This is a genomic window from Leifsonia sp. PARNA 1/14, from assembly GCF_055720965.1.
In genome coordinates this window covers 56,895-113,334 of sequence record NZ_JBVQSP010000004.1, presented here as the reverse complement: position 1 = coordinate 113,334, position 56,440 = coordinate 56,895, and the positions used below count along the sequence as shown (strand labels likewise).

Annotated in this window: 53 protein-coding genes and 1 pseudogene (2 of these 54 only partly in view); 22 read left to right on the top strand and 32 right to left on the bottom strand. The window is 69.8% G+C overall.

The window, feature by feature from the left end; translation table 11 throughout:
- The 3 genes in view from rfbB to AC0HS0_RS12165 are tightly spaced (each overlapping or abutting the next) and all read left to right on the top strand, a layout consistent with a single transcriptional unit that may run on beyond the window.
- Positions 1-980: the 3' portion of a dTDP-glucose 4,6-dehydratase gene (gene rfbB / locus AC0HS0_RS12175; RefSeq protein ID WP_472964285.1), read on the top strand. Its footprint begins 10 nt before the window's first position; 980 of the gene's 990 nt are visible here — the last part of the coding sequence; the start codon falls outside the window, past its left edge; the stop codon is at positions 978-980.
- Positions 980-1,861, top strand: coding sequence for a dTDP-4-dehydrorhamnose reductase (rfbD, locus tag AC0HS0_RS12170; protein WP_472964284.1), 882 nt, complete (start codon positions 980-982; stop codon positions 1,859-1,861). The genes rfbB and rfbD overlap by 1 nt, the downstream gene beginning before the upstream one ends.
- Positions 1,833-2,987 (top strand): glycosyltransferase family 4 protein, encoded by a 1,155-nt coding sequence (locus tag AC0HS0_RS12165; protein ID WP_472964283.1) that lies wholly within the window; start codon positions 1,833-1,835, stop codon positions 2,985-2,987. Before rfbD ends, AC0HS0_RS12165 begins: the two co-directional genes overlap by 29 nt.
- A 45-nt stretch (positions 2,988-3,032) precedes the next feature.
- Here the strand turns inward: AC0HS0_RS12165 and AC0HS0_RS12160 are convergent, their stop codons facing one another.
- The 5 genes from AC0HS0_RS12160 to AC0HS0_RS12140 all read right to left on the bottom strand — a co-directional run bounded on the left by AC0HS0_RS12160 (position 3,033) and on the right by AC0HS0_RS12140 (position 9,694).
- Positions 3,033-4,253, bottom strand: coding sequence for an acyltransferase family protein (locus AC0HS0_RS12160; RefSeq protein WP_472964282.1), 1,221 nt, complete (start codon positions 4,251-4,253; stop codon positions 3,033-3,035).
- 107 nt (positions 4,254-4,360) lie between these two features.
- The gene (locus AC0HS0_RS12155; protein WP_472964281.1) at positions 4,361-6,406 is read right to left on the bottom strand and encodes an acyltransferase family protein; all 2,046 of its coding nucleotides are present in this window, start codon (positions 6,404-6,406) and stop codon (positions 4,361-4,363) included.
- A 110-nt stretch (positions 6,407-6,516) separates the two neighbouring features.
- Entirely contained in the window at positions 6,517-7,872 is a 1,356-nt protein-coding gene (locus AC0HS0_RS12150; protein WP_472964280.1) for an LCP family protein, read from the bottom strand.
- Positions 7,869-8,372 (bottom strand): 5-(carboxyamino)imidazole ribonucleotide mutase, encoded by a 504-nt coding sequence (purE, locus tag AC0HS0_RS12145; protein WP_472964279.1) that lies wholly within the window; start codon positions 8,370-8,372, stop codon positions 7,869-7,871. Before purE ends, AC0HS0_RS12150 begins: the two co-directional genes overlap by 4 nt.
- Before the next feature lie 77 nt (positions 8,373-8,449).
- Positions 8,450-9,694, bottom strand: coding sequence for a 5-(carboxyamino)imidazole ribonucleotide synthase (locus AC0HS0_RS12140; protein ID WP_472964278.1), 1,245 nt, complete (start codon positions 9,692-9,694; stop codon positions 8,450-8,452).
- A gap of 14 nt (positions 9,695-9,708) precedes the next feature.
- Here AC0HS0_RS12140 and AC0HS0_RS12135 point away from each other — a divergent pair, with 14 nt between their 5' ends.
- Positions 9,709-10,287 (top strand): GtrA family protein, encoded by a 579-nt coding sequence (locus AC0HS0_RS12135; protein WP_472964277.1) that lies wholly within the window; start codon positions 9,709-9,711, stop codon positions 10,285-10,287.
- Here AC0HS0_RS12135 and AC0HS0_RS12130 read toward each other — a convergent pair.
- Both AC0HS0_RS12130 and AC0HS0_RS12125 read right to left on the bottom strand, forming a co-directional pair.
- Complete coding sequence (locus AC0HS0_RS12130; RefSeq protein WP_472964276.1) at positions 10,249-10,797, bottom strand: PH domain-containing protein; 549 nt, start codon at positions 10,795-10,797, stop codon at positions 10,249-10,251. The genes AC0HS0_RS12135 and AC0HS0_RS12130 overlap by 39 nt on opposite strands.
- 8 nt (positions 10,798-10,805) lie before the next feature.
- Entirely contained in the window at positions 10,806-11,567 is a 762-nt protein-coding gene (locus AC0HS0_RS12125) for a biotin--[acetyl-CoA-carboxylase] ligase (RefSeq protein WP_472964275.1), read from the bottom strand.
- A gap of 76 nt (positions 11,568-11,643) precedes the next feature.
- Between AC0HS0_RS12125 and AC0HS0_RS12120 the strand changes: the two genes are divergently transcribed.
- Positions 11,644-13,257 (top strand): acyl-CoA carboxylase subunit beta, encoded by a 1,614-nt coding sequence (locus tag AC0HS0_RS12120; RefSeq protein WP_472964274.1) that lies wholly within the window; start codon positions 11,644-11,646, stop codon positions 13,255-13,257.
- Entirely contained in the window at positions 13,254-13,508 is a 255-nt protein-coding gene (locus AC0HS0_RS12115; protein WP_472964273.1) for an acyl-CoA carboxylase epsilon subunit, read from the top strand. The genes AC0HS0_RS12120 and AC0HS0_RS12115 overlap by 4 nt, the downstream gene beginning before the upstream one ends.
- A gap of 449 nt (positions 13,509-13,957) precedes the next feature.
- Here AC0HS0_RS12115 and AC0HS0_RS12110 read toward each other — a convergent pair whose 3' ends face one another.
- From AC0HS0_RS12110 to AC0HS0_RS12095, 4 genes are read right to left on the bottom strand one after another with little or no spacing between them, the layout of a single operon-like run.
- Positions 13,958-14,992 (bottom strand): hypothetical protein, encoded by a 1,035-nt coding sequence (locus tag AC0HS0_RS12110; protein ID WP_472964272.1) that lies wholly within the window; start codon positions 14,990-14,992, stop codon positions 13,958-13,960.
- Positions 14,989-16,269, bottom strand: coding sequence for a sensor histidine kinase (locus AC0HS0_RS12105; protein ID WP_472964271.1), 1,281 nt, complete (start codon positions 16,267-16,269; stop codon positions 14,989-14,991). The genes AC0HS0_RS12110 and AC0HS0_RS12105 overlap by 4 nt, the downstream gene beginning before the upstream one ends.
- Positions 16,256-16,915 (bottom strand): response regulator transcription factor, encoded by a 660-nt coding sequence (locus tag AC0HS0_RS12100; RefSeq protein WP_472964270.1) that lies wholly within the window; start codon positions 16,913-16,915, stop codon positions 16,256-16,258. Before AC0HS0_RS12100 ends, AC0HS0_RS12105 begins: the two co-directional genes overlap by 14 nt.
- Positions 16,916-16,955: 40 nt before the next feature.
- On the bottom strand, positions 16,956-18,266 hold the full coding sequence (locus AC0HS0_RS12095; protein ID WP_472964269.1) for a class I SAM-dependent RNA methyltransferase: 1,311 nt from the start codon (positions 18,264-18,266) through the stop codon (positions 16,956-16,958).
- A 24-nt stretch (positions 18,267-18,290) separates the two neighbouring features.
- On the opposite strand from AC0HS0_RS12095, the gene AC0HS0_RS12090 reads away from it, so the two are divergent.
- Both AC0HS0_RS12090 and AC0HS0_RS12085 read left to right on the top strand, forming a co-directional pair.
- Positions 18,291-18,926 (top strand): Maf family protein, encoded by a 636-nt coding sequence (locus AC0HS0_RS12090; RefSeq protein WP_472964590.1) that lies wholly within the window; start codon positions 18,291-18,293, stop codon positions 18,924-18,926.
- A 122-nt stretch (positions 18,927-19,048) separates the two neighbouring features.
- A complete protein-coding gene (locus tag AC0HS0_RS12085; RefSeq protein ID WP_472964268.1) occupies positions 19,049-20,812 on the top strand; it encodes an acetyl/propionyl/methylcrotonyl-CoA carboxylase subunit alpha in 1,764 nt (587 codons plus the stop codon).
- Positions 20,813-20,832: 20 nt separating this feature from the next.
- On the opposite strand, the gene AC0HS0_RS12080 is transcribed toward AC0HS0_RS12085, so the two are convergent.
- The 5 genes and pseudogenes from AC0HS0_RS12080 to AC0HS0_RS12060 form a co-directional block, all read right to left on the bottom strand.
- Complete coding sequence (locus AC0HS0_RS12080; protein WP_472964267.1) at positions 20,833-22,173, bottom strand: hypothetical protein; 1,341 nt, start codon at positions 22,171-22,173, stop codon at positions 20,833-20,835.
- A gap of 149 nt (positions 22,174-22,322) precedes the next feature.
- Positions 22,323-22,874, bottom strand: coding sequence for an endonuclease domain-containing protein (locus tag AC0HS0_RS12075; protein ID WP_472964600.1), 552 nt, complete (start codon positions 22,872-22,874; stop codon positions 22,323-22,325).
- 162 nt (positions 22,875-23,036) lie between these two features.
- Positions 23,037-23,171, bottom strand: a pseudogene (locus AC0HS0_RS12070) (type IV toxin-antitoxin system AbiEi family antitoxin domain-containing protein); the annotation flags it as partial.
- Between the two features lie 182 nt (positions 23,172-23,353).
- Complete coding sequence (locus AC0HS0_RS12065) at positions 23,354-25,225, bottom strand: cation:proton antiporter domain-containing protein (protein ID WP_472964266.1); 1,872 nt, start codon at positions 25,223-25,225, stop codon at positions 23,354-23,356.
- Positions 25,226-25,240: 15 nt separating this feature from the next.
- On the bottom strand, positions 25,241-26,677 hold the full coding sequence (locus AC0HS0_RS12060; protein ID WP_472964265.1) for an NAD(P)H-quinone dehydrogenase: 1,437 nt from the start codon (positions 26,675-26,677) through the stop codon (positions 25,241-25,243).
- An 85-nt stretch (positions 26,678-26,762) separates the two neighbouring features.
- On the opposite strand from AC0HS0_RS12060, the gene AC0HS0_RS12055 reads away from it, so the two are divergent.
- The 3 genes from AC0HS0_RS12055 to bla are packed head-to-tail and all read left to right on the top strand — an operon-like array spanning position 26,763 to position 30,275.
- Entirely contained in the window at positions 26,763-27,596 is an 834-nt protein-coding gene (locus AC0HS0_RS12055; RefSeq protein WP_472964264.1) for a purine-nucleoside phosphorylase, read from the top strand.
- Complete coding sequence (locus tag AC0HS0_RS12050; RefSeq protein ID WP_472964263.1) at positions 27,593-29,308, top strand: phospho-sugar mutase; 1,716 nt, start codon at positions 27,593-27,595, stop codon at positions 29,306-29,308. Before AC0HS0_RS12055 ends, AC0HS0_RS12050 begins: the two co-directional genes overlap by 4 nt.
- 49 nt (positions 29,309-29,357) lie before the next feature.
- The gene (bla, locus tag AC0HS0_RS12045; RefSeq protein ID WP_472964262.1) at positions 29,358-30,275 is read left to right on the top strand and encodes a class A beta-lactamase; all 918 of its coding nucleotides are present in this window, start codon (positions 29,358-29,360) and stop codon (positions 30,273-30,275) included.
- A 24-nt stretch (positions 30,276-30,299) separates the two neighbouring features.
- Here the strand turns inward: bla and AC0HS0_RS12040 are convergent, their stop codons facing one another.
- Positions 30,300-31,493 carry an MFS transporter gene (locus AC0HS0_RS12040; RefSeq protein WP_472964261.1) on the bottom strand — a complete coding sequence of 398 codons (1,194 nt, stop codon included), beginning with the start codon at positions 31,491-31,493 and terminating at the stop codon, positions 30,300-30,302.
- Positions 31,494-31,544: 51 nt separating this feature from the next.
- On the opposite strand from AC0HS0_RS12040, the gene AC0HS0_RS12035 reads away from it, so the two are divergent.
- A complete protein-coding gene (locus tag AC0HS0_RS12035) occupies positions 31,545-31,853 on the top strand; it encodes an ArsR/SmtB family transcription factor (protein WP_472964260.1) in 309 nt (102 codons plus the stop codon).
- A 35-nt stretch (positions 31,854-31,888) separates the two neighbouring features.
- Here the strand turns inward: AC0HS0_RS12035 and AC0HS0_RS12030 are convergent, their stop codons facing one another.
- The 11 genes from AC0HS0_RS12030 to AC0HS0_RS11980 form a co-directional block, all read right to left on the bottom strand.
- Positions 31,889-32,161 carry a PTS sugar transporter subunit IIB gene (locus AC0HS0_RS12030; protein WP_472964259.1) on the bottom strand — a complete coding sequence of 91 codons (273 nt, stop codon included), beginning with the start codon at positions 32,159-32,161 and terminating at the stop codon, positions 31,889-31,891.
- Entirely contained in the window at positions 32,158-32,616 is a 459-nt protein-coding gene (locus AC0HS0_RS12025) for a PTS sugar transporter subunit IIA (RefSeq protein WP_472964258.1), read from the bottom strand. The genes AC0HS0_RS12030 and AC0HS0_RS12025 overlap by 4 nt, the downstream gene beginning before the upstream one ends.
- Before the next feature lie 24 nt (positions 32,617-32,640).
- Entirely contained in the window at positions 32,641-33,759 is a 1,119-nt protein-coding gene (locus AC0HS0_RS12020) for an adenosine deaminase (protein ID WP_472964589.1), read from the bottom strand.
- Between the two features lie 82 nt (positions 33,760-33,841).
- Positions 33,842-35,146, bottom strand: coding sequence for a thymidine phosphorylase (locus AC0HS0_RS12015; protein ID WP_472964257.1), 1,305 nt, complete (start codon positions 35,144-35,146; stop codon positions 33,842-33,844).
- Between the two features lie 25 nt (positions 35,147-35,171).
- The gene (locus AC0HS0_RS12010) at positions 35,172-35,621 is read right to left on the bottom strand and encodes a cytidine deaminase (RefSeq protein ID WP_472964256.1); all 450 of its coding nucleotides are present in this window, start codon (positions 35,619-35,621) and stop codon (positions 35,172-35,174) included.
- Complete coding sequence (locus tag AC0HS0_RS12005) at positions 35,618-36,907, bottom strand: ABC transporter permease (RefSeq protein WP_472964255.1); 1,290 nt, start codon at positions 36,905-36,907, stop codon at positions 35,618-35,620. The genes AC0HS0_RS12010 and AC0HS0_RS12005 overlap by 4 nt, the downstream gene beginning before the upstream one ends.
- Positions 36,904-38,199, bottom strand: coding sequence for an ABC transporter permease (locus AC0HS0_RS12000; protein ID WP_472964254.1), 1,296 nt, complete (start codon positions 38,197-38,199; stop codon positions 36,904-36,906). The genes AC0HS0_RS12005 and AC0HS0_RS12000 overlap by 4 nt, the downstream gene beginning before the upstream one ends.
- Positions 38,196-39,716 (bottom strand): ABC transporter ATP-binding protein, encoded by a 1,521-nt coding sequence (locus AC0HS0_RS11995; protein WP_472964253.1) that lies wholly within the window; start codon positions 39,714-39,716, stop codon positions 38,196-38,198. The genes AC0HS0_RS12000 and AC0HS0_RS11995 overlap by 4 nt, the downstream gene beginning before the upstream one ends.
- A gap of 229 nt (positions 39,717-39,945) precedes the next feature.
- Positions 39,946-41,028: a BMP family lipoprotein gene (locus AC0HS0_RS11990; protein WP_472964252.1), complete on the bottom strand. Its 1,083-nt coding sequence runs from the start codon at positions 41,026-41,028 to the stop codon at positions 39,946-39,948.
- A 208-nt stretch (positions 41,029-41,236) separates the two neighbouring features.
- Complete coding sequence (locus AC0HS0_RS11985) at positions 41,237-42,370, bottom strand: magnesium and cobalt transport protein CorA (RefSeq protein ID WP_472964251.1); 1,134 nt, start codon at positions 42,368-42,370, stop codon at positions 41,237-41,239.
- Positions 42,371-42,451: 81 nt separating this feature from the next.
- On the bottom strand, positions 42,452-43,621 hold the full coding sequence (locus AC0HS0_RS11980; RefSeq protein ID WP_472964250.1) for a glycosyltransferase family 4 protein: 1,170 nt from the start codon (positions 43,619-43,621) through the stop codon (positions 42,452-42,454).
- Positions 43,622-43,695: 74 nt separating this feature from the next.
- On the opposite strand from AC0HS0_RS11980, the gene AC0HS0_RS11975 reads away from it, so the two are divergent.
- Positions 43,696-44,817 (top strand): mannose-1-phosphate guanylyltransferase, encoded by a 1,122-nt coding sequence (locus AC0HS0_RS11975; RefSeq protein WP_472964249.1) that lies wholly within the window; start codon positions 43,696-43,698, stop codon positions 44,815-44,817.
- A gap of 9 nt (positions 44,818-44,826) precedes the next feature.
- Here AC0HS0_RS11975 and AC0HS0_RS11970 read toward each other — a convergent pair whose 3' ends face one another.
- Positions 44,827-45,051 (bottom strand): hypothetical protein, encoded by a 225-nt coding sequence (locus tag AC0HS0_RS11970; protein WP_472964248.1) that lies wholly within the window; start codon positions 45,049-45,051, stop codon positions 44,827-44,829.
- Positions 45,052-45,246: 195 nt separating this feature from the next.
- On the opposite strand from AC0HS0_RS11970, the gene sdhC reads away from it, so the two are divergent.
- The 9 genes from sdhC to AC0HS0_RS11925 all read left to right on the top strand — a co-directional run bounded on the left by sdhC (position 45,247) and on the right by AC0HS0_RS11925 (position 53,294).
- The gene (sdhC, locus tag AC0HS0_RS11965) at positions 45,247-45,639 is read left to right on the top strand and encodes a succinate dehydrogenase, cytochrome b556 subunit (RefSeq protein ID WP_472964588.1); all 393 of its coding nucleotides are present in this window, start codon (positions 45,247-45,249) and stop codon (positions 45,637-45,639) included.
- A gap of 1 nt (position 45,640) precedes the next feature.
- Entirely contained in the window at positions 45,641-46,084 is a 444-nt protein-coding gene (locus AC0HS0_RS11960) for a succinate dehydrogenase hydrophobic membrane anchor subunit (RefSeq protein WP_472964247.1), read from the top strand.
- 23 nt (positions 46,085-46,107) lie between these two features.
- Complete coding sequence (gene sdhA, locus AC0HS0_RS11955; protein WP_472964246.1) at positions 46,108-47,910, top strand: succinate dehydrogenase flavoprotein subunit; 1,803 nt, start codon at positions 46,108-46,110, stop codon at positions 47,908-47,910.
- Positions 47,910-48,671, top strand: a complete 762-nt coding sequence (locus AC0HS0_RS11950; protein WP_472964245.1) for a succinate dehydrogenase iron-sulfur subunit — start codon at positions 47,910-47,912, stop codon at positions 48,669-48,671. The genes sdhA and AC0HS0_RS11950 overlap by 1 nt, the downstream gene beginning before the upstream one ends.
- A gap of 121 nt (positions 48,672-48,792) precedes the next feature.
- Positions 48,793-50,037 (top strand): YihY/virulence factor BrkB family protein, encoded by a 1,245-nt coding sequence (locus tag AC0HS0_RS11945; protein WP_472964244.1) that lies wholly within the window; start codon positions 48,793-48,795, stop codon positions 50,035-50,037.
- A gap of 9 nt (positions 50,038-50,046) precedes the next feature.
- Positions 50,047-50,883: an exodeoxyribonuclease III gene (locus AC0HS0_RS11940; protein ID WP_472964243.1), complete on the top strand. Its 837-nt coding sequence runs from the start codon at positions 50,047-50,049 to the stop codon at positions 50,881-50,883.
- A 34-nt stretch (positions 50,884-50,917) separates the two neighbouring features.
- Positions 50,918-51,928 carry a tryptophan--tRNA ligase gene (trpS, locus tag AC0HS0_RS11935; RefSeq protein WP_472964242.1) on the top strand — a complete coding sequence of 337 codons (1,011 nt, stop codon included), beginning with the start codon at positions 50,918-50,920 and terminating at the stop codon, positions 51,926-51,928.
- A complete protein-coding gene (locus AC0HS0_RS11930; RefSeq protein WP_472964241.1) occupies positions 51,928-52,530 on the top strand; it encodes a GNAT family N-acetyltransferase in 603 nt (200 codons plus the stop codon). The genes trpS and AC0HS0_RS11930 overlap by 1 nt, the downstream gene beginning before the upstream one ends.
- On the top strand, positions 52,527-53,294 hold the full coding sequence (locus tag AC0HS0_RS11925; RefSeq protein ID WP_472964240.1) for an HAD family hydrolase: 768 nt from the start codon (positions 52,527-52,529) through the stop codon (positions 53,292-53,294). Before AC0HS0_RS11930 ends, AC0HS0_RS11925 begins: the two co-directional genes overlap by 4 nt.
- Positions 53,295-53,303: 9 nt before the next feature.
- On the opposite strand, the gene AC0HS0_RS11920 is transcribed toward AC0HS0_RS11925, so the two are convergent.
- From AC0HS0_RS11920 to AC0HS0_RS11910, 3 genes are all read right to left on the bottom strand, one after another.
- Positions 53,304-54,581: an LCP family protein gene (locus tag AC0HS0_RS11920; protein WP_472964239.1), complete on the bottom strand. Its 1,278-nt coding sequence runs from the start codon at positions 54,579-54,581 to the stop codon at positions 53,304-53,306.
- 138 nt (positions 54,582-54,719) lie between these two features.
- Positions 54,720-56,234 (bottom strand): glycerol kinase GlpK, encoded by a 1,515-nt coding sequence (gene glpK / locus AC0HS0_RS11915; protein WP_472964238.1) that lies wholly within the window; start codon positions 56,232-56,234, stop codon positions 54,720-54,722.
- A 75-nt stretch (positions 56,235-56,309) separates the two neighbouring features.
- A protein-coding gene (locus tag AC0HS0_RS11910) for an MIP/aquaporin family protein (protein ID WP_472964237.1) crosses the window boundary here: on the bottom strand, positions 56,310-56,440 show its end. Its footprint extends 601 nt past the window's final position; only the last 131 of its 732 coding nucleotides appear in the window; the start codon falls outside the window, past its right edge; it ends in the stop codon at positions 56,310-56,312.

The window sequence follows — 56,440 nt, the reverse complement described above, 5'->3', positions numbered from 1 at the left end:
TCGTCACCGGTGGCGCCGGGTTCATCGGCTCCAATTTCGTCCGCCGGACCCTGCAGGACGCGTACCCCGGACTCGAGGGCGCGGAGGTCGTCGTCCTCGACGCGCTGACGTACTCGGGCAACCTGGCGAACCTCGCGCCGGTCGCCGACTCGCCGCGTTACACGTTCATCAAAGGCGACATCCGCGACGGCGGCCTGCTCGACGAGCTCTTCCCCACCATCGACGCCGTCGTGCACTTCGCCGCCGAGTCGCACGTCGACCGCTCGGTGCGCGACGCCTCGATCTTCGTGGAGACCAATGTGCTGGGCACGCAGCAGCTCCTCGACGCCGCCCTCCGCAACAAGGTCGAGCGGTTCGTGCACGTCTCCACCGACGAGGTCTACGGCTCGATCGCCGAGGGCTCGTGGGCCGAGGACCGCCCCCTGGAGCCCAACTCGCCGTACTCGGCCTCCAAGGCCGGCAGCGACCTCCTGGCGCGCAGCTACTTCCGCACGCACGGTCTGAATCTCTCCATCACGCGCTGCTCGAACAACTACGGCCCCTACCACTTCCCCGAGAAGGTCATCCCGCTTTTCGTCACCAACCTCATCGACGACAAGCACGTCCCGCTCTACGGCGAGGGGAACAACATCCGCGACTGGCTGCACGTCGACGACCACACCCGCGGCATAGCGATGGTGCTCGTGAACGGCCGTGCCGGCGAGGTCTACAACATCGGCGGAGGCACCGAGCTCACGAACAAGGAGCTCACCGGGCTGCTGCTGGAGGCCACCGGCAAGGACTGGTCGTACGTCGACCGCGTCGCCGACCGCCTCGGCCACGACCTGCGGTACTCGGTCGACATCTCCAAGATCCAGAAGGAGCTCGGGTACGAGCCGCTGGTGCCGTTCCAGCAAGGACTCGCCGACGTCGTGCAGTGGTACCGCGACAACCGCGACTGGTGGGAGCCGCTGAAGGCCCGCGCCGCGCTGGACAACTGATGCGCGTCCTCATCGCGGGGGCGAACGGCCAGCTCGGGCAGGATCTGCAGAAGGCGTTCGCCGGTCACACGGTGACCGCGCTCGGCCGCGCGGAGCTCGACGTGACCGACCGCGACGCGGTGATCGCCGCCGTCGCCGGGCACGACGCCGTCGTCAACGCGTCCGCGTACACCAAAGTCGACGACGCCGAGGCGCACGAGGACGAGGCCTACGCGATCAACGCCCTGGGCACCGAGAACCTCGCCGTCGCCGCTGCGGCGGCCGGGGCGAAGTACGTGACCGTCTCCACCGACTACGTGTTCGACGGCCACGCGACCGAGCCCTACGCCGAGGACACCCCGCGCGACCCGATCAACGCCTACGGCCGCACGAAGGCGGCGGGCGAGGAGCTCGCACTGGCCGCACATCCCGACGGCACCTACGTCGTCCGCACGGCATGGCTCTACGGCGCAGGCGGAGCGAACTTCGCGCGCACGATGGTGAAGCTCGCGCAGACGCACGAGACGGTGAGCGTCGTGGCCGACCAACTGGGCCAGCCGACCTGGACCGGCGACCTCGCCGGCCGAATCGTCGCCCTGCTCGAATCCGACGCTCCCTCCGGCGTCTACCACGGCACGAATTCCGGCCAGGCCAGCTGGTTCGAGTTCGCGAAGGCGGTCTTCAGCGCGGCCGGATTGAACCCTGATAGGGTCACACCGACCGACAGCGCGACGTTCGTGCGACCCGCACCGCGACCGTCCTACTCCGTCCTCGGGCACGAGGCCTGGACCAAGGCCGGGCTCGCGCCACTGCGGTCCTGGCAGGAAGCCCTGGCAGACGCGGCACGGCACGGAGTCCTGGAGCTGGAGACAGATGACGACACTCAGCGTGGTGGTCGATGACCTCACCGCTGCGGAGACCGGTGGTACCCGGAGGTACACGGAGGAGCTGACCCGTCAGCTCATCGCCACCGCCCCAGCCGGCTGCGACGTGCGCGCGTTCGTGTCGAACGTGTCCGACGAGCAGCTGGACGAGATCCGGTCGTCGCTTCCCGGGCTCGCCGACCTCGTGCGCCTCCCCCTCGCCCGCCGCGAGCTCTCCCTCGCGTGGCAATCGGGCATCGCCGTCGGCGGCGTGCGCGGGATGATCCACGCGCCGAGCCTCCTGGCGCCGCTGCGCAAGCACCGATCCGCCGGCGCCGACGACCAGATCGCCGTGACGATCCACGACGCTCTCGCCTGGACGCATCCCGATTCGCTCGGGGCGGCCTCCGTGCTCTGGACCAAGTCGATGGCCAAGCGCGCCCGCAAGTTCGCCGACGCCATCGTGGTCCCGACGCACGCCGTGGCCGACCGCCTCGCCGAAGTCCTCGACTTCGGCGACCGCATCCGGGTGATCGGCGGAGCTCCCGCGACCACCCTGCGCCTCCCGGCCGACGCCGACGAGCGCGCCGCCCGGCTGCAGCTGCCTGACGTCTACGCGTTCACCCTGGGCTCGATCATGCCCCGCAAGGGCATCGCCCCGCTCATCCGCGCCGTGGCACGGCCGGAGGCGCAGAAGATCCCTCTGCTGATCGCCGGCCCCGACCGCTACGGCGACGGGACCGCGACCGGTGTCGCCGCGGCCGCGGGCCTCCCGGAAGACCGGGTGCGCGCGCTGGGCCGCCTCGACGACGCCGACCTGGCCGTTGTGCTCGACCGGGCGACGCTGTTCGTCTACCCCAGCCTCGCAGAGGGCTTCGGGCTTCCCATCGTGGAGGCGTTCAAGTTCGGCCTCCCGGTCATCCACTCCGACGATCCCGCCCTCGTGGAGGTCGCCGCCGGTGCGAGCCTCGTCGTGGAGCGCCCGGCCTCCGCCGACGACGACGCGGACGCGGGCTACAGCGAGCGCCTGGCCGGTGCCATCGGCCGGGTGCTCGACGACGCGGAGCTGCGCGCCCGCCTGGGTGTCCTCGCCTCCGACCGCGCCCGCGCCTTCAGCTGGCGCGACTCGGCCGAGCGCGTCTGGCAGCTGCACGCCGACCTCTGACCCGCGCCGACCTCTGACCGGCCCACGCGGCGTTCGCCGCGGTGGTCAGCGGTTCGCGGAAGCGTTCTCGCGGGTCGCGGCCGCTGCGCCCGTTCGCTCGGAGGTGTCCTCCTCCGGGCCGAACCAGGCCTGGTAGCGCGCCGACGCCCAGGCGCCGACCGCCTTCGACCAGCCGTGGCTGCGCTTCTCGATGAGCCATCTGAAGGCGACGGCGACCAGCACGGCGACCGGGATCGCGAACAGCAGAGGGACGTACCAGGCCTGATCGGCGAACAGGTAGGTGCTGAAGATGATGATCGGCACGTGCACCAGATACAGGCTGAACGAGATCGCGCCGAGGAACTGGAGCGGCCGCGACTCGAAGACCGCGCGCAGCGGCGTCCAGCCGAGCGCGGCGACCACGAGTCCGGCGGCGGAGAGCGGCACGAGGCCCTTGAGCACCGGGTCGAGTTCGGGGATCTGCCCGACGCTCGGCCCCACGAGCCACGGCGCGATCAGCAGCAGGGCGCTCCCGACCGTCAGCAGTGCCCAGAGCGGGTGCCGGAACCAACGGCGGTTGATCCGGGCGGCCGCGTTGCGGACGACGTCGAGGCGCACCGCGATGACCGCGCCGACGAAGAACGCCGGCAGGTATTCCAGCTCGGCAGACCCGGCACGCGCGCCCAGCCAGGTGAGGGCGCAGGCCAGCGCCAGGCCGCCGATCCACCACTTGCGCACGGCGAGGGCGGCGATCGCGAACACCGGCAGCAGGAGCGAGAACGCGAGCTCCCAGCGCAGCGACCACAGCGGGTTGTTGATCTGCCCGTCGCCGCCGAGGAGGTCGACGGCCTTGACGATGTACTCCCACGAGAAGTTCGGGGTCGAGGAGCTGCTGAGCCACGTTCCGCTCGGCTGAGTGCTCACCTGCGGGATCGCGGCCACCCAGGCCGCCGCGAGGAGCACGGATGCGGCGACGGGAACCATCAGCCGCACGACGCGCCGTGGGAAGTAGGCGACCCAATCGAAGCCACGCCGGCGGACGGCGGGAAGCGTCACGACGAGCCCCGACAGCACGAAGAACACGATCACCGACTCGACACCGGCGGTCGCGAGCTTGAGCGGGGTGTAGCTGATCCACCACATCGGCGAGCCGACCGGGGCGTGACCGCCGCCGGGGGCTCCCGGGAAGTCGGGATTCGTGTACAGCGCGTGGTGCAGGAGCACGACGACCGCGGCGAGGCCGCGCAGGCCGTCCAACGCCGTCAGTCGAGCACTGTTCTTCGTCACCGTCTTCTCGTCCACTCTTCCACCAGTACCCGTCATAGGCGGGCGACGCTACGGGTCGCCCCTGGGCGGTTCCTGTGACCTGTTCAGGGGTCACCTGGGAGGAGGGGTCAGATCAGGAGGTCGCGGACGAGCGCCGATTCGATCATGGGCTCGAGCGATTTCGCGTAGGTCTGGGTGAGGTGGTGGCGGTCCTTGTAGACGACCACGCCGCCGATCACGACCGGGCACGACGTCGGCGTGCACAAGTACGGGTTGAGGTCGAGGACGGTCACGCCCGTGACGCCGTTCGCGGCCGCGAGCAGCGGTTGCGAGCGCCCGTCAAGCGCACTGGCGCGCGGCGTCGCGCACGCCTGCGACTGCTTCTCCGGGTGCGCCGCCACGCAGTCGGGCACATCCTGAGCCTGGTACGGCGTATCCGCCATGACGAGGACCTTGGCGCCGGCCGCGACGAATGCGTTCAAGGAGTCCCGGTGTGCAGCCACCTGCTTGTCGTCCGGATCCATCGACAGACTCACCGCGGTGTAGCCGGCGGGCACCAGAGCGGCATCCACCACCAGGGCGGGCTTGAGCGCGACGATGCTCGGGATCGAACCGGTGACCCAGTCCATGCAGTCCCGGTTCTCCAGCCCCTTCGTGAACACCGCGGTCTCCGCCATGGGGCACGACGGCTTCACGTAGGTGACGAGTTTCATGTGCTTCGCCTTGGCGATGGCGTCGAACGGGGCGACCCACTGCCGGGCGTGCGAGTCACCGACGACCACGATCGAGCGGTCGCCCCCGGGGTCGCCGTACAGGCACGAGATGCCGTCGGAGATGTGCTCCAGCTGTTTGCCGCCCTCGCAGGTGCCGCTCTCGACGGGGTGCGCGTCGCTCTTGGCGAACGTCGGATCCGCCGGCGGCATATCGTCGGGCGAGCATTTCGCGTTCGGAGCCATCGACATCGCGCCGAAGCAGTCATGGTGCTGGACGGAGGCGGCGAGCACCGCGGAGGCCGCCGCACGGGCCTGCGCCCTGGCCGTCGCGGTGAACCCGGTCGCCACCACGAGCACCGCGACCACTCCGACCCATGCGGTGCCGAGGGTGATGGCGTGCTGGTACCGATGCTTGATGCCGAGGAAGGGGTCTTCCACGAAGTACTTGGACGCCGCCGCGAGCGCCACGGAGACGCCGACGAGCACGAGCTTCTGCACCCCGGTCGGAGCGTGCCCGACGATGAACGGGAAGAGGATGATGATCGGCCAGTGCCACAGGTAGAGGGAGTACGAGACGCCTCCGAGCCACTGGACCGGCTTGATGCGGTAGACGGCGCCGAGGGCGGTGGAGGGCATCCCGGCCCACAGCACGAGCAGCGTGCCGACGACCGGGACGGCCGCCCAGACCCCGGGGAAGGCCAGTTGTCCGTTCATCAGGACGCCGCAGCCGGCGATCACGACCATTCCGGCGAGCGAGACGCCGGTGCGCACGCCGACAGGCGCGCGCCAGCCCAGGTAGGCCAGGAGGCTTCCGGCCAGGAACTCCCACGCCCGGGTGCCGGTCGAGAAGTACGCCACCGAGTGGTCGGTCGTGGTCAGGACCACGGAGTAGACGAGCGACGCGACGAAGCCGATGGTGAGGCACCAACCGACCGCGGTGCGCCAGCGCTTGCGCAGGACGACGATGGTCAGGATCAGCAGCAGGGGCATCACCACGTAGAACTGCTCTTCGACGGAGAGCGTCCAGAAGTGCTGCACCGGCGACGCCTGGTTGTTCGCGGCGAGGTAGTCGACCGAGTTGGCGGCCAGCAACCAGTTCTGCACGTACAGGGTGGCCGCGACGGCTTCGCTGTAGAACTGGGACCACAGCTGCTGGGGCACCCACGCGGCGATCGCCAGCGACACCGTGACCGTCACCAGTAGAGACGCAGGCAGCAGTCGCTTGGCACGTCGCAGCAGGAAGTGCCCGTACCGGATGCGGCCGGTGCGGCCGGCCTCCCGCAGCAGATTGCCCGTGATGAGGAAGCCGCTGATGACGAAGAACACGTCGACGCCGACGAAGCCTCCGGGCAGGCGCAGAGGGAAGAAGTGGTACGTGACGACCAGTCCGACCGCGATGGCGCGCAAGGCTTGGATCTCGGGGCGCAGCCTGCGGGTACGGCTCGGGGAGGAGGCGCTCATCGTCTCCCTTCCTGCTACCGAACCGTGGACCGTCGTTCAGTCTAAACCGACCGAAACTGGGAAGATTCACACAGCGTGTGCCTCGTTCTGGGGGTCAGTTGTTCGGGAGGTCAGCTCCCGGGTTTCGGGGAGGCGGGAGCAACCGCCTGCTTCACCAGCTGGTGGATCGCCGTGTAATCCGGGTCGGTCGGGTCGATCGCGGGCGGCACCAACTCCAGCTTCGCGACCGGTTGTGTGCGCGTCTTCATGCCGAGGTCGACGAAGTAGCCGAGCATCGACTGCGGGATGTCGGTCTTCATGACCTGGGCGCCGGCCTTCGCGATGTCCTGGAACTTGGTCACCACGTTGAGCGGGTTGAACTGCCTGAGGATGGCGTCCTGCAGCTGGCGCTGGCGCGCCATGCGGTCGTAGTCGCTGGTGCCGTGCCGGGCGCGGGCGTACCACTGGGCGTGGTACCCGTCCATGTGATGCTTGCCCGGCCGGATCCACTCCACGACGCCGTTGAGGTTCTCGTCACCGCCGATCGGCACCTTCTCGCTGACGGTGATGTCCACGCCGCCGAGCGCGTCGATGAGGTCGGCGAAGCCCTGCATGTCGATGAGGACGTAGTACTGGATCGTCAGCCCGGTCGCACCCTCCAGGGCGTCCCGCATCGCCTCGATGCCCGGTTCGCTGCCCTGTTTCTTCGCGTTCGGGTACAGGTCGGTCTTGTACAGCTCGACCTCCGTGTAGATGGAGTTGAGCTGGCAGACGTCGACGTCGCACTTGTCGTGATACCCGTAGCCGTCGGGATAGAGGGTCCGCAGCGGCGACTTCGCCGAGAACGGCACGGGGTTCAGGTCGCGCGGGAGGCCGATCGTGACCGCCTTTCCCGTCGCCGCGTCGATGCTCACGACCGACATGCTGTCCGGGCGCAGGCCCTCACGGTCGGGTCCGGCGTCGCCGCCGAGCAGCATGATGTTGTACCGGCCGTCGACTGGAGGCGCGGACGGCCCTGCGGCGAAGATGTCGCCCAGCGCCCCGCGCGCGGAACCGGCGACCGACGACCCGTACGCCGCAGTGCCCGCCAGTCCGACGAGCACGACCACGGAGAACGCCGCGATCCAGCCGCGCGCGTCCGACCGCGCTTTCACCAGGCGAACCAGCCGCAGCGTGTCCAGCGTCAGCACGACCCACAGCACGGCGTAGGCGATGAGCAGGAGCTGGAGGACGGTCAAGCTGCCGGTCTGCGTCGCGAAGGTGTACAACGACGACGGCGCGACCAGCATCAGCACCAGGGCGACCAGAGCGAGTGCCCAGAGCAGCAGTGTTGCGAGGATGCCGACGCGGGCGAGCACCCGGTTGCCCGCGACCAGCTGCGGCGTGCCGGGGAAGACGACGTTGAGGCCGACGAGCCACCAGCCCCGCGCGGTCATCTCACCCGGCGACGACAGGTCGGGGTGACGAAGGACGGTCGCCGAACTCATAGTTTCGACTTCAGCGCCCGGTTCTTCTCCTCGACGCTCGCCTCCAGGTCGGCGGCGAACCGGGCCAGTGCGGTCGAGAGGGCAGGGTCGGCGGTCGCGAGGATCTTGACGGCCAGCAACCCGGCGTTGCGGGCGCCCCCGATCGAGACGGTAGCAACCGGCACGCCGGCGGGCATCTGCACGATGGACAGCAAGGAGTCGAGGCCGTCCAAGCGCGCCAGCGGCACGGGTACGCCGACCACCGGGAGGGTCGTGACGGCGGCGAGCATACCGGGCAGGTGGGCGGCGCCGCCCGCGCCGGCGATGATGACGCGGACGCCGCGGCCGGCGGCCTCCTTGCCGAAATCGATCATCTTCTCGGGCGTCCGGTGGGCGGAGACGACCTCCACCTCGTGGGCGACACCGAACTCGTCGAGCAGCCGGGACGCCTCCTGCATCACCGACCAGTCCGAGTCCGAGCCCATCACGACGGACACAAGGGGCTGCGAGGGGGCGGGCATGGCAACCACGATAGGGGCGGCACTCGGGCCCGGCGGGTTAGGCGCGCGGGAGGTCGCCAGTCACCCCTCGAAGCCGCTCACCCCTCGAAGAACGCCGCCGCCGCCCGCGCGCTGTAGACGACGTCGTCGAGGTCGTCGCCCGTGACGGTCACGTGGCCGACCTTGCGGCCGGGGCGCGGCGCCTTGCCGTAGCCGTGGAACTTCGCCTCGGGGTGCGCCGCCAGGGCCGCCGGATAACGGTCCTGCAGAGTCCCATCGGCGGGGCCGCCGAGGATGTTGACCATCACCGACCACTCCTCGCGCAGCGCGGTGGAGCCGAGTGGCAGGTCGAGGACCGAACGGAGGTGCTGCTCGAACTGGCCGGTCACCGCGCCCTCGATCGACCAGTGGCCGCTGTTGTGCGGCCGCATGGCCAGCTCGTTGACCAGCACGCGGCCGTCGGTGGTCTCGAAGAGCTCGACGGCCAGCACCCCGGTGACCCCGAGACCCTCTGCGACGCGCGTCGCGATCTCGGCCGAGACCAGGGCGACCCTGCCCGTGGAGCCGGGAGCCGGGGCGATCACCTCGGCGCAGACGCCGTTCTTCTGCACGGTCTCCACGACCGGCCACGACGCGATCTCGCCGGAAGGCCGGCGGGCGACCAGCTGGGCGAGCTCGCGCCGGAAGTCGACGAGCTCCTCCACCAGCAGTGCGCCGCCGCGGCCGTCCTCGGCGAGCGCCAGAAACCAGTCGTCGGCGCCGGAGGCCTCCGTCACCACGCGGACGCCTTTGCCGTCGTATCCGCCGCGAGCGGTCTTGACGACCGCGCGGCCACCGTGATCCGCCAAGAAGGCGCCCAGCTCGTCCGCGGACTCCACTGCGGCCCAGTCGGGCACGGGGAGGCCGAGCTCGCTGAGCTTCGAGCGCATCTGCAGCTTGTCCTGCGCGTAGAGCAGGGCATCCGGCCCGGGGTGCACGGGGATCCCGCGCGACACCAGCTCGCGCAGGATCGCCGGAGGGACGTGCTCGTGATCGAACGTCACCACGTCGACGGTCTCAGCGAAGGCGAGCACGGTGTCGAGGTCGCGGTAGTCGCCGACGCCGGTGGCCGCGAGGTCGGCGCTCATCCCCTCGGCCTCCTCGAGGACGCGGATGTCGATGCCGAGAGCGACCGCCGGTGGGATCATCATCCGCGCCAGCTGGCCGCCGCCGATGACTCCGATCGTGTTCCTGGCCATCTCCGATGTCTCTCCTCGATACTCTTCACACGCTGCGCGGGCAACTCCCAGATATGGCCGCACCGGCTCGCGTAATGTGGCGAACGCACTCCTATCTTCCCGCATCCCTTGGCTGGAGCATGACGACCGAGACGAACGCCACGGCGAGCAAGGCCCGCCTCCTCCCGCAGCTGATCAAGTTCGGCGCGGTGGGTGCTGTGGGCTTCGGCGTCAATCTCGTGGTCTTCAACGTGATGCTGCTGATCGTGCTGCGCAATGTGCACCACGCCACGATCTACTCGACGATCATCGCCACGGTCATAGCGATCCTGACCAACTGGATCGGCAACCGGTACTGGGCGTTCTCGGGCCAGCGTCAGCAGAACGCCGCCCGCGAAGGCGTCGAGTTCTTCGTCGTCAGCCTCGCCACCGGCACCGGGATCCCGCTGCTGTGCATCTGGGTGTCGCACTATCTGCTGGGCCTCGCGAACCCCGTCGCCGACAACATCTCGGCGAACGTCGTCGGGCTGGCGCTCGGGATGCTGTTCCGGTTCGCGCTGTACCGCTGGTGGGTCTTCTCCCCGGCCCGTGCGGAGCGCAAGAAGTCGGCTGCTGTGGAGGCCGGGTCTGCGCCGCGGACGGAGCCGGCGACGGCGACGGGGCCGACGACAGGCTCGACGCTAGCGCGAACCCCAGACGGTGGTCTCGTCGGAGACTGACTCCGACTGCTGGCGGCGCACCGCGACGATCGTCTGCGCGTGCTCCATCAGCTCGCTCAGCGCGCTCTGCACCTGATCGGCCTTCGGCACGTCCCTGAGCACCACCGGGTGGTCGAGGCCGGAGTTGATCCGCACGTCGCCCGAGCGGAACATGCTCTGCAGCCAGGTGCGCTTCACCGCCACGTCGTAGCCGCGGCTGTGCAGCAGCTCCTGGCGCACGCGCACGAAGAACCCGTGGCGCAGGATGAGCCTCCGGGTCGTGATCGTGTACCGGCGGCTCAACCAGACCGCGAGCGGGAGCAGGAACAGCAGGAGCGTCGCGACGGCGGCGGCCGACCAGAGCAGGACGACCTCCCACACCTCGGACACGCGCCCCGCGAAGTAGCCGACGCCGCCGGCGACCGCGATGAGCGCGAGGCTCGGCCAGAAGAGCGCGCGGGCGTTGGACCGGAGACGGGCGATGACCCGCTCCGGAGGCGGCGCGGGCGGACCCTCCGGCGTACTGCTCATGTCTCCCATTAATACCGCAGGTGCGTCACGTCGCCCGCCGCCACCGCGGTGGTCCCCGCATCCGACTCCACGATCAGCCGACCGGTCTCGTCGATGGCCGTCGCGGTGCCGAGCAGGACGTCGCCGCCCGGCAGCTCGACGCGCACCGAGCGGCCCAGGGTGTGGCAGGCCTCGGCGACCTCGTCGCGCAGCGCGCTGGTGATCGGGTCGCCTCCCGCCGCCACGAACTCGCGGTAGAGCACGCTGAGCTGGGTCAGGTAGGCGGCGAGGACCGCGTCGGGGTCGACGTCGGTCGCGCCGGCCAGGGTGAGCGACGTGGAGGTCGGTGTCGGCAGCTCATCGCGCTCGAGCGTGAGGTTCACCCCGGCGCCGACGATCACGCCGTCCATCCCCGGCAGGAGCTCCGAGAGGATCCCGCACACCTTCGCCTCGTCGATCAGCACGTCGTTGGGCCACTTGACCGACACGCCACGGCTCGTGAAGCCGCCGAGCGCGCGGCTCATCGCCACGCCGGCGAGCAGCGGGAACCAGCCGAGCGCCTCCGGGGCGAGCCCCTCCGGGCGCAGCAGCACCGAGATGGCCAGCGACTTGCCGGGGGGCGAGACCCAGACCCGGCCGAGCCGCCCGCGGCCTCCGGTCTGGTTGTCGGTCACGACGACCGCGAGATCGGGCAGGTCGCCCGCACGCGACTGCAGCACGTCGTTGGTGGAGGCGGCTTCGGGGAGCACCTCGAGGACGGGGACGACGGCTCGGCTGCGGCGGAAGCTCATTGCTCAATTCTGCCAGCGAACCCACCCGGATTTGTAGGATTCCGTAGACGGCATCGCCGTTCGGCTGGAAGGTAGAGTGAACGGCGTGACCGACACCGAAGCACGTCAGACCCCCGATCCCTTCACGACCGCCGGCAAGCTCGCCGACCTCAAGGAGCGGTTCCACGAGGCCGTGACCGCGAGCGGCCAGGCCGCCGTCGAGAAGCAACACGCCAAGGGAAAGCTGACCGCGCGCGAGCGCATCGACCTCCTGCTCGACCAGGGCTCGTTCGTCGAGTTCGACGAGTTCGTGCGCCACCGCACGCACGCATTCGGCATGGAGGCGAAGCGACCGTACGGCGACGCGGTCGTGACGGGCGTCGGCACCATCCACGGCCGCAACGTCGCGGTCTTCAGCCAGGACTTCACCATCTTCGGCGGCAGCCTCGGCGAGGTGGCTGGCGAGAAGATCATCAAAGTCATGGACCACGCCATCAAGACCGGCGTGCCGATGATCGGCATCCTCGACTCCGGCGGCGCCCGCATCCAGGAGGGCGTGGTCGCGCTCGGCAAGTACGGCGAGATCTTCCGCCGCAACACCGCCGCCTCCGGCGTCATCCCCCAGATCTCCATCGTGATGGGGCCGGCCGCGGGCGGCGCCGTCTACTCCCCCGCGCTCACCGACTTCGTGATCATGGTGGACAAGTCCAGCCACATGTTCGTCACCGGCCCCGACGTCATCAAGACGGTCACCGGCGAGGACGTCGGCTTCGAGGAGCTCGGCGGCGCGCTCACCCACAACAAGATCTCCGGCGTCTCGCACTACCTCGCCAGCGACGAGGAGGACGCGCTCGACTACGCCCGCAGCCTCCTCAGCTACCTCCCGCAGAACAACCTGGCCGAGCTGCCGGTGTTCGAGTCGGAGCCGGAGCTGGAGATCACCGACGCCGACCGCCGGCTCGACACGATCATCCCCGACTCGCCCAACCAGCCGTACGACGTGACGACCATCATCGAGGGGATCGTCGACGACGGCGAGTTCCTCGAGGTGCAGCCGCTCTTCGCACCGAACATCGTGATCGGGTTCGCGCGCGTCGAGGGCCGCTCAGTGGGCATCGTCGCCAACCAGCCGAGCTCGATGGCGGGGACGCTGAACATCGACGCGGGCGAGAAGGCGTCCCGCTTCGTGCGCTTCTGCGACGCGTTCAGCATCCCGATCCTCACGCTCGTCGACGTTCCCGGCTACCTGCCCGGCACCGACCAGGAGTGGACCGGCGTCATCCGGCGCGGCGCCAAGCTGCTGTACGCGTATGCCGAGGCCACTGTGCCGCTCGTCACGATCATCACTCGCAAGGCCTACGGCGGCGCGTACATCGTCATGGGTTCCAAGCAGCTCGGCGCCGACATGAACCTGGCATGGCCGACCGCAGAGATCGCGGTGATGGGCGGCCAGGGCGCGGTCAACATCCTCTACCGCGGCGAGATCAAGCGCGCAGAGGAGGCGGGCGAGGACGTCGCCGCCGTGCGCGCCCGGCTCGCCAGCGAGTACACGTACAACGTGGCGAGCCCGTTCCTCGCCGCGGAGCGCGGAGAGCTCGACGGCGTCATCGAGCCGGCCGCCACGCGCATCTCGGTCATCAAGGCGCTGCGGGCGCTGCGGACCAAGCGCGCGGCGATGCCGCCGAAGAAGCACGGGAACATCCCGCTGTGAGCGGCGCCCACGCAGCGTCGGCGGACCCGTCCCCGCTCGACCCGTCCCAGTTGCGGTTCCTCACCAAGGGCGTGACGCCCGAGGAGATCGCGGCTGTCACGGCCGTGCTGGCCACGGCCGCCGCCGAGGCCGCCGCGGCAGCACGCGACGCGAGGCCGCAGCAGGGTCCAGACGGCTGGGAGCGCACGCAGCGCAGCCTCCGCCGGCCACTCGAACACGGCCCAGGGGTCTGGCGCTCGTTCTCCGGCTGAACCCCGAGTGGCGCCGGTTTCGACCCCTGTTGTACCCCGATCGGGGAGGCCCCCACTCGTGGGGCACGGAAGAATTCGCCACAATCCGCCACAGCGCCCTTTCGGTGACCTCGGAGCTGTCCCCCTGGGTCCCCCAAAATGACGACTATGTATTTCTCCGACGACCCGACAATATTGTTGTTGCTAGGTGTCTCTCCTCGTGAGTTACACCGCCAATCACTCGCCGACTAGGGTAAGCGGGCGAGTGCTTTGGGGGCGAGTCAGGGCGATATTCGGGTTGTCGCCCTGACTCGGGGTTTGAAAAGGGGTCGACAATTCGGGTGTCGGCCCCTTTCACCTCGTTAAGGGCGCCTTCGCCCTTCGCCGAGGGGCACGTAAACGCCCCTGAAACGGCGTTTTGAGGGCGTCTACGTGCCCCTCGATCGACGGCCGGTGTGCGCTCGCGCTCGTCAGCGGGTGGCGGCGACCAGGGGACGCGGGATCTCGAGCCAGAGGTCGACCTCGTCGTCGTCCGAATCGGCTCCGAGAGCGTTCGCGGCGCCGTCGTCCGACATGCGGAGGCCGACGACCGTGACCGCCGTCTTGGACGACCGCGGCACCGTGCGCACGATCAGCTTGTCGGTCGTGGTGCCGCGGATCGCATCGGCCAGACGGCGGAGGACGGCCTCCAGCCCGCTCTGATCCAGGTCGTCGATTCCACCCTCGTCGAGCAGGCTCACCACCACGCCGCGCCGGCGAGCGTCCATCACCTCGCGCCGCACATCGTCGTTGAGCAGGCGCCGGCCACGGATCTCGTCGCGGATCGCGCCCTCCAGGTAGCGGCACTCGCGACGTTCGGCCTCGGTGAGGTCGCCACCGCGACGGACGATCTCGGCGAGCATCGGCGCGGCCACCCGGTAGGTCTGCCGAAGCCGGAGCTGGCGCTCCATCACATGCGCCTCCTGCGCCGCCTGCCACTCGGTGGCCTCGCGCTCGGCCCGCGCGAACTGCAGGGCGTCGCGGCCCGCCTTCGCCAGCGACCCGGAGATCACGACGGCGACACCGACCCAGACGACGGAGCCGATCACGCCGAGCCCGGCGAGCGCGCCCGGGCCCGCCCAGACGACCGTCTGCACTGCGAGGAAGCCGACGCCGACCCACGCCACGAACTGCTGACGGCGAACCGCGGCGATCGTCATGAGCGTTCCGACCGCGGCGACGTACCAGGTGGCGTAGCCGTTGTCTTTCGCCGGGTTCAGCTCACTGGTGACCAGGATCGGGATGACGACGCAGACGGCGAGATCGAAGGCCGCGAGCCACAGCGGCATCTTGGTGGGGCTCGTCGGCCACAGGCTGATGACCGTCGCGACGGCGTAGAGCGTCATCGCCACGATCGCCGGGCCGGGAGCGCCGGGAATCGACAGCGACGACAGCGCGAGGAACAGGTGGTAGGCCGAGAACAGCGCTCCGAGCCCCAGGAAGAGCAGCCGGTTGAGCGTGATCATCCCGCCGCCTCCTGTTCGCGCTCCACGACCGAGCCGTGGTCGCCCGCCGGCCACACGATCGTGATGGTCGTGCCCTCGCCGGGAGCCGACACCACGGTCGCCCGGCCGCCGACCTTCGCCAGCCGCTCCCGGATGCTCACCCGCAGGCCGAGCCGCTCGGCCGGCACCTCGTCGGCGTCGAAGCCGCGGCCGTCGTCGGCCACGATCACCCTCACCGCGGCGCCGTGCTCGCCGCCGCGAACGGTGACACTGCGGCGCACCTCCTCGCCTCCGGCGTGCTGCATGCTGTTCACCATCGCCTGCACCGCCGCCGAGTAGACCGCTTCAGCGACGTTGACCGGGAGGCTGTGCAAGTCGTCCTCGTCGCGCGCGTCGACCGCGAACGGCGACGAGAACGCGCGTGCTGCGGTGACCAGCCGATCGGACAACTGCTCGACGCCGACCTGGCTCTGGTCCTCCGGCCCGGAGGCCTCGGCCGCGTGGAGGTGGCCGATCGCGTCGGCCGCCATCCGAGCGGCGAGCTCCTTCTGCTCCGGTGTGCGAGCGCTGGCCGCCGACAGCAGGGTCGTCAGGACGCTGTCGTGGACGATCGCGTCGACCTGCACGCGCTCCACCTCGGTGGCGTGCTGGCGCACGGCGTTGCCGTACTTCGCGAGCGCCTGGCTCTGGGCGACGTCGACCGCGGTGGCCGCCTGCCGCATCATGGCGATGATCGCCAGGATGACGCCGCCGAGGATGATCGCGTAGACCGCGTCGAGTCCCGCGAGCTCGGCGCCGACGCCGCCGCCGGCGGGCAGAGCACGCACCACTCCGTAGGCGATCGGCGTGAGGAAGGTGTAGGCGATCGCCAGCCACAGCGGATACGCGACGGCGGCGAATGCCGTGAACACGGAGCAGAGGAACCAGACCCACGGCTTGTCCGAGGCGAACGCCGACGGGTTCGAGACCAGCAGCGGCCACGTGACGATGGCGGCGAAGTAGACGATCGACAGGACGCCCATCGTGATCTTGACGAACCGCTGCGCGAAGATCGCCAGGAGGACGGTGAACGCCAGGCCGCCGAAGACCAGCACCAGCACGACGGCCGCCCACGGGCTGCGCAACGCACCCAGTTGACCCAGCGCGGTCGGGAACGTCTGCAAGCCGAAAACGAGTCCGAACGCCGAGACCGTGCGGTCGGAGATGCGCTCGATCCGGGCGCGGCTCAGCGGATTGCGCGGCTTGGCCGCCTCGAGGGGGGCTCCCGGTGCGGAGCGCGGGAGGCTAGGAGCGGTCATTGCCCGTGTCGGGGTCGAGCCCAGGGAGGATGCCGTCCTCCACCGCGCGGCGGAGCAGGTCCACCTTGGTCGGCGCGGGCCGGCCGACCTCGACGTACTTCACCCGGATGCGGTCGAGGTACTCGCGCGCCGTCGAGTTCGCGATCCCGAGCTGAGCAGCGACCGCCTTGAGCGGCAGGCCGGAGGCGTACAGGTGCAGCACGTCGCGCTCACGACGGCCGAGCTGGGCCTTCGCGAAGTCGCTGTCGGCGTCGATCGCCGTCGCCCACTCCAGGTTGTTGAGCACGTCGCCCCGCGCGACCGTCTCGATCGCGTTCATGACCGTCGTGGTCGGGGACGACTTGGGGATGACGCCCGCGGCGCCGGCGGCGAGCGCCTCCCGCACACTGGCGACACGGTCGGCGATGCTGTGCACGAGTACCGCTGCCCCCGTCGCCTGCGCGCGCTTGACGTTGTCGGTCACCTTCGACCCGTCGCCCAATGAGAGATCCAGCACGACGACGTCGCACTCCTGCGAGCCGAGCTGCTCGACGAAGTCGTTCACCGTCGCGGCCGCGACGACCACCTCGTAGCCGGCGTCCTGACAGGCCGCCTTGAGCCCGAGGCGCACCGACTCGTGATCGTCGACGATTGAGACTCGCACCATGCTGACCATCGTAGTGTGCGACATGCACGGATACGGGCGATCACGGGGTCAGCGTGGCGACGGCCTCCACATGGTGGGTGTTCGGGAACAGGTCGAAGGCCCGGAGCGAGCGGAGCGGATAGCCGCGCTGGGCGAAGTAGGCGAGGTCGCGCGCGAGGGCGACCGGGTCGCAGGCGACGTAGACGATCTGCGCCGGACGCATCGACGCGATCGCCTCGACGACCTCGCGGCCGGCTCCGGAACGCGGAGGGTCGAGGACGACCGTGGCGGCGCGAAGCCGGGCGCGCTCGGCTGCCGTGGCCTCTGCCGCCAGCCCGGTCACGAAGTGCTCGACCCGCGCGGTGACCGCAGTGGCGCCGACCCAGTCGGCGAGGTTCTCCGCCGCGTCGTCGGTCGCCGCCTCGTCCGACTCGACCGACGTGATCCGCGTGGTCGGGCCGAAACGGTCGCCGAGCGCGGCGGCCAGGAGGCCGACGCCGCCGTAGAGGTCGAGGTTCGCCGCGCGCGGATCGAACAGGGCTTCATCGACCGCCGAGCGCACCGCCTCGGTGAGCGTGACGGCCGCCTCGCGGTGCACCTGCCAGAACCCGCGGGCATCGAGGCGGAACTCACGCTCCCCCACGCGTTCCCGGATCGGAACCGGACGGCGCCGTGGCCGCGGCGGGCGCGTGCCGCGCCGCCCGCGCTTCCCGTTCGGCTCCGGGAGGTCGTTCACGAGCACGTGCGCTGCCCCGAGCCCGGCGGCCACGACGTCGACCGACTCGGCGCCGGGGAAGCGCTGACCGAACGGCGTCGCCTCCTCGACCGCGGCGGTCGCCAGCGGGAGGCCGGTCACCGGGACCACCGTGTGGGTGCGGGCTGCATAGGGCCCGATCGTGCCGTCCCTGCCCACCTGCAGCCGCACCCGCGTGCGCCAGCCGGTGCCGTCGTCGGTCTCGCCGGGCACGGCCTCCACCATCAGCCGGCCGCCGTCGTGGCCGACCGCTGCGATGGTCTCCGGGTCGAGCCGGGCGGTGCGCTGCAGGGCGTCCTCGATCACGCGGCGCTTGAGCTCCCGCTGATGGTCGAGCCGGATGTGGCCGAACTCGGCGCCGCCCGCTCGCTGTCCAGGAGCGCGAAGCACCGACGCCGCGTCCCAGACGTGCTCGCGACGCTCAGCCGCCGGTTCCAGGACCTCCAGCAGCTCCGCCCGCCAGAACCGGTCGTGCGCGGTGTCGGCCACGCGGGCGCGCACGCGCTCGCCCGGCATGGTGTCCGGTACGAAGACGACCCGGCCCTCGTGCCTGGCGACGAACACGCCTCCGTGCGCGACATTGATAATGTCGAGTTCGACCTCGTCCTTCTGGGGCATCCATCGAGCATCCCACAGGTGAACATGCGCCTCTACCTCGCCTCCACCTCCCCCGCCCGCCTCGCCCTTCTGCGCGCAGCCGGCATCGAACCGGTCGTCGTGCCGTCGCACGTGGACGAGCCGGCGGCGGTCGCCGCGGCGGAGGCCGAGCACGGCCCGCTGTCGCCCCAGGCGATGGTGCAGTTGCTCGCCCGGCTCAAGGCGGAGGCCGTGCGCGGCACCCTCGACGGCGCCCCGATCGACGGCCTCATCTTCGGCGGCGACTCGGCTTTCGCGATCGACGACCGCATCCACGGCAAGCCGCACCTCCCCGAAGTCGCGCGCGAGCGCTGGCTCGAGCAGCGCGGTCGCACCGGCAGCCTCCACTCAGGGCACTGGCTCATCGACCACCGCGACGGCCGCGAGAACGGGGCCGTCGGCGCGACGGCGGTCGCGTCGGTCACGTTCGCCGAAGTCACCGATGCCGAGATCGACGCCTATGTGGCGAGCGGCGAGCCGTTGGAGGTCGCGGGCGCGTTCACGATCGACAGCCTCGGCGGCCCGTTCATCACCCGCGTCGAGGGCGACCCGAGCACCGTCGTCGGGCTGTCGCTGTCCACGTTGCGCGACCTGGTGCGCCGGCTCGGCGTGGAGTGGACCGAGCTCTGGAACCGGGCCTGACCTCCCGGCGACGGGCACGAGACGGTTCTCGCGCCACTTGTCGACTCTCTGAAGTCGCACCAATGCTTTTTTGTAGGGATCGTCCAAAAGCTGGTCCCGGTCCGGCAATAGGCTAGAGAACTGTGCCACGTATCTCGAAGGTCCTCATCGCCAACCGCGGCGAGATCGCCGTCCGCGTCATCCGTGCCGCGAAAGACAGCGGTATCGCCTCCGTCGCCGTCTACGCCGACCAGGATCGTGACGCGCTTCATGTGCGGCTCGCCGACGAGGCCTACGCACTCGACGGCTCGACGAGCGCGGAGACGTACCTCGTCATCGACAAGCTCCTGTCGATCGCCCGCCGCGCCGGCGCCGACGCCGTGCACCCCGGCTACGGATTCCTCGCCGAGAACGCCGACTTCGCCCGCGCCGTGATCGCCTCCGGCCTGACCTGGATCGGGCCGTCCCCCGAGGCCATCGAGCGCCTCGGCGACAAGGTATCGGCCCGTCACGTGGCCGAGAAGGTCGGCGCGCCGCTCGCCCCCGGCACCCTCAATCCGGTCGCCGACGCCTCGGAGGTCCTCGAATTCGTCGACCAGTACGGCCTCCCCGTCGCCATCAAGGCGGCCTTCGGCGGCGGCGGTCGCGGCCTCAAGGTCGCCCGCACCCGCGAGGAGGTCCCCGAGCTCTTCGACTCGGCGACCCGCGAGGCGATCGCCGCTTTCGGCCGGGGCGAGTGCTTCGTCGAGAAGTACCTCGACCAGCCGCGCCACGTCGAGACCCAGTGCCTCGCCGACGCGTACGGCAACGTGGTCGTCGTCTCCACCCGCGATTGCTCGCTGCAGCGCCGCCACCAGAAGCTCGTCGAGGAGGCCCCGGCGCCGTTCCTCAGCCCCGAGCAGCTCGACAAGTTGTACAGCGCGTCCAAGGCCATCCTCCAGGAGGTCGGCTACCAGGGCGCGGGCACCTGCGAGTTCCTGATCGGCAAGGACGGCACGGTGTCCTTCCTCGAGGTGAACACCCGCCTCCAGGTCGAGCACCCGGTGTCCGAGGAGGTCACCGGCATCGACCTCGTCCGCGAGCAGTTCCGCCTGGCCGAGGGCGGCGAGCTCGACTACGCCGACCCGACTCCGCGTGGCCACTCCTTCGAGTTCCGCATCAACGGCGAGGACGCCGGCCGCAACTTCATCCCCTCGCCCGGACCGGTGCACGTCTTCAAGGCGCCGGGCGGCCCGGGGGTGCGCGTGGACAGCGGCATCCAGGCAGGTGACGTCATCAGCGGCGCGTTCGACTCGATGCTGGCCAAGCTCATCGTCACCGGCGCCAGCCGCGAGGAGGCGCTGGAGCGCTCCCGTCGTGCGCTCGACGAGTTCGAGGTCGCCGGTCTGCCGACCGTGCTGCCGTTCCACCGCGCGATCGTGCGCGACCCCGCCTTCGCCCCGCAGGACGGCGAGCCGTTCTCCGTCTACACCCGGTGGATCGAGACCGAGTGGGCCGGCGGCATCGAGCCGTGGTCGGGCGAGCTGGGCGAGCAAGCCGCCGCCGAGCGCCGCAGCAACGTCGTCGTGGAGGTCGAAGGCAAGCGAATCGAGGTGTCGCTGCCCGCCCGCATCCTCAGCGGAGGCGCCGCGGCACCCGCTGCCGCCGCCGCACCGCGTCGCCGCACCGGCGCCCACGCCGTCGACACGGCCACCGGCGACTCGGTGACCGCGCCGATGCAGGCCACCGTCGTCAAGGTGGCGGTGACCGACGGAGACGAAGTCGTCAAGGGCGACCTCGTTCTGGTGCTGGAGGCCATGAAGATGGAGCAGCCGCTGACCGCGCACAAGGACGGCACCGTCGCCGGCATCAACGCGGCGGTCGGCGAGACGGTCTCGTCGGGCCACCTGCTCCTCAACATCGTCTGAGCTGCTGACCGGCTGAGCGGTCAGGCGTCCTCCATCACCTGTCGCAGGTGGGCGAGGAAGACCTGCTCGACGCCGTCCTTCGCCGGGCTGCCGCGCAGGAAGTGCGCCCAGTGGTCGTAGACGGCCATGGACTCGGCGGCGATGCCGGGATAGTCCGGGTCGTACCCCCCTGCGTAGGTCGCCGTCTTGAGCAGTTCGTCGCTGGGGACGTACCCGGGGATCTCGTTCGAGTAAGCGAGGAACCAGACGCCGTCGGATCCGCCGTTCTCCGCGCGGATCGCCACAGCGAACCCGGACACGACCTCCCCGCCGCTGAACAGCAGCACAAGGGGCTCGTCGCCGCCGATCGTCCACCGTTGCACGGGCAGCGGAACGGCGACCTCCAGGTTCGCCATCGGCGTGGTGTCGATCAGCTGTGTCATCCGGAGGGCGTGCCTGCGCTCGTAGCCGATGACCGCGACGTTCGTGCTGCGCGCGAGGTACTCTGCGCGGACGGCGGCGATGTTCCCGGGATCCAGGGTCACGTCCAGCGGGAGCGACACCTCGCCGTACGCGGCGGTGATCGGCCCGTTCAGTTCGCGGCCGGGGTCGGCGATCGCGTTGACGACCGTCGCCCCGAGATCGTTGCCGAACGTATCGACGTCGTCGAACGTCCCTGTCGCCGCCGGATTCTGGTCTCCCGCGGGCCCGGTGAGGAACTGGGCGAAACAATCCGTCCACTCCGCCTCGATGACGTCGATGGCCGGCCCGGGATAGTCCGGGTCGAACTGCGTCTGGCCACCGGCGGCGACCGGGTGGGCGCCGTAGCCGAAGAGCACGGCACGGGGTGTGCCGTCGGCGGCACGGGCGACGAGGCAAGGAACGTCCCGCTCCACGTACGCGAGACCTTCGCGGTTGAACGAGAAGTTCTCGTCGAGCACGACGTAGTCGAGCGTGCACGGCGTGCTGGGCGCGGCCTTCGTCTGCGCAACCAGGGTGGTGATCGTCACCACCAGCCAGGAGGTGTAGGTCGTGACCGAGGTCAGATTCTCGAGGTCGTAGGCGATGAACGGGTCCAGGCCCTCGACCAGCACCGGCCCGTTGTGCGTGTGCGTAGCGGTCAGCACGAAGTCCTCGGTCGGGATGCTGAGCGTGGTGGTGACGGCGGTGCGGATCTGCTGGTGGGTTTCGCGGCGGAAACCGAGCACGTCGACCGTGACGACGACGTGCGGAACCGCGTCCTCCCAGAGGATGGTGCACCGCGCGTACAGCGGATGGTTGGTCCCCGTCGCGAGCCGCGGCGAGTCCACTCCGTAGCCGGCCATCGGATACCCGACCGTCGGCGTGATGTCGATCTTGCCTGTCGAGACGGCGAACACCATGACGGCCCCCTTGCTCGCCCGCGGCCCGGCCCGATCCGGCCCCCGGCGACCACAGGGTACGACTGCGCCCGCACCCCCGGCAACCTACTCCGCCGACGTCGGCGCGGCCAACGGAGGATACACACGACATTCCACCCCGAACTCCTCCGTTAGCCCACACCGGGCGCGTCCAGCAGCAACTTCTCCTCCGTTGCCAACACCGCTTCGATCGTCGCGACGACGGCATCGGGATCCGCGAGCACAGCGCGGGCGGGGAATCGCAGGCGGCGTGCGCCTACGAGAGCGAGACCGGTGTCACGCGTCCGGTCCCGTTCGAACGCTGTGCGGTCGGAGTGGAACGCGAAGCCGTCGACCTCGACGTACAGCTGGCCGTCCACGCGCGCGTCCACCCGGCCGACCCCTGAAACCGCGACCTGCTGTTCAACGACGTGTCCGCGTGCCGTCAGCCTCTGCCGGAGGATCGACTCGACGCCCGAATCCGATCCGGGTCTCGCACGCTCTGCAAGAGACCTGGCTCGCGCGGACCGACCCGCGAAGATCCGGGCGAGGCCCGCCATCGTGACCGCTCGGGCAGAGAGCGCTGTGTCGAAGACCGCGACGGCCGTCTCCTCGTCGACGCAATCGGCGACCGCGCGGAGGCAGTCACCGATCGACACCCTCCAGAGTTCGGCGTGTTCCTCGTTCGGCTTCCAGTGCCGCACCGACTCCGGATCAGTTCTGCCCGCGTGAGCGTCCACCTGGAGGTGCAGCCGCCCGTCCAGACCGCCCCAGAGACCGTAGCTCCGGGCCGCGGACAGGCAGGTCAAACGGCCACCGGCTCTGAGGGCCGCGTACGCTTCCCCGGTCAATCCGGGAAGCGCATAGACCCCTCGGCGGGGGCGCACGACGCGGCCCGCGTCGGTCGCCGTCGTCAGCATCCGGTCGCCGATGCCGGCCACGCGGAGCTGGCGCCGCGTCGCTGCCCCGCCCCTGGCTCGGAGTTCTGCGTAGAGGTTCATACGGCCACCGTGTCGCACGGCCGCTGCGCGTCGGGGCCCCTGCGCGGATCTGTGGATAGCTCGACCACTCAAGGGCGGTTGGGAGTGGAGGAAATGCTGCTCGACGCGCCCGGGAATCGCGGTCAACGGAGGAGACCGGGGCCAGATCGGCCGAGAAGTCCTCCGCTGGCGACGGCGGCGGGCTAGCCGGTGGCCTCGGTGGGGTCGCCCTTGAGGTCGATGCTGATCTCGTCGGCGTCGAGGTTGCTGAGGGCGCCGGCGAGCACGTCGGCGCTGAAGGTGCCATCGTCGCGGGCGTCGAGCAGGGCATCCCTCTGGGCGCGGATGCGGAGCAGTCGCGCCGTCTTGTGCTGGTTGAAGGCCTCCGTGGTCCGCTCGCGGGTGTCTGGCAGCGGAACCTCCTCGCCGGCCTCGCGCAAGAGCTCCAGGAGCCGCGTGCGCTCCTCGCGCTCCGCCGCGGGGTCGGAGGCCGTCGGCTTGACGATCTTCAGCGCCAGCCCGAGCGTGCCGCCCTGCAGCAGCAGCGACCCGGCCGCCACCAGGAAGGCGATCAGCACCAGCACCGAGCGCCCGGGAGTGTTGCTCGGAAGGCTCTGGGCGGCCGCGACCGTGACGGCCCCGCGCATCCCGGCCCAGACGATGATCGAGCCCTCGCGCCAACCCAGCGGCGCGCCCGTGAAGTAGTCGATGTCGGCCAGCACCCGCCGCAGACGCGTGCCGAACCGGGCGATGTTCTCGACCGTCCAGGTCCGCTGCCGCTGCCGCTGGCGGCGCACCAGCCGGCCGCGCCAGCCCGACGGCGTCGCCCCGATGCTGTCGCGGGCGGAGGCTGCGGCGTCCGGCACGCCCGCCACCTTGGCCACCTCCGCGTGCGCGACGGCAGGGTCTGCGGCTAGCACCTCCGCGTGCGCGTCCGGATCCGCCACCGGATCCCCGGGCAGCTCAGGGAGCGCTTCGGGCGGCAGCGGCCCTTGCTCGAGGAGGCGCTGCGCGGCCTCCGGGTCCTGCAGCCGCTCCTGCAGTTTGGTGAGCGTCGGCCGCATGCGCGCCCGGCGGCGGCTGCGGCGCGCCAGCAGGGCCAGCAGCGGCGCCACGAACGCGGCCCGGACAAGGATGGTGAGCAGCAGCGCCGCCGCGGCGATGCCGACAGCGGGCAGCACCCCCGAATGGTCGTTCTGCACCTTCTGCACGATGCCGAACAGCTCGAGGCCCATCGTGAGGAAGATGATGCCCTCCAGCACGAGCTCGACCGTCCGCCAGTTCTGGGAGTCGGACAGCCGGTGCTCCGGGGAGAGCACCCGCGGCGCGCGGCTGCCGGTGATGAGGCCGGCCACGACGGCCGCGACGAGCCCGGAGGCTCCGAGCGCCTCGGCGGGGATCGACGCCAAGAACGGCACCGTGAACGAGATGACGGTGTTGACGGTCGCGTCCTTCACCCGCGCCCGCACGATCAGGTTCAGGCGTCCGACCAACCACCCGAAGACCACGGCGACGACCACCGAGTACAGGAACGACAGAGTGACCGCCCCGACCGTGAACGTCGCGACCGCCGCGGCCGCCACGGCCGCGCGCAGCAGCACGAGCGCTGTCGCGTCGTTGAGCAGGCTCTCGCCCTCCAGGATCGCGACCACGCGCGGCGAGACGCCCGCGCGCTTCACGATGCCGGTCGCGACCGCGTCGGTCGGGCTCACGATGGCGCCGAGCGCGACGCCCCAGCCGAGGCCGAGGCCCGGGATCACCCAGGCGAAGAACATCCCGAGCAGCACCGAGCTCACGATGACGAGCACGACCGACAGCCCACCGATCGCCCCGAACTCGCGACGGAAGTTCATCGACGGCATCGACACCGAGGCCGAGTACAGGAGCGGCGGAAGCACTCCCGCGATGATCCACTCCGGCTGGAGGGTGAGCGCCGGCACGAACGGGAGGAACGAGACGAGGATGCCGACGACCACCAGGATCAGCGGCGAGGCGACGCCGAAGCGCTGCCCGAAGGTGGTGGCTGCGGCGATGGTCAGCACGGCGATGACGCCGATGACCAGGATCTCCTCCATCCGCCCGGCCTCCGCCTAGAGCACGATGTGCATCGCGCGTGCAGCGTCTGAGATCGAGCCGGACAGCGACGGGTAGACAGTGAAGGCCCGGGCGACCTGATCGACGGTCAGCCGGTGCTCCACCGCGAGAGCGAGCGGGAAGATCAGCTCGGAGGCCCGCGGGGCGACGATGACGCCGCCGATCACGGTGCCGGAGCCGGTGCGCGCGAACAGCTTCACGAAGCCGTCGCGGATGCCGAGCATCTTCGCGCGCGGGTTCGACTTGAGGGCGAGCTTGTAGATGTCGCCCTGCGCGATGCCCTCCTCGATCTGCTTCTGGTTCCAGCCCACGGTCGCGATCTCGGGCTGGGTGAAGATGTTGCTCGTCACGTTGCGCAGCTCGATCGGGTTCACCGCGTCGCCCATCGCGTGGAAGACGGCCGTGCGGCCCTGCATCGAGGCGACGGAGGCCAGCGGGAGGAGGTCGGAGCAGTCGCCCGCAGCGTAGATGTTCGGGATGGACGTGCGGGCGACCCGGTTGACGCGGATGTGCCCGGACGGCGTGAGCTGCACGCCGGCCTCCTCGAGACCGATGCCCGCGGTGTTCGGGATGGAGCCGACGGCCATCAGACAGTGGCTGCCCTCCACGGTGCGGCCGTCGGTGAGGGTCGCGACGACTCCGGTCTCGGTGCGGACGACCGACTCGGCCCGCGACTTGGACAGCACCTGCATGCCGTTGCGCTTGAAGACGTTCTCGATGACGCGGGCGGCGTCGGCGTCCTCGCCCGGGAGGACCTGGTCGCGCGACGAGATGAGCGTGACCTTGGAGCCGAGCGCGGTGTACGCAGAGGCGAACTCGGCGCCCGTCACGCCGGATCCGACGACGATGAGGTGCTCGGGCACTGTGGCCAGGTCGTAGAGCTGGGTCCAGGTGAGGATGCGCTCGCCATCGGGCACCGCAGACGACAGGATGCGCGGGCTCGCGCCGACCGCGATCACGATCGTGTCGGCCTCCACCCGGTCGAAGTCGGTTCCGGAGGCTCCGGTGCCGGTCGAGACGATGATCGCGTTCTCGCCGTCGAGCCGGCCCTCGCCGGTCACGATGCGCACGCCTGCGCGGACGATCTCGGCCCGCATGTCCTCCGACTGCTGGCGCGCCAGCCCCATGAGGCGCTTGTTGACCGCCGCGAGGTTCACCGCGATCTCGGGTCGCACCGGCTTGCCACCCGCTCCGCGCGTGAAGAACTGCACGCCGAGGTCGGTCGCCTCGGAGATCGAGTTGGTGGCCTCCGCCGTCGCGATGAGGCTCTTCGAGGGGACCACGTCGGTGATGACGGCAGAGCCGCCGACGCCGGAGCGCTCCACGAGTGTGACGTCCGCGCCGAGCTGTGCGCCGGCGAGCGCCGCCTCGTAACCGCCGGGACCGCCGCCGAGGACGGCGATCCGCTGCTTCCGCTCGAATTCATAGGCCATAGCCATCATTCTTCCGTATCGGGATGCACCGATGCGCACCTTCGCCGACCCTGCACCCGGCGAGGCCGCTCAGTAGAGTGTGCTCATGCTCGAAACCACCCAGAACCCGCTCGACGACCGCGCCGCCGACCCGTTCGAGATCGCGCAGCAGGCGGCGGCGCAGCTCGCCGAGAAGACCGGGGTCGCGAAGCACGACATCGCCCTCACGCTCGGCAGCGGCTGGGGCAAGGCGGCCGACCTCGTCGGCGAGACCGTCGCCACCGTCCCCGCCCACGAGATCGTCGGCTTCAGCAAGCCGGCGCTCGAGGGCCACGTCGGCACCCTGCGCTCGATCCGCCTGCAGAACGGCAAGCACGCCCTGGTGATCGGCGCCCGCACGCATTACTACGAGGGCCACGGCGTGCGCCGGGTCGTCCACAGCGTCCGCACCGCCGCGGCCGCCGGAGCCGCCACGATGGTGCTGACCAACGGGGCGGGCGGCATCAAGGAGCACTGGAAGCCGGGCACCCCGGTGCTGATCAGCGACCACATCAACCTGACGGCCGACTCGCCGCTCGAGGGGGCGACCTTCATCGACCTCACCGACCTCTACTCGAAGCGCCTGCGCGACATCGCCCGCGCGATCGACCCGACCCTCGACGAGGGCGTGTACACGCAGTTCCGCGGCCCGCATTACGAGACGCCGGCCGAGGTGCAGATGGCCAAGGCGATCGGCGGCCACATCGTCGGCATGTCGACCGCTCTGGAGGCCATCGCCGCCCGGCAGGCCGGCATGGAGATCCTCGGGATGTCGCTGGTCACGAATCTGGCGGCCGGCATCCAGAAGACCCCGCTCAGCCACCAGGAGGTCATCGATGCGGGCCGGGAGGCCGAACCGGTGATCAGCGCCCTGCTGGCCCAGATCGTGGAGGCCCTGTGACTACGGAGACGACGCCCGACGACACCACGCAGCTGCTCGCCGACGCCCGCGCGTGGCTGGCGCAGGATCCCGACCCCGAGACCCGCGCCGAGCTCGAGTCGCTCGTCGTCGCGGCGCAGGCCGGCTCGGTCGAGGCTGTCGACGACCTCCACTCGCGCTTCGACACCCGGCTGGAGTTCGGCACCGCCGGGCTCCGCGGCGAGATCGCAGCCGGACCCAACCGGATGAACCGGGTGCTGGTGGCGCAGGCCGCCGCCGGGTTCGCCCGTTGGCTCCTGGAGCACGCGGAGGGCGAGCAGCCGTCGGTCGTCATCGGCTACGACGGCCGCAAGAACTCCGACGTCTTCGCCCGCGACACCGCCGAGCTGATGGCGGGGGCCGGGGTGCGCGCCGTGCTGCTGCCGCGCCTGCTGCCCACCCCGGTGCTGGCATTCGCCGTCCGCCATCTCGACGTGAGCGCAGGCGTGATGGTGACCGCGAGCCACAACCCGCCGAACGACAACGGCTACAAGGTCTACCTCGGCGGCGAGAACCACGGCTCGCAGATCGTCTCGCCGACTGACGCCGAGATCGCCGCGCACATCCTGGAGGTGGCGAAGGGCGATATCGGCGACCTCCCGCGCTCGGAGCAGTTCGAGATCGCGTCGCCCGACCTGGAGGCCGCCTACGTGGAGGCGACGGCCGCGGTCGCCACGACCTCGGCGCCGCGCGACGCCGTCGCGTTCGCATACACAGCGATGCACGGCGTCGGCTGGCGCACGGCGGAGGCCGTGTTCGAGCGCGTCGGATTCTCGCGCCCGGTGGTCGTCGCCGCGCAGCGCGATCCCGACCCGGCGTTCCCGACGGTGTCCTTCCCCAACCCGGAGGAGCCGGGTGCGATGGATCTGTCGTATGCGACCGGTCGCGACGCCGGCGTCGACCTGATCATCGCCAACGACCCCGACGCCGACCGGCTCGCCGTCGCCATCCCCGATCCCGCCTCCGCGGACGGCTTCCGTCGCTTGAGCGGCAACGAGGTGGGGGCGCTGCTGGGCTGGCGAGCGGCAGAGCTCGCCGAGCGCGCCTCGACCGACGGCGCGGCGTTCGGAGCGCTCGCCTGCTCCATCGTCTCGTCGCCCGCTCTCGCGGCCGTCGCCGCGGCGTACCGCCTCGACTTCGCCGATACGCTCACCGGCTTCAAGTGGGTGTCCCGCGCGCCGGGCCTGATCTACGGCTACGAGGAGGCCCTCGGCTACCTGGTGAACCCGCAGACCATCCGCGACAAAGACGGAATCTCGGCCGCCACGGCGTTCCTCGATCTCGCGAACGAGCTCGCGGCCTCCCGCCGGACCATCGCCGACCACCTCGAAGCGTTCGCCGAACGTTTCGGCTACTTCGCCAGCGACCAGATCTCCATCCGCGTCACCGACCTCTCCCGCATCGGCGAGATCATGGCGGCCCTGCGGTCGACTCCACCGAGCAGCCTGGGCGACGTCGCTGTCGACCACATCGACGACCTCCGCGACGGTTTCGGAGCCCTCCCGCCGAGCGACGTGCTGCGCATCGTCCTCGTCGACGGGTCGCGCGTGATGGTGCGGCCGAGCGGCACGGAGCCGAAGCTGAAGATCTACATCGACGCGTCGAGCGACCAGGGCTCGGTGGCGGAGCGGCGTGCGGAGGCGACGGGACGTGTCGCAGCGTTGGCGGAGGCGATGCAGGCTCTGACCGCCTGAGGTCCGGTTTGCGCCGTCGCACCCGATGGCCGACACTGGGATGATGCGTGTGAAATTCCAGACCGTCGTGCCCGTGATCGTTCTCGGCCTCCTGGCGGGATGCGCGACGACCGCCGACGGAGGTCCGGACCGCACCTCGACGCCAACTCCGTCGGCAACCGCGAGCGCCCTCGCGACTGCGGCGCAGAAGCAGCTCGCCGCGCTGGAGGCCGCACACGCCGCGCGCGTGGGCGTCTACGCGATCGACACGGGCACGGGGCAGCAGATCGCCTACCGCGCCGACGAGCGCTTCGGCTACGCCTCCACCTACAAGGCCCTCGCCGCCGCTGCGGTGCTCGGCAACCCGCCTGCGGGAGGGCTCGATTCCCCGGTCGCGTACACGTCGGACCAGCTGGTGACCTACTCCCCCATCACCGAGCAGCACACCGGCACCGGCATGACGCTCCGCGAGCTGGCGGAGGCCGCCGTGCGCTACAGCGACAACACCGCGGGCAACCTACTGCTCGAGGCTCTGGGAGGACCGGCCGGTTTCCAGGCGGCCCTGCGCGAGCTCGGCGACACGGTGACCGTTTCGGAGCGCGTCGAGCCGCAGCTCAACGAACTCACGCCGGGCGCGACTGCCGACACCAGCACGCCGCGCGCACTGGCGACCGACCTGCGCGCGTACTCGGTCGGTTCCGCCCTTCCAGCTGATTCCCGTGCGCAGCTGAAGTCCTGGCTGGTCGACAACACCACCGGCGACAAGCTGGTGCGCTCCGTCGCGGCGCCGGGCTGGACCGTCGGCGACAAGACCGGCAGCGCCGACCACGGAACCCGCAACGACATCGCCGTGATCTGGCGCGACGCGGGCAAGCCGATCGTGATCGCGGTGCTCACCGACCACACCGCGGCTGACGCCGACACCGACGACGCCCTCGTGGCCTCCGCCGCCGAGGCCGCGCTGCGCGGCCTGGGCGCCCTCCGCTGAGTCGCGAGCAGACTCGCTCGACGCTCAGCTCGCCGGCACCGAGCGCCGGGCCGCGCGAGCAGCGAAGCTCAGCAGGAACGCCGCCAGCGCCGCCACGGTCACCACCGCGCCGGCGAGCGGCACGGCCTCCGCGCCGCCCACCGCGAGCGCCACCGTGCCGATCGGCGGTGCGATCGCGATGCCGACGTACATGGCGGTCGAGTACCACGACAGCACGAGCGCCGACGACTCCGGGTCGAGGTGCACGAGGCGGTGCTGCACCGGGATCGCCATCGCGAAGGCGGTGATGCCCCAGAACGCGAACACGGCGGCGGAGGCCGCGAACGACGCCTCGACGAACGGCAGCACGACGAGCGCGACCACCTGGCCGATCAGGGCCACCGTGGCGACATGTCGGCTCCCGAAGCGATCGGTGAGCGGCCCTGCGACGATGTTCCCGACCACGCCCGCCACGCCGTAGGCCAGGAGGAGCCCCGCCAACAGCGGCCCGGCGCCGCCTGTGGACGCCCTGGTCACTGCGGCGGAGAAGATGTAGACGATGTTGAAGCCGGCGACCATGAACACCGTGGTCGCCAGCAACGCGAGCACGCGGCCGTCGGCCAGCGCCGCGAGGCGGCGCGCGAGATTCGCCGGAGGTGCCAGCGGCACGCGCCGCACGAGCACCGGGATGAGCGCCGCGAGCACCACTCCCAGCCCGACGACGCACCACAGGGCGAACCGCCAGCCGGCGACGCCGCCGAGCGCGGTGCCGAGCGGCGACCCGACAGCGGTCGCGAGAGTGAAGCCCGCACCGACGAGCGCGAGCGCCCGTCCGCGCTTCTCCGGAGCGGCGAGGGAGGCCGCCGCGGCGGTGGCGGTCGGCACGAGGGCGGCGCCGCCGATCCCGGAGAACGTGCGGCCGGCGACGAACCAGCCGAGGTCGGGAGCGACGGCGGCGATCGCCGTGCCCACCGCGAAGACGGCGAGCCCTGCCGCCATCAGCGCCGAACGCGGCACGCGCGGGAGCAGGATCGAGATCGCGGGGGCCGCGACGGCGACCACGAGCGAGTAGGTGGTGATCGACACGCTGACCGCGGCCGCCGACGTATGCAGCGTCTCCGCGATCTCCGGGAGCAGCCCCGCGATGACGAACGCGTTGGTGCCGACGACGAAGAGTCCCAGCGCGAGGACCACGAACGCCGGTGTGGTCTTGCGGTACGATTGTTCGATGATCGTCATACGGTTAAAGTACGACGATAGTTCGATGATTGTCAAACAATTGGGTGACGCATGACCGAGTACCCCTCGCCGCCGATCGACCAGGTCGAGCTGGTGGACGTGCTGCGCGCGCTGGCCGACCCGGTGCGGCTGCAGATGGTGCGCGCGATCGCCGACGGGGAGGCCCATCCGAAGGGCGTCACCGATTGGGGGGTCGACGTGCAGAAGTCGACGATGGCCCACCACTTCAAGACACTGCGGGAGGCCGGACTCACGAACACGATCGTGAACGGCCGCACGCACGACATCCAGTTGCGCCGGGCCGAGCTCGACGAGCGCTTCCCCGGACTGATCGCCGCGCTGCTGAACGACCCCGCCTGACGGGGCGTGCCGCCGACCCGGAGGTCGCCGCTGCGTCAGCCCAGCGCTTCGTCGAGTTTCTGCTCGAGCTCGTCGAGGTCGAAGTAGTTCTGCACCACGATCACGTCGGCGTTCGTCGGGCCGATCCGGTCGACCAGCTCCGGGGACGTGAGGATGATCTGCGCATCGGTCGCCGCAGAGGTCACGCTCGCGATATCGGCCGCCGTCACATCGGCATCGAGACCCAGTCGGTCGAGAACCCGCTCGGCGTTGACCTTCAGGATGCCGGAGGTACCGATGCCGGCACCGCAGATCGCGACGATTTTCACCTCGCTGCATCCTCAGTGAGGCTGAGGATGCGCTGCACCTCGGCGATGTCGGGCGCCGCGGCGAGCGCGGGGATCGCCTCCGGATCGTTGAACACGTTGGCGAGCTCGGCCACGCTGCGCACATGACCCTCCGGGGTGGAGACGGCGAGGCCGATCACGACCGAGACCGGGTCGTTGTGCGGATGACCGAAGACCACCGGCTCGTCGAGCGTCACGACCGAGAGCCCGTCGTGGTGCACGTCGGGGCCCGGTCGTGCGTGGGCCAGCGCGAGACCGGGCGCGATCACGATGTAGGCGCCGAACTCCTCGATCACCTGGATCATCCGCGCGCCGTAGCCTTGCTCCGTCGCACCCGAGCGCGTCAGCGCCTCGCCCGCCAATTCGACGGCGTCGCGCCAGTCGGAGGCATGGGCTCCGACGGTCACGGCGGAGTCGGGCAACGGTGGCAGCGGCATGTGTCCAGCGTACGCGTTAGCGCGTCACGAACCCTCGAAACCCGCTGTGATGATCTCGGCCAGTTCCTCACGCTGCTCGACCGGCAGGAAGGCCCCCGCGGCGGCGTTCAACTGGAAGATCTCCAGGTCGGTGCGGTCGTACGAGAACGCGTCGGCGAGGATGCTCAGTTCGCGCGTGAGCGTCGTGCCGCTCATCAAGCGGTTGTCGGTGTTGACCGTCACCCGGAAGCCGAGCTGGTACAGCAGGTCGAAGGGGTGGTCGAGGAGGTCGTCTCCCCACGCCGCGATCGCACCGGTCTGCAGGTTGGAGGTCGGGCTGGTCTCGAGAGCGATCTCGCGGTCCTTCACCCACTGCGACAGCGTCCCGAGCGTCACGTAGGTGTTCTCGTCGTCCTGGCGCTCGATCGTGATGTCCTCAGCCAGGCGCACGCCGTGGCCGAGGCGCAGCGCGCGGCCGTCGAGGAGGGCGCTCCGGATGCTCTCGAGGCCGTCGGCCTCGCCCGCGTGCACAGTCGACGGGAAGAAGTTGGCCGCGAGGTAGTCGAAGGCCGCGCGGTGGTTCGAGGGCGGGAATCCCGCCTCCGGGCCGGCGATGTCGAAGCCGACGGCCCCGCGGTCACGGTGGCGCACTGCGAGCTCGGCGATCTCGAGGCTGCGGTCTGTGTGGCGCATGGCGCTGACCAGCTGGCCCACGCGGATGCGCTGACCGGTCGCCCGCACATCGTCGATACCCTGCTCCAAGCCCTCCTGCACCGCCTCCACGGTCTCGTCGAGGCTGAGGCCGCGCGTGAGGTGCTGCTCGGGAGCCCACCGGATCTCGCCGTAGACGACGCCGTCGGCGCCGAGGTCCTGCACGAATTCGCGGGCGACACGGGTCAGCCCCTCGCGGGTCTGCATCACGGCGGTGGTCAGGTCGAAGGTCTTGAGGTACTCCACGAGCGAGCCCGAATTGGACTTCTCGGCGAACCAGGCGCCGAGCGCGGTCGGGTCGCTCGCCGGGAGGTCGAGGCCGATCCCGTCCGCGAGCTCCAGCACCGTCGCCGGCCGCAGCCCGCCGTCCAGGTGGTCGTGCAGCGACACCTTGGGCAATGCCCGGATGTCGGTCCCGTCGCTCAGTGCGTACCCGCCCACGTTCTCGCTCATGCTCATGTGTCCCAATCTACTGAAGGCCGCGTACCCCGCGGCAACCGCCGCGAATTTGCGCCGCTTCGCGAGGCTGTGCGGGCTAGGCGATGCGCTCGGCTACGAGCGGGCCGCGGGTGAAGGGGGTGCCGGGAGGCGCGATGCGGTATGCGCCCTGGAGGGCCTCCAGAGCGCGCTCGAAGCGGGCCGGCTCGTCCGCCGAGAGGGTGAACAGCGGCTGGCCGGCACGCACCTGGTCGCCGGGCTTGGCGTGGAGGTCGATGCCGGCCGCGTGCTGCACCGGGTCCTGCTTGCGGGCGCGTCCGGCCCCGAGGCGCCAGGCCGCGATGCCGAACGGCAGGGCCTGCTGCTCGACGAGCACGCCGTCCTCCTCCGCGACGACGGTGTGCGTCTCGCGAGCGACGGGGAGCGCCGCGTCGGGGTCGCCGCCCTGGGCGCGGATCGTCTCACGCCACTTGTCCATGGCGCGGCCGTCCTGGAGCGCGGCCTCCACGTCGGCGTCGGGCCGGCCGGCGAGCGTCAGCATCTCGCGCGCGAGAGCGACGGTCAGCTCGACGATGTCGGCGGGGCCGCCGCCGGCCAGCACCTCGACCGACTCGCGCACCTCGTTGGCGTTGCCGATGGCGAGGCCGAGGGGAACGTTCATGTCGGTGAGCAGCGCGGAGGTCGCGACGCCCGCGTCCTTGCCGAGCTCGACCATCGTGCGGGCGAGCTCGCGCGACTTCTCGATGTCTTTGAGGAAGGCGCCCGACCCGAACTTCACGTCGAGCACCAGGGCGCCGGTTCCCTCGGCGATCTTCTTGGACATGATGGAGGACGCGATCAGCGGGATCGCCTCCACCGTGCCCGTGATGTCGCGGAGCGCGTACAGCTTGCCGTCGGCGGGCGCGAGGCCCGACCCGGCGGCGCAAATCACACCGCCCTCGTTCCGGAGCTGCGCGAACATCTCTTCGTTGCTGAGGTTGGCCCTCCAGCCCGGGATGCTCTCGAGCTTGTCGAGCGTTCCCCCGGTGTGGCCGAGACCGCGGCCCGAGAGCTGCGGCACCGCGACGCCGAACGCGGCGACCAGCGGCATCAGCGGCAGGGTGATCTTGTCGCCGACGCCGCCGGTGGAGTGCTTGTCGGCCGTCGGCTTGCCGAGGCCGGAGAAGTCCATGCGCTCGCCCGAGGCGATCATGGCCAGCGTGAGGTCCTTGATCTCGCGTCGAGTCATCCCGTTGAGGAAGATCGCCATCGTCATCGCCGACATCTGCTCGTCGCCGACGTAGCCGCGCGTGTACGCGTCGACCAGCCAGTCGATCTCGGCAGTGCTCAGCTCGCCCCGGTCGCGCTTGGTCCTGATCAGGTCGACGGCGTCGAACGCCTCGACCGCTCCTGCGGTGCTCACGAAGATGTAACCCTTACGTCGTTGGTCAAACGGTGTCGTTTGTGGTGCGGTAGTCGGCGGCGCCGTGCTCCTCGGCATACGCGGCGAGCTGCCGCGGCCCGAAGGCGTCCGGCAGCACCTCGTCGATCGTGCGGATGCCCGAGACGGTCTCCAGCAGCATCCCCTCGGCCGAGTGCTCGTAGAGCAGCTGGCGGCAGCGGCCGCACGGCATCAGCGTGTCGCCGTCGCCGTTGACGCACGTGAAGGCGACCAGGTGCCCTCCGCCGGTCATCGCGAGCGACGACACCAGGCCGCACTCGGCGCACAGCGTGATGCCGTAGCTGGCGTTCTCGACGTTGCAGCCGCTGACGATCCGGCCGTCGTCGACGAGCGCCGCCGCGCCGACCGGGAACTGCGAGTACGGCACGTACGCGTGCGTCCTCGCCTCGTTCGCGGCGGCGCGCAGCGCTTCCCAGTCGATCTGCTGCGCGCTCATGACTTGATGTACGGCTTTCCGTCGGCTGCGGGCGCCCGCGACATCCCGACCAGGCCGGCGACGGCGAAGATCGTCACGACATACGGCAGCATCAGCATGAACTCGCTCGGAACGGGCGAGCCGATGATTCCGAGCACGTTCTGAAGATTCGTGGCGAAGCCGAACAGGAGGGCCGCGAGGGTCGCGCGGATCGGGTCCCAGCGACCGAAGATCACGGCCGCCAAGGCGATGAAGCCCTGACCGGCGGTCATCTCTTTCGAGAAGGCGCCGACGGAGCCCAGCGTGAAGTACGCGCCACCGAGACCGGCGACCGCACCCGCGAGGGAGACGTTCCAGAACCGGGTGCCGTTGACGTTGATGCCGACGGTGTCCGCGGCCTCCGGGTGCTCGCCGACCGAGCGGAGGCGCAGGCCCCAGCGCGTCTTGAACAGCCCGAACCAGACCAGGAAGATCGCGATGTACATGAGGTACTCGATGATCGTCTGATCGAACAGCACCTTTCCGATGATCGGGATGTCGCTGAGGATCGGGATGGGCCAGTCGGGCAGACGCGGCGGGTGGTTGAGCACCTGCGGGTCGTTCGCCAGCACCGTCGAGTAGAGGAAGCTCGTGAGGCCGGTGACCAGCACGTTGAGCACGACACCGACGATGACCTGGTCGACGAGGTACTTGATGGAGAACGCGGCGAGCACGAACGAGACGAGCACACCCGCGACCATCGCCGCGAAGAGGCCGACGACCCAGCTGCCGGTGAGGCTGGCCGTCATCGCCGAGACGAAGGCGCCGGCGAGCAGCTGGCCCTCGATGGCGACGTTGACCACGCCGCCGCGCTCGGAGATCACGCCGCCCAGGGCGCCGAACACCAGCGGGACGGAGAGGCTGATCGTACCGAGCAGCAGACCCGTCACCGGCACCGGCAGCTGACCGGATCCCGCCCACGCCAGGAACGCGAACATGAACAGCAGCGCGAAGACGATGACCAGCCAGATCGGCGTCTTGCGCACCCGCCACGAGAGCCAGGCGCTGTACGCCGTGATCACGGCCAGCAGGATCGTGACGACGACGGTCGTGGTGAACGTGTCGACGGTCAGGTTCGGCAGTGTGATCGCGTCGGACTTCTCCGAGAACCGGAACGTGCTTTCACCGTGGCGCGGGAACGCGAAGAAGAGGATCAGGCTGATGATCACGAACACGGCGAAGGCGATGGGCGCCTTCCACGAGCGGATCTCGGCCTTCTCGAGGACGATCGGAGAGGAGTCGGGGACGACGGGGGCCGCGGTGGTCACTTGGCCGCCACCTCCTTCGTGACGATGGGACGCTGTCTCCGGGGCGTGCTCCCCGGCGTCGGCAGGCGGAAGATCGCACGCACCAGCGGCGGAGCGGCGACGAAGAGGACGATGAGGGACTGCATGATCAGCACGATGTCGATCGGGATGCCCCCGGCCTGGATCGTGTAACCGCCGGCTTTGAGCGCGCCGAACAGGAGGCCGGCCACGAACACGCCCCACGGCCGGGATCGGCCGAGCAGAGCGACGGTGATCGCGTCGAAGCCGATGCCCGCGTCGACGCCCGAGCTGATGCCGGCGGGGAAGACGCCGAGCGCCTGGCTCGCGCCTGCGACGCCGACGAGGGCGCCGGCGAGGAGCATCGCGTAGACGTAGATGTTCTTGACGTTGATGCCGGCGACGCGGGCGGCGTTGGGGTTCTCGCCCACGGCGCGGAAGCGGAAGCCGAGGCTCGACCGGTTGATCAGCCACCACACGAAGACGGTCGCGGCGATGACCACGACGAAGGCCCAGGTGAGGTTGTACTGCACGCCCAGCAGCGGCGGGAACACGGCATTGTCGTGGATCGGCGGCGCCTTCGGGTTGTTCGACCCCGGCGCCTGCAGCAGGCCCTTGGTGCGCAGCATGTACGAGATCAGGTAGAACGCGATGTAGTTGAGCATGATCGTCACGATCACTTCGTGCGCGCCCGTCCTCGCTTTCAGGAGGCCGACGATTCCGGCCCAGATCGCGGCTCCGGCGATGCCCGCGAGCACCGCGACGACCAGGTGGATGACCGGGGGCAGGTCGAACGAGAACCCGACCCACGCGGCGGCCGCCGCACCGATCAGCAGCTGCCCCTGACCACCGATGTTGAACAGGCCGACGCGGAAGGCCAGCGCGACGCCGAGACCGGCCACGATCAGCGGGGTCGCGAACGTCAGGGTCTCGGTCAGCGGACGGATGCCCGCCGCGAACGTCGGACGGCCGAAGTTGTAGATGGCGCCCTGGAACATCGAGGTGTACGCGCTCGACACCGAGGTCCAGATCGCCGAGAACGTGTCGCCCGGGCGCGCGAAGAAGTAGCCGGACGCCTTCTGCACGCCGGGGTCGGTGAACGCGATCAGGATCGCTCCGACGACGAGCGCCAGCACGACGGCCAGGATGGAGATGACCACCGGACCGCCCATGATGTCGCGGACGGCCTTGTTCCAGCGGTCGTCGTTCTCCGGCTTCGCGGCCGGCTGCCCCTGCGGGCCCGGTTGCGCGGGCGCCACGGGCTGGCTGGGAGTGGGGGTCCCGGTCCCGGTCATGCTGCTGCTCCTGCCTGCTCCGGCGACTCGCCGGCCATCATGAGGCCGAGGACGTCGCGCGACGTGTTCCCCGGCACGATTCCTACGATTCCGCCGCGGTACATCACGGCGATGCGGTCGGCCAGCGCCGCCACCTCGTCGAGCTCGGTGGACACCACTATCACGGGCACGCCCGCGTCGCGCGTCGCGACGATGCGCTTGTGCACGAACTCGATCGAGCCCACGTCGAGGCCGCGCGTCGGCTGCGCGGCGACGAAGAGACGGAGGTCGCGGCTGAGCTCGCGCGCCAGCACGACCTTCTGCGCATTGCCGCCCGAGAGCCGGCCGACCTTGGTGTCGATCGACTGCGTGCGCACGTCGAACTCGCTCACCTTCTCTTCGGCGAAGTCCTTGAGGTACGAGAACTGGATGGTGCCGCCCTTGACGAACGGCTCCCCCGTCGAACGGTCGAGCATCAGGTTCTCCTGGATGCTGAACTCGCCCACGAGGCCGTCTTCGTTGCGGTCCTCCGGGATGAACCCGACGCCGGCGTCGAGCACCTTGCGCGGACTGCGGCCCTGGAGGGGCTTGCCGTCGAGGAGGATCTCGCCCTCGACGCGCGGCTGGAGGCCGAGGATGGCCTCCGTCAGCTCGGTCTGGCCGTTGCCCTGCACGCCGGCGATCGCGAGGATCTCGCCCGCGCGCACCTCGAAGCTCACCTTGTTGACGACGAGCTGGCCGATGGGGTCGATGACGGAGAGGTCGTTGACGACGAGCGCGGGCGCACCCGGGTTCGCCTCCTCTTTCTCGACGGTGAGCGACACCGCGCGGCCGACCATCATGGAGGCCATCTCGGCATTCGTCGCGGTGGGCTCGGTCTCGCCGACCACCTTGCCGAGGCGGATGACGGTGATGCGGTCGGCGACCTCCCGCACCTCGCGCAGCTTGTGCGTGATGAAGACGATCGCGGTGCCCTGCTCTTTGAGCTGGCGCATGATCACCATCAGCTCGTCGGTCTCCTGCGGGGTCAGCACGGCAGTGGGCTCGTCGAAGACCAGCACCTTCGCGTTCTGCGAGAGCGCCTTGATGATCTCGACGCGCTGCTGCACGCCGACCGGGAGGTCCTCGACCAGGGCGTCCGGGTCGACGTGGAAGCCGAAGCGGGCCGAGATCTCGCGCACCTTCGCACGAGCCGCGGCGAGGTCGAGCCGGCCGCCGAACTTGGTCTGCTCGTGGCCGAGCATGACGTTCTCGGCGACGGTGAAGACGGGAATCAGCATGAAGTGCTGGTGGACCATGCCGATGCCCGCCTTCATGGCGTCACCAGGGCCGGAGAAGTGCTGGACGACGTCGTCGAGCAGGATCTCGCCCTCGTCGGCCTGGTAGAGGCCGTAGAGCACGTTCATCAGGGTGGACTTGCCTGCGCCGTTCTCGCCGAGCAGACAGTGGATCTCGCCGGGTTCGACGGTGAGATCGATGTGGTCGTTCGCGACCAGGGCACCGAACCGTTTGGTGATGCCGCGAAGTTCGAGCTTCATTCGGGTGGGTTCCTTCTCTACTCGCCCGGGGTGAGCACAGAGCCTTGGGGGGAGGGCACGCGACAACGGCTGGTGGCCACGATGCGCATCCTCACCCTACCTTTCTGCGCATATGTCAGTGTGTGCTCAAACGAGCGTTCGGGACAAGGTCCGCCGCGGGCGAGGTCCGGACGTGCGACGGGGAGGCCAGCGCTGCGCTGACCTCCCCGTCGAGTGCTGTCGTAGCCGGTTACTGCTTCGGCGACGAAGGCGAGGTGACCTTGATCGAGCCGTCGATGATGCCGGCCTTGATCTTGTCGAGCTCGCCCTGGAGGCCCGAGTCCACCTTCGAGGCGAAGTCGTGGAACGGAGCGAGGCCGACGCCCTCGTTCTTCAGCGTGCCGACGTACGGCGTGCTGTCGAACTTGCCCTTGGCGGCCTGGGTGACCACGTCGTTGGTGGCCGGCTTCATGCCCTTCATGACCGAGGTGAGGAGCAGGTCCTTCACGGTCGGGTCGGACTGGTAGACGTCGGCGTCGACACCGATCATCGCGATCGGCTTGCCCGAGTCGCGGATGGCCTGCGCGGCCGACTGGTAGATCGGGCCACCGACGGGCATGATGACGTCGGCGTTCTGGTCGATGATGCCCTGAGCGGTGTTCTTCGCCGTCTCGTTGGCGTCGAAGCCACCGGTGAAGGAGCCGTTCTGCTTGTCGACGTCCCAGCCGACGACCTTGACCGACTTGCCCTTCTGGTCGTTGTAGTACTTCACGCCGTCGGCGAAGCCGTCCATGAAGATGGTGACGGTCGGGATCTGCATGCCGCCGAAGGTGCCGACGATGCCGGTCTTCGAGTAGCTCGCGGCCGAGTAGCCGGCGAGGAACGCCGCCTGGGCGGTGTCGAAGATGATCGGCTTGACGTTCTTGGCGGTGATCGAGCTGTCGTCGATGATCGCGAAGTTCACGTCGGGGTTCGCGGCCGCGGCCTTCTTGGTCGCGTCGGCGAGCAGGAAGCCGACGGTGACGACGAGGTTGCAGTTCGCGTCGACCATGCTCTGGATGTTCGGGGCGAAGTCGTTCTCGCTCTTCGACTCGGCCTTGTTGTACTTGACGCCGAGGGTGCCGGCGGCCTGCTGGAGGCCCTCGTAGCCGAGCTGGTTGAACGAGTGGTCGTCGAATCCGCCGGAGTCGGAGACCATGCAGGGCAGGAACTTGCTGTTCGCGGCCGCCGTGGACGAGTTGTCCGACGGGGCAGCCGAACAGGCGGCGAGCAGCGCGACGACGCCGGTCACCGCGAGACCGACGAGGCCGGCCTTACGGGCTGTGATTGTCAAGGTTGTCCTCCAAGATGCAGGCCCACCGCTGGTGCCGGCGGGCCACTGTATGCATTGCACGTTACCGAATGTGACGAACGGCTCTGATCGAAAATCCGGCTTCTTCATGCAAGCGTTACAAACGCGCGCGCCGTTGGCACCTGCTCATTTGAGCAGGTGCCGACGGTAGCGCTCGGAGGACGTCCCTCGAACGGGAGCAGACCCTCCTTTACATCCACCCGCGCTTCTTGAACACCACGTACAGCAGGGTGCTCAGCCCCACCATCGCCAGCACGGCCAGCGGATAGCCGAGCGGCCATTCCAGCTCGGGCATATGCGTGAAGTTCATTCCGTAGATGCCCGCGATGAGCGTCGGGGCAAAGAGGATCGCCGCCCAGGAGGAGATCTTCTTGACTTCTTCGCCCTGCCGGTGCGTCGAATGCGCGAGCCGCGTCATCTCCTCGTTCTGGCGTTCGGAGACGAGCGTCGAGTTCACCGTGAGGATGTCGCGGAGCAGGTAGCGGAACCCGTCCACCCGCTCGTTGACGAGCGTGAGGTGGTCGGCGACGTCGCGGAGGCGGCGTTCCAGCTCCTCGGCCACGCCGTACTTGGCCGAGCCGCGCTCGAGCGCGACCATGACCGACGACAGCGGGTGCGTCGCCCGCTGGAAGTCGATGACCTCCCGCGAGAGCTCGTAGATGCGTCGGGAGACCAGAGCGTCCCCACCGAACACCTGGGTCTCGATCTCGTCGATGTCGTTGGCGAGACCCGCGACGACCGGGCTGTAGGCGTCGACGACCGCGTCGATGATGGCGTACAGGATGGCTTGCGGACCGAGGGCGAGCAGGTCGCGCTCGCGCTCCATCCGGTGTCGCACCGTCGACAGATCGGGCGACTCGCTGTGACGCACGGTGATGACGAAGTTCGGGCCGACGAACAGGTGGAGCTCGCCGAAGTCGACCTCCTCGGGCACGTCCAAGTAGTTCGCCGCCTTGAGCACCACGAACAGCACGGAGTCGTAGCGCTCCAGCTTGGGCCGCTGGTGCGCGACGATCGCGTCTTCGATGGCGAGCGGGTGGAGGCTGAACTCCTGCGCCAGCGACATCAGCTCCTGCTCGCTCGGCCGGTACAGCCCGATCCACGCGACACCGCCCGGCGTGTTGTCGAGGGCGCGGTAGGTCTCGGCCAGGGTGTGCGGGGAGGCCACGCGCACACCGTCGGCGTAGATCGCGCTGTCCACCATGCTGTTGCGGGTGGCGGGGCGCCGCTCCGTCAGCACCGGATCCGGCGAACTGGGGGGATCGACCCTCCGGGATCGGGACACGAAGGGCATCGGGATGCCGCGACGGTTCAGGTTCGCCATGATTCACCTCCTGGTGCGTGCGGATACGTCAGGCGGCCCTTCGACACCCGCGCGACCGAGGCCACCGGGCGATGGAGCCACCTAACTGTACGCGCGCTGCCCGCTCGCCGGCTGGACGTCCGGGCGCCCCGCGTCGGTGCAGGCGTCGAGGATGACGCGCTCGTAGTGCCCGATCAGTTCGGAGCAGAGCACATTCCAGCCCCGCCCGAGCACTCGGCGACGGCCGGCCTCCCCCATCCGCAGGCGCAGCGGGGCATCCGTGGCGAGCATCGCGACCGCTGCCCGGAGGGCACGGTCGTCCGACGGCGGAAAGAGCAGGCCGTCGACGCCGTGCTCGACGAGGTCGATCGGGCCGCCCGCCCGCGGCGCGATCACGGGCAGACCGGAGGCGTGCGCCTCCTGCACAGTCTGACCGAAAGTCTCCTCCGAGCCGGTGTGCACGAACGCGTCGAACGCGGCGTATGCGGCCCCCAGGTCCGCTCCCCCGAGTCGGCCCAGCCAGGTCGTCGGCACACCGTGCAGTTGTCGCTCGACGGCCTCCCGCGCCGGCCCGTCGCCGACGATCGCCACCGACACGCCGGGAAGGCCCTTGAGGACGCGCAGCCGCTCCACCTGCTTCTCCGGCGCGATCCGGCCGACGTATCCGATCACGATCTCCCCGTCGGGAGAGAGCCGCTCGCGCAGCTCGACCGCGGCGGACAGGCGCCGGTTGTTGGGGTGGTACCGCTCGAGGTCCACCCCGCGGCCCCAGCGCGCCAGTCTGCGCACCCCGGCCTGGCGGAGGTCGTACTCGCTGGCCGACGACGGCACCAGGGTCACGTCGGCCCCCTCGTGCACCCAGCGCACGTACTTCCACGCGATGGCCGCCGTCATCCCGAGGCCGTTACGGCGCGCGAACCCGGCGACGTCCGTCTGGTAGATGGCGACGGAGGGCACGCCCACGCGGTTGGCCGCGGCGATCGCCTGCGCGCCGAGGAAGAACGGAGATGCCGCGTGCAGCACGTCCGGTCCGAATCGCGCCAGGATGCGCTGCACTTGCGGGCTCGGGAGGCCGACCGGGAACTGCCGGTAGGCGATGGAGGGCACCTGGTGGATGCGGAAGCCCGCATACTCGTCGGGTGCCCCTGCCTCCGGGCAGATGACGATCGCCTCGTGGCCGTGCTCGGCCAGATGATCGAGCACCCGGAGGACGCTGGTGGTCACCCCGTTCACTGTGGGGAGGAAGCTCTCGCTGACGACGGCGACCCGCATGGCTCCAGTGTCGGCGGCCGGAATGTCCCGCCTGTGAACAGGAGGTGACCAGAACCGCTCGGTATCCTTGCGCCATGACGACTCGTGGCGCGCTCGACCGGTTCTACAGCATCATCCCGGCCGGCGGGATCGGCTCCCGGCTGTGGCCGCTGTCCCGCGCGGACGCCCCGAAGTTCCTTCACGACCTCACGGGCTCCGGCCACACGCTGCTGCGCGACACCTGGGACCGGCTCTCGCCGATTTCGGGCGAGCAGCGCATCATGGTCGTCACCGGACGGGCGCACCGCGCCGCCGTGGAGGCGCAGCTGCCGACGCTGGCCGACGCCAACGTCGTCCTGGAGTCGGAGCCACGTGACTCCACCGCGGCGATCGGTCTGGCGGCGGCGATCCTGGAGCGCCGCGAGCCCGGGGTGATCGTCGGATCGTTCGCGGCCGACCACGTCATCCGCAATCAGCGGCTCTTCGGCGTCACTGTGAAGGAGGCCGTCGCGGCCGCCGACGAGGGCTACATCACCACCATCGGCATCAAGCCCACCGAGCCGGCGATCGGCTTCGGCTACATCCACTGCGGCGGCGCGCTCACCGTGAACGGCGCCCCGAGTGCCCTCGCCGTCGACTCCTTCGTCGAGAAGCCCGACCTCGCGACGGCCGAGCGCTACCTCGACAGCGACTCGTACCTGTGGAACGCCGGCATGTTCATCGCACGGGCCGACCGGCTGCTCGAGGAGATCGGGCGGTCGAAGCCGGAGCTGCTGGCCGGGCTGCTCGAGCTGGCGGCGGCCTGGGACGACCCCGCGACGCGCGGGCCCGCCGTCGACCGCATCTGGCCGAACCTCGAGAAGATCGCCATCGACTACGCTGTCGCCGAGCCCGCGGCCGCGGCCGGCCGGCTCGCCGTCATCCCCGGCTACTTCGACTGGGACGACGTCGGCGACTTCGCCTCCCTCTCCAAGCTCAACTCGGGAGGCCGCACCACCGACCTCGCGATCCTCGGCGCCGACGCGCGCGTGCTCGCCGACGCTTCCAGCGGCATCGTCGTCAGTCAGACGAAGCGGGTCATCAGCCTCATCGGGGTGAAGGACATCGTGATCGTCGACACGCCCGACGCGCTGCTGGTGACGACCACGGACAACGCGCAGCGCGTCAAGTCGGTGGTCGACGCACTCAAGGTCTCCGGGTCGACGGACGTGCTCTGAACGCGTTCGTCAGTCGACGACGGAAGGGCCGCTCTGCACGTCCCGCGCGATGCGGGAGATCTCCTCGTCGCTGAGCTGAATCCCCGCGTCGTCGAGGCGCTGACGGAGCGCCCGCTCGCTGTCCTCCAAGGGCAGCAGCTGCATGTCGGCGCGCATCTGCTCGACGATGCCGGCGATCTTCTCGCCACGCCCGGCCTCCAGGCTGCCGTCCATGATCGGTTCGTCCTGCGTCATAGGGCGGACGGTACGCCGCGCACCCGCCCGGTCAAGCGGTTCGCGCCCGGAGTTATCTCGACGTCGAGATAACCAAGGGCACCCTAAGCAGCGCGGAACCGGTACCCGGCATAGACTTGCCACGCGCTTCGTGCGCCTTCTTTCAGCGATCGCAACCAGGGAGGGTTGTTCGTGCCAGAGCAAGCGGCAGGGACCCTGCAACCGACGACATCGAGGCCGGGCGGCACGCTGTACCGCGGCCGGGAAGGCATGTGGTCGTGGGTGCTGCATCGCATCACCGGCGTCGCCATCTTCTTCTTCCTCCTCGTCCACATCCTCGACACCTCGCTCATCCGGGTCAGCCCGGAGGCGTACAACGCGGTGATCGGCACCTACAAGAACCCGATCATGGGATTCGGCGAGATGGCGCTGGTCGCAGCGATAATCTTCCACGCCTTCAACGGCATCCGGATCATCCTGATCGACTTCTGGAGCAAGGGCGTCAAGTACCAGAAGGTCATGTTCTGGATCGTCATCGCGCTCTGGGTCGTGCTGATGGCCGGTTTCGTGCCGACCCAGCTCATCCACATCTTCTCGGAGGTGAACTGACGTGACGACCATCGAGGCTCCGCGCACGCCGGCCCGCCCGGCCCGCAAGGGCGTCAATTGGGAGAAGTGGGGCTGGATCTACATGCGCGCCTCCGGCGTGCTGCTGGTCATCCTGATCTTCGGCCACCTGCTGATCAACCTCGTCCTGGGCGACGGCGTCAAGCAGATCGACTTCGCCTTCGTCGCCGGCAAGTACGCGACGCCGTTCTGGCAGGTCTGGGACCTGCTCATGCTCTGGCTCGCGCTCATCCACGGCGGCAACGGCATGCGCACGCTGGTCAACGACTACGCGCACAACCGCACGGTGAACCGCATCCTCAAGTGGGCGATCGCCGCGGCGGTCGTGGTGCTCGTCGTGCTCGGCACGCTCGTGATCTTCACCTTCGACCCGTGCCCGGCGGGCGCCCACGCGGCCGACCTGCCTTCGTTCTGCCCGGCCAAGTGACTGAGTGACGGAAAACAAGAGCTGTGACAACTGAAACCACTGAATCCACCGTCATCGACGGCGTCCACTATCACGAGTTCGACATCGTCATCGTCGGCGCCGGCGGCGCCGGCATGCGCGCCGCCATCGAGGCCGGCCCGCACGCGAAGACGGCGGTGATCTCGAAGCTCTACCCCACCCGCTCGCACACGGGCGCGGCGCAGGGCGGCATGGCCGCGGCGCTCGCGAACGTCGAGGAGGACAGCTGGGAGTGGCACACCTTCGACACCGTCAAGGGCGGCGACTACCTCGTCGACCAGGACGCCGCCGAGATCCTCGCCAAGGAGGCCATCGACGCGGTCATCGACCTCGAGAACATGGGCCTGCCGTTCAACCGCACGCCCGAGGGCAAGATCGACCAGCGCCGGTTCGGCGGCCACACCCGCGACCACGGCAAGGCGCCCGTGCGCCGCGCCTGCTACGCGGCCGACCGCACCGGCCACATGATCCTGCAGACGCTGTTCCAGAACTGCGTCAAGCTCGGCATCAACTTCTTCAACGAGTTCTACGTCCTCGACGTGATCATGAACGAGGTCGAAGGCGTCGAGCAGCCCGCGGGAGTCGTGGCCTACGAACTGGCGACCGGCGAGCTGCACGTCTTCCACTCGAAGGCGATCATCTTCGCGACCGGCGGCTTCGGCAAGATCTTCAAGACGACCTCCAACGCCCACACGCTCACGGGCGACGGCGTCGGCATCATCTGGCGCAAGCGACTGCCGCTGGAGGACATGGAGTTCTTCCAGTTCCACCCGACCGGCCTCGCCGGCCTCGGCATCCTCCTGACCGAGGGCGCCCGAGGCGAGGGCGCCATCCTCCGCAACGCCTCCGGCGAGCGGTTCATGGAGCGCTACGCCCCCACGATCAAAGACCTCGCACCGCGTGACATCGTCGCCCGCTGCATGGTGCAGGAGGTCGCGGAGGGTCGCGGCGCCGGCCCGCACAAGGACTACGTGCTCCTCGACTGCACCCACCTCGGCGCGGAGGTCCTGGAGACCAAACTCCCCGACATCACCGAGTTCGCCCGCACCTACCTGGGCGTCGATCCGGTCGTCGAGCCGGTGCCGGTCATGCCGACGGCGCACTACGCGATGGGCGGCATCCCGACCAACAACAACGCCGAGGTGCTGCGCGACAACACCACCGTCGTCCCCGGCCTGTATGCCGCCGGCGAGTGCGCGTGCGTCTCGGTGCACGGCTCCAACCGTCTCGGCACCAACTCGCTGCTCGACATCAACGTGTTCGGCAAGCGCGCAGGCAACAACGCGGTCGAGTACGTCAAGACGGCCACGGCCGTCCCGCTGCCCGAAGACCCCGCGGCCTTCGTGCGCGGCATGATCGACGGCCTGCGCAGCGGCACCGGCACCGAGCGGATCGCCGCGATCCGCAAGGAGCTGCAGGACGAGATGGACAAGAACGCCCAGGTGTTCCGCACCGACGAGTCGCTCGAGAAGGTGACGGGCACCATCCACGCCCTGCGCGAGCGCTACAAGAACATCGTCGTGCAAGACAAGGGCAAGCGCTTCAACACCGACCTCCTGGAGGCCGTCGAGCTGGGCTTCCTGCTCGACCTCGCCGAGGTGGTCGTCTTCTCGGCCCGCAACCGCAAGGAGTCCCGCGGCGGTCACATGCGCGACGACTTCCCGAAGCGCGACGACGAGAACTACATGCAGCACACGATGGCCTACCTCACCGGCGACCCGCACTCCGCCGACGCGGCAGACCACATCACGCTCGATTGGAAGCCGGTCGTCGTGACCCGCTACCAGCCGATGGAGAGGAAGTACTGATGTCCAGCGCCGTGCTCGAGACTCCCCCGGCCCCCGAGGCCCCGATCCAGTCGTTCACCGTGACGCTCATCATCCGCCGGTTCGACCCGGATGTCGACACGGAGCCGCGCTGGCAGGACTTCGACGTCGAGCTCTTCCCCACCGACCGCATCCTCGACGCGCTGCACAAGATCAAGTGGGAGCAGGACGGCTCGCTGACCTTCCGCCGCTCGTGCGCCCACGGCATCTGCGGCTCCGACGCGATGCGCATCAACGGCCGCAACCGGCTCGCCTGCAAGACGCTGATCAAAGACCTGGACATCTCCAAGCCGATCTACGTCGAGGCGATCAAGGGCCTCCCGCTCGAGAAGGACCTGATCGTCGACATGGAGCCGTTCTTCGCGAGCTACCGCGAGGTCCAGCCGTTCCTGGTCGCCAACTCGACTCCGGAGAAGGGCAAGGAGCGCGTGCAGTCGGTCGCCGACCGCGCCCGCTTCGACGACACCACCAAGTGCATCCTCTGCGCCGCGTGCACGTCGTCCTGCCCGGTCTTCTGGACCGACGGCCAGTACTTCGGCCCGGCTGCGATCGTCAATGCGCACCGCTTCATCTTCGACTCGCGCGACGACAACTCGCAGGTGCGCCTCGACATCCTCAACGACAAGGAGGGCGTGTGGCGCTGCCGCACGACCTTCAACTGCACCGACGCGTGCCCCCGTGGCATCCAGGTGACGCAGGCGATCGCCGAGGTCAAGCAGGCCATCATGCGCGGGAAGCGCTGACCGCTCCTCCAGAAGCGTCCGAGGGGCACGTCGTTGTCGCTTCTCCTCCCGAGAAGTGACAACGACGTGCCCCTCGATCCTTGTAGCGCCGGGTGAATACCGCGATCGCTAGGGTGTAGGCGTGGCCAAGAAGTCCCCGCGCCCGGACCCCGCCGGGAGCGCGCAACCGGATCCGGCGCTCCAGCGCGCCGAGGGCACGGTCGAGCCGGAGGAGACGCTGCGCGACCGCATCCTGGAGGCCGCCGAGCCGCTCAAGGAGCGCCTCGAGCGGCCCGTGGCCCGAGTGTCGCGGTGGGCCAAATGGGTCCAGCATCTGCGGCCCTACCGCGTCTACATCAACTATTCGCACTCCGACGGCAACCTGCGTGCAGCCGGCATGGGCTTCCAGTCGCTGTTCGCGATCTTCGCCGCGATCTGGCTCGGCTTCTCCGCCGCGAGCATCTGGCTGAGCGGCAATCCGCAGGTGTTCCATGCACTCGTCCAGATCATCAACCGCGCGGTGCCGGGCCTGATCTCGACCTCGACGTCGGTGGGCGCGATCAGCTCCGATCAGTTGGAGGCGGCCACGGGCTTCGGCTGGTACGGCATCATCGCCGCGATCGGTCTGCTCTGGACCGCCATCGGCTGGCTCTACTACACCCGGCAGGCCGTGCGGGCGGTCTTCGGACTGAGCCGCGACACCACCAACTACGTGCTCCAGAAGTTCCGGGATCTCTTCCTCGCGCTCGGCTTCGGGCTGGTGCTGATCATCTCGGCGCTGCTCACCATCCTCAGCACCCAGGCCCTCACCTTCCTGCTCGACCTGGCGGGTCTCAGCTCCGACTCGTTCTGGACGACCGCGGTGACCCGCTTCTCCGGCCTCCTGGTGTCGGTGATCCTGAACATCTTCACGCTCGGCGTGATGTTCCGCGTCATGGCGCGCGTCGCCATCCCCTGGCGGAACCTCTTCTTCGGCGTGCTGCTCGGCTCCCTGATACTGGCCGGCCTGAGCGCGTTGGGCGGCCTGTTCCTCGGCGCCGCGACGAAGAACCCGCTGCTGGCCTCCTTCGCCGTGTTCGTCGGTCTGTTGCTCTGGTTCAACCTCGTCTCCCGGGTGATTCTGCTGTCGGCGTCGTGGATCGCGGTCGGGATGTTCGACAGCGGCCTCTCCCCGCGGATGGTCACGCCGGAGCAGGCGGCCGCCGAGCGGGCCGCCGCGGAGTATGAGGCACGCGTGCTCGTGGCCAAGGCGGAGCTGCAGTCGGCCAGGGCCGACCTGGCGAAACGGAAGTTCCTCGCCCGGCTGCCGGCCCAGCGCCGGGTCGAGAAGGCCGAGCACCGGCTCAACGATCTGCTCGACGAGAGCAGCGTCGGCGCGCGCCGGTAGGCTGGAGGCATGCCCTCGAAACCCCTGCGCATCGCGACGGTCAACGTCAACGGCATCCGTGCCGCCTTCCGCAAGGGTATGGGCTCGTGGCTCGAGACGCGCGACGTCGACATCCTCGCGCTGCAAGAGGTACGCGCGTCGACCGAAGACCTCCAGGCTCTCCTCGGCGACGAGTGGGACATCGTGCACGACCCCGCGACCGCCAAGGGGCGCGCGGGCGTCGCGATCGCCAGCCGGCACCGGGCGCACATCCACCGGGTCGAGCTCGGCGCGGCGGAGTTCGACAGCGCCGGCCGCTGGCTCGAGGCCGACTACGAGATCGGTTCGAAGATCGTCACGGTGGTCAGCGCCTACGTGCACTCCGGCGAGGCCGGCACCGAGAAGCAGGACGCCAAGTACACCTTCCTCGACGCGATGGAGGCGCGACTGCCCGCGCTGCAGAAGCACAACCCGCTGGCGGTCGTCATGGGCGACCTCAACGTCGGGCACCGCACGCTCGACATCCGCAACTGGAAGGGCAACGTCAAGAAGGCCGGGTTCCTGCCGGAGGAGCGCTCCTACTTCGACCGCATCCTCGGCGCCGAGGGCGATGCGCGTTACAACGACGGCGCCGGTCTCGGCTGGGTCGACGTGGGGCGCAAGGCGGCCGGCGAGGTCGACGGCCCCTACACCTGGTGGTCGTGGCGCGGGCAGGCGTTCGACAACGACACCGGCTGGCGCATCGACTATCAGCTGGCCTCCCCTGCGCTCGCGGCGACGGTGAAGAGCTACGCCGTCGACCGCGCGGCGGCCTACGACGAGCGATGGTCCGATCACACCCCCGTGGTCGTCGACTACGCCATCTGAGCGCCCGCCCTCCTTCTGACTGAAAGCACTGATGATGAGCACACTTCCCCGCCTCTACTCCGGCATGCAGCCGTCGGCGGACTCCCTCCACCTCGGCAACTACATCGGCGCGCTCCTGCAGTGGAAAGACCTGCAGAGCAGCCACGACGCGTTCTTCTCGGTCGTAGACCTGCACGCGATCACCGTCGCGCAAGACCCCGCGGAGCTGCGCGAGAAGACCCGCCGCACGGCCGCGCAGTACATCGCCGCCGGCATCGACCCCTCGGCCTCCACCCTGTACGTGCAGTCGCACGTGCCGGCGCACGCCCAGCTGGCGTGGGTGCTCAACACGATCACCGGGTTCGGCGAGGCGTCGCGCATGACGCAGTTCAAAGACAAATCGGCCAAGCAGGGCAGCGACGCCACCTCGGTCGGGCTCTTCGCCTATCCGGTACTGATGGCCGCCGACATCCTCCTGTACGACGCGGAGGTGGTACCGGTCGGCGACGACCAGCGCCAGCACGTCGAGCTGACGCGCGACCTGGCCGAGCGCTTCAACAGCCGCTTCGGCGAGACCTTCGTCGTGCCGCAGGCGATGATCCTCAAGGACGGCGCGCGCGTCTACGACCTCCAGAACCCGGAGTCGAAGATGTCCAAGTCGGCCGAGTCGGGAGCCGGGATCGTCTGGCTGCTCGACGAGCCCGACGTGACCCGCAAGAAGATCATGCGCGCCGTCACCGACACCGACGGGGTGGTGTCGTTCGATCGCGCGGGCAAGCCGGGCATCTCCAACCTGCTCAGCATCTACTCGGCGCTCACCGGCCGGTCGGTGGAGGACATCGAGCTCGACTACGACGGCAAGGGCTACGGCGACTTCAAGAAGGGTCTCGTGGAGGTCGTGGTCGAGACGTTCGGCCCGGTGCGCGAGCGCGCGCTCGACCTGCTCTCCGACCCGGCGGAGCTCGACCGCATCCTCGCCGGCAACGCCGCGCGCGCAGAAGAGGTGGCCGAGCGCACGCTGGCCAAGGCGTACAACGCAGTCGGCCTGCTGCGGCGGACACGCTGATGCCCGGGGCGCCGAGGGAGCTGGCCGGTGGGCCGCTGATCCTGTCGGCGCCCGGAGCCGGCGACATCGACCGCATCGCAGAGCTCTGCCGCGATCCGGACGTCGCCGCCTGGACCACTGTGCCCACCCCGTACGAACGGACGCACGCCGAGGGCTTCGTCACGCGTGTCGTCCCCGACGGGTGGACCAGCGGCCGAGAGTGCACGTGGGCCCTCCGCGAGGCCTCGACGGACGTGCTCTACGGCATGATCGGCCTGCACCACATCGACGACGGCGAAGGCGAGATCGGGTTCTGGCTGTCCGCGGGGGCGCGGGGCCGCGGCTGGATGACGGCAGCGGTGCAGTTGGTGCTCGACTTCGGCTTCGCCGCGCCTCCCGAGGGACTGGGGCTCGAGCGGATCGTGTGGCACGCCTTCGCCGGAAACGCCGCGAGCGCGGCGGTCGCCCGCCGCGCCGGCTTCCAATGGGAGGGCGTAGCCCGGCTGGGCGTCGCGCACCGCGGCGTTCGTCGCGACGACTGGCAGGCGGCTCTGCTCGCGGCCGATCCGCGCGAGGCGCGGACCGACTGGCCGGCCTTCACCTCGGTGCAGGTGCCGGTGTGACGCGAACCCGGGTCGTGCTCTTCGACCTCGACGACACGCTGTTCGCACACCGGGCCGCGGTCTCGACGGGCATCCAGCATTACGCCGCCCAGCTCGGCGAGCCGTACGGCACGATGGCGGCCGTCGACCTGGTCGCGCTCTGGCACGACCTGGAGGAGCAGCACTACCACTCCTACCTCGCCGGTCGCCTGGACTTCGAAGGCCAGCGACAGGCGCGGGCGCGCGACTTCGCCGCACGGCACGGGGTCGTACTCGGCGACACGGAGGCCAGCGCGTGGTTCTCCGACTACTTCGAGCACTACGTCGCCGCCTGGTCGCTGCACCACGACGCTCTCCGCTGCCTCGACGCGCTCGAGGCGGCGATCCCTGGCGTGCGGTTCGGCCTCATCACGAACGGCGACCTGGCGTTCCAGCGCCGCAAAGTCGAGGCGGTCGGCCTCGACGCGCGGATGGAGCACCTGATCGCCTCGGGCGAGGTGGGCGTGGCCAAGCCGGACGCCCGCATCTTCGAGGAGGGATGCTCCGCGTTCGGGGTGCTCCCCGACGAGGCGGTGTACGTGGGCGACCGGCTGCGCACGGACGCCATCGGCGCCGCGCGTGCCGGTCTGACCGGCGTCTGGCTGAACCGTCGCGGCGACGTGCCGTCGGCCGACGACGCCGCCGAAGCCACCGCCGTCGGCGTGATCGAGCTCACCTCCCTCGACGACCTGCCTGCTGCGCTCGGGAATCGCTCGCTCGGGAGCCGGCAGAGTACGCCGAGCTGACGACGCGGCTCAGTTGCCCTTCGTGCAGGTCTGCTGCGCGGCGGTCTGGCCGGTGACGTCCGTCGGGAGGCTGACCGCCGACGAAGTCGGGGCCGGCGTGGAACCGGCCGCGGTGCTCCCGCCGGGGGTCGCGGTCGGGGCGGAGGTCGCGGTCGGGCCGGGCGTCGCCGTCGGTGCCGGCGTCGCCGACTCCGTGCCGGAGCCGGTCGTGCCCGTGAGCACGACGGGCGTGTCCGTCGTCAGCGCCTGCTTGAGGGCGTCGACGCCGGTCGGTTCCGGCACGACGCGATTGCTGTCGCCCGGGTCGGTCATCGACGGGTACTGCACGAAGACGAAGTCGCTGAGCGGCACGCTCTTCAGCGCCAGGCCGATCGAGACCATCGTCGTCGGGGAGTCCAGCGTGTCCGACAGGGTCAGGTTTGAGGTCGCGGCCTTCGCCAGGGTGTAGAGGGTCAGCGGGTTCGTCAGCACGCCCGCGCTGGTCACCGTGCGCAGCAATGACGACAGGAAGAGCTGCTGGTTGCTGATCCGGCCCAGGTCGCTGCCGTCGCCGACGCCGTGACGGCTGCGCACGAAGGCGAGGGCCTGCGAGCCGACGAGCGTCTGCTGCCCGGCGGGCAGGTTCAGTCCCACGTAGGGATCGGTGAGCGGCGTCGCGAGGCACACCGGCACGCCTCCCACCGCGTTGGACATCGCGACGACGCCGTCGAAGCTGATCTCTGCGGCGTACGGGATGCTGAGGCCGGTGAGCGCCTCCGCCGTCAGCACGACGCACGAAAGACCTCCCGTCGACAGCGTGGTGTTGAACTGCGCGCTGTCCTGGGCGGACGTGGAACCGCCTCCCGACGTCGGGCAGGACGGGATCGGCACCATCAGGTCGCGCGGGATGCTGATCACGGTCGCGTGCTGGTGATCGGCCGAGAGGTGCAGGACCATCGTGACGTCGTTGTTGCCCGCGCCCGAGCTGCCGGCGAGCTCCTCGGACGTCGAGAACTGACCGCCCTGATCCGTGCGTGTGTCCGTGCCGGCGAGCAGGATGTTGACCTCCCCCGACTCGGCGCCGACGGTGGGCGGTGTGACGGACTTGCCGGACGCCGACACGAGGTGGATGGCCGGCTTGAGGGAGCGCACCGTGTCCTGCACCGCGTACGCGGCGACGCCGCCGACGGCGAGCAGCAGAACGGCGACGGTGGAGGCGAGCAGCCGCGCCAGCGGACCGCGCGCACGGCGCACGGGGAGCCGGCCGTGCCGCACCGGGACCGGCCGCACGACGGAAGAATGCCTCATACGGGCACGCTAAACGATCATTCTTTGCGAATCCTTTTCCACGGATGAGGAAACCGGAAGGCACGGACACCGGAACCGCAGCACGCACGAGCGCCGCCCGGCGGAAGCCGGACGGCGCTCGGTGGAACTGCGTGGAGACTACTTCACGTCGTCGTCGACCCAGTCGAACGTCTTCGTGACGGCCTTCTTCCACAGGCGCAGCTGTCGGTCGCGCTCGGCGGCGTCCATGTCCGGCGTCCAGCGGCGGTCCTCCTGCCAGTTCTTGCGCAGGTCGTCGAGGTCGCTCCAGAAGCCGACGGCGAGGCCCGCGGCGTAGGCGGCGCCGAGCGCCGTCGTCTCCGCGACGACCGGCCGCACGACCGGGACGCCCAGGATGTCGGCCTGGAACTGCATGAGGGTGTTGTTGGCGATCATTCCGCCGTCCACCTTCAGCTCGGACAGCTCGACACCGGAGTCGGCGTTGACCGCGTCCAGCACCTCGCGGGTCTGGAAGGCCGTGGCCTCCAGCACCGCACGGGCGATGTGACCCTTGTTGACGTAGCGCGTGAGGCCCACGAGGGCGCCTCGCGCGTCCGCCCGCCAGTACGGCGCGAACAGCCCGGAGAACGCCGGCACGAAGTACGCGCCGCCGTTGTCTTCGACGGTCTTCGCCAGGTCCTCGATCTCGGGGGCGCTGGAGATGATGCCGAGGTTGTCGCGCAGCCACTGCACCAGCGATCCGGTGACGGCGATCGAGCCCTCCAGGGCGTAGTGCGGCTTGGCATCGCCCAGCTTGTAGCCGAGCGTCGTCAGGAGGCCGTTCTTGGAGTGGACGATCTCCTCACCCGTGTTGAAGATGAGGAAGTTGCCGGTGCCGTAGGTGTTCTTGGACTCGCCCGTGTCGAACGCGGCCTGGCCGAACGTGGCGGCCTGCTGGTCACCGAGGATGCCCGCGACGGGCACCTCGCGCAGCAGGCTCGACGACTCGACCGTGCCGTACACCTCGGAGGAGCTCTTGATCTCCGGGAGCATCGACTTCGGGACGCCGAACGCCTCGAGGATGTCGTCGCGCCAGGTGAGCGTCTCGAGGTCCATGAACATGGTGCGCGAGGCGTTGGTCACGTCGGTGGCGTGCACACCGCCGTCGGGTCCGCCGGTCAGGTTCCAGAGCACCCACGCGTCGGTGTTGCCGAAGAGCAGCTCACCGCGGTCGGCGCGCTCGCGGGCGCCCTCCACGTTCTCGAGGATCCAGGCGATCTTGGTGCCGGAGAAGTAGGTGGCCAGCGGGAGGCCGACGACCTGCTTGAACCGCTCCACTCCGCCGTCCGCGGCGAGGCGGTCGACGATCGGCTGGGTGCGGGTGTCTTGCCAGACGATGGCGTTGTAGACGGGCTCTCCGGTGTTCTTGTCCCACACCACCGCGGTCTCGCGCTGGTTGGTGATACCCACCGCCGCGATGTCGTGGCGGGTCAAGTCGGCCTTCGACAGCGCCTGCCCGATGACCTCGCGGGTGTTGTTCCAGATCTCCTTCGGGTCGTGCTCGACCCACCCGGCCTTGGGGAAGATCTGCTCGTGCTCCAGCTGTCCAGTCGAGACGATCGACCCGGACTTGTCGAAGATGATCGCCCGGGTGCTCGTGGTGCCCTGGTCGATAGCGACGACGTAGTCGGCCATAAGGTAACTCCTTTGTTCTTTGGGGGTGGGACTGAAGAGGGCCGGTCGGGGTCTCCCCCGGCCGGCCCCCGGGTGTTACTTGGTGAGGATCGGAAGCAGCAGCAGTGCGAGCCAGCCGGCGAGCAGGCCACCGATGATCGGCCCGACCACGGGGACCCACGAGTAGGACCAGTCGCTGGATCCCTTGCCCTTGATCGGCAGGAACG

Coding starts and splice junctions, on each gene's coding strand:
- rfbD (WP_472964284.1), top strand. CDS start 980: ATGCGCGTCCTCATCGCGGGGGCGAACGGCCAGCTCGGGCAGGATCTG.
- AC0HS0_RS12165 (WP_472964283.1), top strand. CDS start 1,833: ATGACGACACTCAGCGTGGTGGTCGATGACCTCACCGCTGCGGAGACC.
- AC0HS0_RS12155 (WP_472964281.1), bottom strand. CDS start 6,406: ATGAGCGCCTCCTCCCCGAGCCGTACCCGCAGGCTGCGCCCCGAGATC.
- AC0HS0_RS12150 (WP_472964280.1), bottom strand. CDS start 7,872: ATGAGTTCGGCGACCGTCCTTCGTCACCCCGACCTGTCGTCGCCGGGT.
- purE (WP_472964279.1), bottom strand. CDS start 8,372: ATGCCCGCCCCCTCGCAGCCCCTTGTGTCCGTCGTGATGGGCTCGGAC.
- AC0HS0_RS12140 (WP_472964278.1), bottom strand. CDS start 9,694: ATGCGGGAAGATAGGAGTGCGTTCGCCACATTACGCGAGCCGGTGCGG.
- AC0HS0_RS12135 (WP_472964277.1), top strand. CDS start 9,709: ATGACGACCGAGACGAACGCCACGGCGAGCAAGGCCCGCCTCCTCCCG.
- AC0HS0_RS12130 (WP_472964276.1), bottom strand. CDS start 10,797: ATGAGCAGTACGCCGGAGGGTCCGCCCGCGCCGCCTCCGGAGCGGGTC.
- AC0HS0_RS12125 (WP_472964275.1), bottom strand. CDS start 11,567: ATGAGCTTCCGCCGCAGCCGAGCCGTCGTCCCCGTCCTCGAGGTGCTC.
- AC0HS0_RS12110 (WP_472964272.1), bottom strand. CDS start 14,992: ATGATCACGCTCAACCGGCTGCTCTTCCTGGGGCTCGGAGCGCTGTTC.
- AC0HS0_RS12105 (WP_472964271.1), bottom strand. CDS start 16,269: ATGACCGCTCCTAGCCTCCCGCGCTCCGCACCGGGAGCCCCCCTCGAG.
- AC0HS0_RS12100 (WP_472964270.1), bottom strand. CDS start 16,915: ATGGTGCGAGTCTCAATCGTCGACGATCACGAGTCGGTGCGCCTCGGG.
- AC0HS0_RS12095 (WP_472964269.1), bottom strand. CDS start 18,266: ATGCCCCAGAAGGACGAGGTCGAACTCGACATTATCAATGTCGCGCAC.
- AC0HS0_RS12090 (WP_472964590.1), top strand. CDS start 18,291: ATGCGCCTCTACCTCGCCTCCACCTCCCCCGCCCGCCTCGCCCTTCTG.
- AC0HS0_RS12080 (WP_472964267.1), bottom strand. CDS start 22,173: ATGGTGTTCGCCGTCTCGACAGGCAAGATCGACATCACGCCGACGGTC.
- AC0HS0_RS12065 (WP_472964266.1), bottom strand. CDS start 25,225: ATGGAGGAGATCCTGGTCATCGGCGTCATCGCCGTGCTGACCATCGCC.
- AC0HS0_RS12060 (WP_472964265.1), bottom strand. CDS start 26,677: ATGGCCTATGAATTCGAGCGGAAGCAGCGGATCGCCGTCCTCGGCGGC.
- AC0HS0_RS12055 (WP_472964264.1), top strand. CDS start 26,763: ATGCTCGAAACCACCCAGAACCCGCTCGACGACCGCGCCGCCGACCCG.
- AC0HS0_RS12040 (WP_472964261.1), bottom strand. CDS start 31,493: ATGACGATCATCGAACAATCGTACCGCAAGACCACACCGGCGTTCGTG.
- AC0HS0_RS12035 (WP_472964260.1), top strand. CDS start 31,545: ATGACCGAGTACCCCTCGCCGCCGATCGACCAGGTCGAGCTGGTGGAC.
- AC0HS0_RS12025 (WP_472964258.1), bottom strand. CDS start 32,616: ATGCCGCTGCCACCGTTGCCCGACTCCGCCGTGACCGTCGGAGCCCAT.
- AC0HS0_RS12020 (WP_472964589.1), bottom strand. CDS start 33,759: ATGAGCGAGAACGTGGGCGGGTACGCACTGAGCGACGGGACCGACATC.
- AC0HS0_RS12010 (WP_472964256.1), bottom strand. CDS start 35,621: ATGAGCGCGCAGCAGATCGACTGGGAAGCGCTGCGCGCCGCCGCGAAC.
- AC0HS0_RS12000 (WP_472964254.1), bottom strand. CDS start 38,199: ATGACCGGGACCGGGACCCCCACTCCCAGCCAGCCCGTGGCGCCCGCG.
- AC0HS0_RS11995 (WP_472964253.1), bottom strand. CDS start 39,716: ATGAAGCTCGAACTTCGCGGCATCACCAAACGGTTCGGTGCCCTGGTC.
- AC0HS0_RS11985 (WP_472964251.1), bottom strand. CDS start 42,370: ATGGCGAACCTGAACCGTCGCGGCATCCCGATGCCCTTCGTGTCCCGA.
- AC0HS0_RS11980 (WP_472964250.1), bottom strand. CDS start 43,621: ATGCGGGTCGCCGTCGTCAGCGAGAGCTTCCTCCCCACAGTGAACGGG.
- AC0HS0_RS11975 (WP_472964249.1), top strand. CDS start 43,696: ATGACGACTCGTGGCGCGCTCGACCGGTTCTACAGCATCATCCCGGCC.
- AC0HS0_RS11970 (WP_472964248.1), bottom strand. CDS start 45,051: ATGACGCAGGACGAACCGATCATGGACGGCAGCCTGGAGGCCGGGCGT.
- AC0HS0_RS11950 (WP_472964245.1), top strand. CDS start 47,910: ATGTCCAGCGCCGTGCTCGAGACTCCCCCGGCCCCCGAGGCCCCGATC.
- AC0HS0_RS11940 (WP_472964243.1), top strand. CDS start 50,047: ATGCCCTCGAAACCCCTGCGCATCGCGACGGTCAACGTCAACGGCATC.
- trpS (WP_472964242.1), top strand. CDS start 50,918: ATGAGCACACTTCCCCGCCTCTACTCCGGCATGCAGCCGTCGGCGGAC.
- AC0HS0_RS11930 (WP_472964241.1), top strand. CDS start 51,928: ATGCCCGGGGCGCCGAGGGAGCTGGCCGGTGGGCCGCTGATCCTGTCG.
- AC0HS0_RS11920 (WP_472964239.1), bottom strand. CDS start 54,581: ATGAGGCATTCTTCCGTCGTGCGGCCGGTCCCGGTGCGGCACGGCCGG.
- glpK (WP_472964238.1), bottom strand. CDS start 56,234: ATGGCCGACTACGTCGTCGCTATCGACCAGGGCACCACGAGCACCCGG.